General features: G+C 36.8%; 33 protein-coding genes, 1 tRNA gene and 1 other RNA gene (1 of these 35 running past the window's edge). 26 read left to right on the plus strand and 9 right to left on the minus strand.

Annotated features, from left to right (window positions below; all coding sequences use genetic code 11):
• Both LX80_RS00825 and LX80_RS00830 read right to left on the minus strand, forming a co-directional pair.
• Positions 1-572, minus strand: the start of a protein-coding gene (locus LX80_RS00825) for a hypothetical protein (protein ID WP_111293144.1). Its footprint begins 862 nt before the window's first position; only the first 572 of its 1,434 coding nucleotides appear in the window; its start codon is at positions 570-572; its stop codon lies beyond the left edge, outside the window.
• An 11-nt stretch (positions 573-583) separates the two neighbouring features.
• On the minus strand, positions 584-3,445 hold the full coding sequence (locus LX80_RS00830; RefSeq protein ID WP_111293145.1) for a TonB-dependent receptor: 2,862 nt from the start codon (positions 3,443-3,445) through the stop codon (positions 584-586).
• A gap of 259 nt (positions 3,446-3,704) precedes the next feature.
• Here LX80_RS00830 and LX80_RS00835 point away from each other — a divergent pair, with 259 nt between their 5' ends.
• Positions 3,705-5,291: a peptide chain release factor 3 gene (locus LX80_RS00835; RefSeq protein WP_111293146.1), complete on the plus strand. Its 1,587-nt coding sequence runs from the start codon at positions 3,705-3,707 to the stop codon at positions 5,289-5,291.
• 31 nt (positions 5,292-5,322) lie between these two features.
• Entirely contained in the window at positions 5,323-6,312 is a 990-nt protein-coding gene (locus LX80_RS00840) for a YpdA family putative bacillithiol disulfide reductase (RefSeq protein WP_111293147.1), read from the plus strand.
• Between the two features lie 111 nt (positions 6,313-6,423).
• Here LX80_RS00840 and LX80_RS00845 read toward each other — a convergent pair whose 3' ends face one another.
• The gene (locus LX80_RS00845) at positions 6,424-7,620 is read right to left on the minus strand and encodes a pyridoxal phosphate-dependent aminotransferase (RefSeq protein ID WP_111293148.1); all 1,197 of its coding nucleotides are present in this window, start codon (positions 7,618-7,620) and stop codon (positions 6,424-6,426) included.
• A gap of 97 nt (positions 7,621-7,717) precedes the next feature.
• A complete protein-coding gene (locus tag LX80_RS00850; protein WP_245897903.1) occupies positions 7,718-8,917 on the minus strand; it encodes a serine hydrolase in 1,200 nt (399 codons plus the stop codon).
• A 121-nt stretch (positions 8,918-9,038) separates the two neighbouring features.
• Between LX80_RS00850 and LX80_RS00855 the strand changes: the two genes are divergently transcribed.
• Positions 9,039-10,478: an L-serine ammonia-lyase gene (locus LX80_RS00855; RefSeq protein ID WP_245897905.1), complete on the plus strand. Its 1,440-nt coding sequence runs from the start codon at positions 9,039-9,041 to the stop codon at positions 10,476-10,478.
• 42 nt (positions 10,479-10,520) lie between these two features.
• On the opposite strand, the gene mqnE is transcribed toward LX80_RS00855, so the two are convergent.
• Positions 10,521-11,702, minus strand: a complete 1,182-nt coding sequence (mqnE, locus tag LX80_RS00860; protein WP_111293149.1) for an aminofutalosine synthase MqnE — start codon at positions 11,700-11,702, stop codon at positions 10,521-10,523.
• Between the two features lie 46 nt (positions 11,703-11,748).
• Here mqnE and LX80_RS00865 point away from each other — a divergent pair, with 46 nt between their 5' ends.
• Entirely contained in the window at positions 11,749-13,140 is a 1,392-nt protein-coding gene (locus LX80_RS00865) for a nucleoside permease (protein ID WP_317046441.1), read from the plus strand.
• 67 nt (positions 13,141-13,207) lie between these two features.
• Here LX80_RS00865 and trxA read toward each other — a convergent pair whose 3' ends face one another.
• Together trxA and dnaE are read right to left on the minus strand one after the other, a co-directional pair.
• On the minus strand, positions 13,208-13,525 hold the full coding sequence (trxA, locus tag LX80_RS00870) for a thioredoxin (RefSeq protein ID WP_111293150.1): 318 nt from the start codon (positions 13,523-13,525) through the stop codon (positions 13,208-13,210).
• A 182-nt stretch (positions 13,526-13,707) separates the two neighbouring features.
• On the minus strand, positions 13,708-17,385 hold the full coding sequence (gene dnaE / locus LX80_RS00875; protein WP_111293151.1) for a DNA polymerase III subunit alpha: 3,678 nt from the start codon (positions 17,383-17,385) through the stop codon (positions 13,708-13,710).
• Between the two features lie 156 nt (positions 17,386-17,541).
• Between dnaE and LX80_RS00880 the strand changes: the two genes are divergently transcribed.
• On the plus strand, positions 17,542-18,252 hold the full coding sequence (locus LX80_RS00880) for a C40 family peptidase (RefSeq protein WP_170120347.1): 711 nt from the start codon (positions 17,542-17,544) through the stop codon (positions 18,250-18,252).
• A gap of 82 nt (positions 18,253-18,334) precedes the next feature.
• Positions 18,335-20,344 (plus strand): LTA synthase family protein, encoded by a 2,010-nt coding sequence (locus tag LX80_RS00885; RefSeq protein ID WP_111293153.1) that lies wholly within the window; start codon positions 18,335-18,337, stop codon positions 20,342-20,344.
• Positions 20,345-20,420: 76 nt separating this feature from the next.
• Here LX80_RS00885 and LX80_RS00890 read toward each other — a convergent pair.
• Positions 20,421-20,505, minus strand: a tRNA-Ser gene (locus LX80_RS00890).
• Between the two features lie 130 nt (positions 20,506-20,635).
• On the opposite strand from LX80_RS00890, the gene LX80_RS00895 reads away from it, so the two are divergent.
• The 7 genes from LX80_RS00895 (at position 20,636) to rnpB (ending at position 29,497) form a co-directional block, all read left to right on the plus strand.
• Positions 20,636-21,073: a CBS domain-containing protein gene (locus LX80_RS00895; protein WP_111293154.1), complete on the plus strand. Its 438-nt coding sequence runs from the start codon at positions 20,636-20,638 to the stop codon at positions 21,071-21,073.
• A 49-nt stretch (positions 21,074-21,122) separates the two neighbouring features.
• Positions 21,123-22,973, plus strand: coding sequence for an ABC transporter ATP-binding protein (locus LX80_RS00900; protein ID WP_111293155.1), 1,851 nt, complete (start codon positions 21,123-21,125; stop codon positions 22,971-22,973).
• Between the two features lie 93 nt (positions 22,974-23,066).
• Entirely contained in the window at positions 23,067-23,507 is a 441-nt protein-coding gene (locus LX80_RS00905; protein ID WP_111293156.1) for a DUF3276 family protein, read from the plus strand.
• Positions 23,508-23,702: 195 nt separating this feature from the next.
• Entirely contained in the window at positions 23,703-27,227 is a 3,525-nt protein-coding gene (gene smc, locus LX80_RS00910; protein WP_111293157.1) for a chromosome segregation protein SMC, read from the plus strand.
• Between the two features lie 153 nt (positions 27,228-27,380).
• Entirely contained in the window at positions 27,381-28,421 is a 1,041-nt protein-coding gene (locus LX80_RS00915; protein ID WP_111293158.1) for a Smr/MutS family protein, read from the plus strand.
• 10 nt (positions 28,422-28,431) lie between these two features.
• Positions 28,432-29,133: a dienelactone hydrolase family protein gene (locus tag LX80_RS00920; protein ID WP_170120348.1), complete on the plus strand. Its 702-nt coding sequence runs from the start codon at positions 28,432-28,434 to the stop codon at positions 29,131-29,133.
• 15 nt (positions 29,134-29,148) lie between these two features.
• Positions 29,149-29,497: RNase P RNA component class A (gene rnpB, locus LX80_RS00925), an RNA gene on the plus strand.
• A 1-nt stretch (position 29,498) separates the two neighbouring features.
• Here the strand turns inward: rnpB and LX80_RS00930 are convergent.
• Positions 29,499-29,999 carry a hypothetical protein gene (locus tag LX80_RS00930; protein WP_111293160.1) on the minus strand — a complete coding sequence of 167 codons (501 nt, stop codon included), beginning with the start codon at positions 29,997-29,999 and terminating at the stop codon, positions 29,499-29,501.
• 217 nt (positions 30,000-30,216) lie between these two features.
• On the opposite strand from LX80_RS00930, the gene prfB reads away from it, so the two are divergent.
• The 13 genes from prfB to hisF all read left to right on the plus strand — a co-directional run bounded on the left by prfB (position 30,217) and on the right by hisF (position 42,966).
• A protein-coding gene (prfB, locus tag LX80_RS00935; RefSeq protein WP_111293527.1) for a peptide chain release factor 2 occupies positions 30,217-31,306 on the plus strand; the annotation gives its coding sequence in 2 pieces (ribosomal slippage) (positions 30,217-30,264 and positions 30,266-31,306; 1,089 coding nt in all).
• Positions 31,307-31,401: 95 nt separating this feature from the next.
• Complete coding sequence (locus tag LX80_RS00940) at positions 31,402-33,615, plus strand: alpha-N-acetylglucosaminidase (protein WP_170120349.1); 2,214 nt, start codon at positions 31,402-31,404, stop codon at positions 33,613-33,615.
• 209 nt (positions 33,616-33,824) lie between these two features.
• The gene (locus tag LX80_RS00945) at positions 33,825-35,243 is read left to right on the plus strand and encodes an anthranilate synthase component I family protein (protein ID WP_111293528.1); all 1,419 of its coding nucleotides are present in this window, start codon (positions 33,825-33,827) and stop codon (positions 35,241-35,243) included.
• Between the two features lie 50 nt (positions 35,244-35,293).
• The gene (locus LX80_RS00950; RefSeq protein WP_111293162.1) at positions 35,294-35,905 is read left to right on the plus strand and encodes an anthranilate synthase component II; all 612 of its coding nucleotides are present in this window, start codon (positions 35,294-35,296) and stop codon (positions 35,903-35,905) included.
• Between the two features lie 36 nt (positions 35,906-35,941).
• On the plus strand, positions 35,942-36,934 hold the full coding sequence (gene trpD / locus LX80_RS00955; RefSeq protein WP_111293163.1) for an anthranilate phosphoribosyltransferase: 993 nt from the start codon (positions 35,942-35,944) through the stop codon (positions 36,932-36,934).
• A 26-nt stretch (positions 36,935-36,960) separates the two neighbouring features.
• Positions 36,961-37,752 carry an indole-3-glycerol phosphate synthase TrpC gene (gene trpC / locus LX80_RS00960; RefSeq protein WP_111293164.1) on the plus strand — a complete coding sequence of 264 codons (792 nt, stop codon included), beginning with the start codon at positions 36,961-36,963 and terminating at the stop codon, positions 37,750-37,752.
• Positions 37,743-38,381, plus strand: a complete 639-nt coding sequence (locus LX80_RS00965; protein ID WP_111293165.1) for a phosphoribosylanthranilate isomerase — start codon at positions 37,743-37,745, stop codon at positions 38,379-38,381. Before trpC ends, LX80_RS00965 begins: the two co-directional genes overlap by 10 nt.
• A gap of 6 nt (positions 38,382-38,387) precedes the next feature.
• Complete coding sequence (gene trpB / locus LX80_RS00970; protein ID WP_111293166.1) at positions 38,388-39,602, plus strand: tryptophan synthase subunit beta; 1,215 nt, start codon at positions 38,388-38,390, stop codon at positions 39,600-39,602.
• Between the two features lie 3 nt (positions 39,603-39,605).
• Positions 39,606-40,073 carry a GNAT family N-acetyltransferase gene (locus LX80_RS00975; protein ID WP_111293167.1) on the plus strand — a complete coding sequence of 156 codons (468 nt, stop codon included), beginning with the start codon at positions 39,606-39,608 and terminating at the stop codon, positions 40,071-40,073.
• Positions 40,070-40,840, plus strand: a complete 771-nt coding sequence (trpA, locus tag LX80_RS00980) for a tryptophan synthase subunit alpha (protein WP_111293168.1) — start codon at positions 40,070-40,072, stop codon at positions 40,838-40,840. The genes LX80_RS00975 and trpA overlap by 4 nt, the downstream gene beginning before the upstream one ends.
• Before the next feature lie 17 nt (positions 40,841-40,857).
• On the plus strand, positions 40,858-41,445 hold the full coding sequence (gene hisH, locus LX80_RS00985) for an imidazole glycerol phosphate synthase subunit HisH (RefSeq protein WP_111293169.1): 588 nt from the start codon (positions 40,858-40,860) through the stop codon (positions 41,443-41,445).
• 10 nt (positions 41,446-41,455) lie between these two features.
• The gene (gene hisA / locus LX80_RS00990) at positions 41,456-42,172 is read left to right on the plus strand and encodes a 1-(5-phosphoribosyl)-5-[(5-phosphoribosylamino)methylideneamino]imidazole-4-carboxamide isomerase (protein ID WP_111293170.1); all 717 of its coding nucleotides are present in this window, start codon (positions 41,456-41,458) and stop codon (positions 42,170-42,172) included.
• Between the two features lie 5 nt (positions 42,173-42,177).
• Positions 42,178-42,966 (plus strand): imidazole glycerol phosphate synthase subunit HisF, encoded by a 789-nt coding sequence (gene hisF / locus LX80_RS00995; protein ID WP_111293171.1) that lies wholly within the window; start codon positions 42,178-42,180, stop codon positions 42,964-42,966.
• Positions 42,967-43,040 lie beyond the last annotated feature (74 nt).

The following is a 43,040-nucleotide window of genomic DNA, read 5'->3' on the forward strand; positions in this document are numbered from 1 at the left end:
TTTCCATTTGAAAAATATACAGCATAACAATTATCGGTAGTTTTTAAACCTGCAATTGCATAAGCACCCGAACCATTTGCACCTGCCAGTGCGCCACAATATTCCAAGTGTGTCCATTTTAAAATCATATATTGACATGTAACGTCACCAATAATACCTTTCCAAATACCATTGAAGGCAGAATCTTTTTGAACAGAATAATTTACTACCGGATTGTCGGTTTTCGTTTGACCTTCTACAGTTAACCAAATTGGGTTGCTTTGTGTACCTAATGAAAATAAATTTCCTTTAACAATTAATCCTGCGTGATTTCTAAAATAAACTTTCACTCCGGGTTGAATCACTAAACTATCGCCCGCATTTACATAAATATCACAGTTTACATAATAAGTTTTACCAGCCAGCATGGTGCCAGAAATGCTTCCGCAAAGGGGCACAGAATCACTAATGGGTTTAGGTGGCGGTGGAACATATTTGTAAATGTCTTGATGTTCTTCGGTAATTTTTTTACAACCTGAAGCTATAAGAGCCAATGATAATGCCGATAAAATAAATAGATAAATATTTTTCATACAATTAATTTTTAAAGTTTAAAGCGTACACCTAATAAATATGATACACCATAGGTATCTCTTTCAACAAAAATTGAATGTGCAGGATCATCCTGACCCGGAATTTTGTTTAATGTATTACCAATTAAATAAGGTTGTTTTAAAAAGAAGCGGGTTTGTGAGTTAGTTAAATTGTTGATCTTTCCATAAATTGAAACACGCTTTACAATTTTCTTTTCAAATGAAAAGTCTAATTGGCTGAAAGGTGATTGCCAAGTGTCTAAATTATAAAATGAATTTACTGAAGTTAATCTTTCACCGGTATAAACATATGCCAATTGCATATCAATTCCGGTTTTAGGATCTTTAAACAGTAAAGATAAGTTACCAATGTGCTTAGCTTGCCCTTGTAACGGACGGCTTTGCATTTTAGAAATAGTTATATTTTTTTGTTGGGTAGCATCATAATACAAGTAAAATTTTTGGGTGGTAGTATTGGAGTGTGTATAGGTATAGTTTGCATTGATACCGAATTTTCCAATGTATTTTGTAAACACAAGTTCAACACCATAATTGGTTACATTGCCGGCATTTAACGGTGTTAAGATGTTAGTACCGGGGGCAGAATTACCACCAAAAACTGAATAATGGCTAAAGCTGGTTTCAATAGGGTTTTGAATGAATTTGGTAAAAGCACCAATTAAAATTTGATCAGCACCCTGAGGGAATAACTCATATCTTAAATCCAGGTTATCAACTTGTGTATGCTTAATAAAAGGATTACCTTGTTGATCATATGCATCATTTTCAGAAGCAGGTACCAATTGTGGAATCAAATCAACAAATGAAGGACGGGCAATGCTTTTGAAATAGGATAATCTTACATTTTGTAATTGATTAATCTTGTACTTTAAGTGCAAACTGGGTAATAGGTCGGTGTAATAAATATGACCATAAACTGCATTTAAATTTAAAGGTAAATTTGTTTGGTAGTTTTGATCAGTATGTTCCACTCTTACACCACCAACCGCATCTAATTTTTCAGACAGTTGATATTTGAATTGGAAATATCCGGCACTAACATTTTCAGTTATGTTGTAAACGCGGCCAATACCTTGGTCACCGGCACCATTATCGCCACCGTTTATTGCAAATGAATATTGTGCATTAGCAATAGTGGTAAACATTTGGTTACCCCCATTTACCGGTGATAAGGAATAATGGTGGTAATAATTGTTCCGCTCTTTGTTTCTGTACATTCCTCCAACACTTAATGTTAAATTTTTATTTAACAAATGGGTGTTATAATTAAGGTTTAAATAACCGGCTAAATCTCTGTCTGAATTGTGTAACCATATTCTATCCATGCCTTTCAATATGCCGGTTTGAACGGGGTATTTCAATGAGCCGTCTTGATTTTGTTTGTTGTCATATTCAAAACTGGCGTAATCGGGCACTAATTGTTTGGCTTTTGAATACACGGCATCCCAGTTTAGGTTAAAGGCTGAATTTATAATGTGCTCACCGTGTAATGTTGAATTATAAATGGTTTGTTGTTGCCAGCGGCTTCTGTAAACATTGGCAATATTCCCTAGGTTCGTATTTACATCAAGGCTTTGAAATACTCTTGCCTCGAATTCGTTTTGCCGAACATACATGTTAAACAACGAAATTTTATTTTTAGCATTAATGGCGTAATCCCATTTATTGTTAATGCCTAACCTTGAAGTTTGGATTGAATAAGTATTATTAATGGCTTTATCAAATTGAGGATAGTTGTTATAAATATTGCCTTGAATGCCGTTAGCATTTGGTAAAACAATAGCACCGGGATATTGAGTATTTAAAATTTGATTAGATCCGGTATAAAAATTTTGGAAGCCTACACCTACAATAAAACCTAACTTTTTATGGAAATATCTATTGCCAAACGTTAAACCTGTTTGAAAGTTAATAGGATCAAGCTGTTTTGAAAAATTTAAGTTCTGTGTTGGAAAATCAGAAGGTTGTGCCAGGTAATTTGAGCCATGTAATTCACTGGGGTCAAGTTTGGAAATAACACTATGGTCAAATCTTTGAAAATCACGATCTCTAAATAAAGTATTTCCTCCACCGGCAACAAAAGCATGAAACATTTTTTTATCCGGGGCATTTTTCATAATCAGGTTCATCACACCACCTGTTGCATCACCTTCCATGCTGGGGGTTAATGCTTTAATTACTTCTAATCTTTCTAATAAGTCTGATGGAAATAAATTCATCGGAACATACCGATATTTATCGTTAGGGCTTGGAATTTTTATGCCATTAACCAAAGTTGTGTTGTAACGTTGGTCCATCCCTCTAATAATTGCATATTTACCTTCACCATTATTACTGCGTTGAATGGTAACACCACTCATGCGTTGTAATACGTTTGCTACTGTTACATCGGGTGATATTTCTATAGCTTTTTCAGATAATATATTTTGTACATAGTCGGCATTTTTTTCTAATGAACGGGTATATTTATCTGAGTATCTGTTGGCACCTGATGTAACCACGATTTCCTTTAATTCGTCTTTCTTCTGGTTCATGTTAAAAGTGAAATTTTGTATTTCTTTCTCATCCTTTACATGAATCTTAACCTCTTTTATGCTTTCATAGCCAACATATTTAATTTTTAATTCGTATTTGCCGGCCGGCATTTTCCTAAATGCAAATGAGCCATCTAAATTGACTGATGTTGTAAATTTTTGTTCACCTTTTTCTAAAGTAACAGTTGCACCAATTAGCGGCTCTCCTGTAATGGCATCGAATACTTTGCCCTTAATTTCAGCAGCAAAAGAATATCCGATAATCAACAATGAAAATGCAAGTAGTAGCAAAATTTTTTTAACTGAAATGGGTTGCATGTAGTTTTGATTTTGCGCAAAACTATTTACCGGAAAATGTCAGTTTGTTCTTATTCAGTAAATTAATAATTTAATTACTTAAGCATAATATAAAATTAATTTTGACATAATAATTTATTAACATGAATGGCTTATAAGTAAAATAAGGACTTGCTCTAATGTCGGTATTCGTAACATTGAAAGCTTTTAAATTTAAACCCGGCATTTTTGTACCTTTGCCCATTCTTTTTTAAAAATTTTAAATACTCGCTAAAAAAGCATGGGTTATCAACAAGAAATTGAACGTAGAAAAACATTTGCCATTATATCGCACCCCGATGCCGGTAAAACTACCTTAACTGAAAAATTGTTGTTGTTTGGCGGTGCCATTCAAACCGCCGGGGCTGTAAAAAGCAATAAAATAAAAAAGCATGCTACCAGCGATTTCATGGAAATTGAAAAGCAAAGAGGCATATCGGTGGCTACCAGTGTAATGACTTTTGAATACAATGGATTTTTAATTAATTTATTAGATACCCCCGGACACAAAGATTTTGCTGAAGATACTTATCGTACCTTAACTGCAGTTGATAGTGTTGTATTGGTGGTTGATAGTGTGAATGGGGTAGAAGAACAAACCAGGCGATTGATGGAAGTGTGCCGTATGCGTGACACACCGGTTATTGTATTTATTAATAAAATGGACCGTGATGGTAAAAATCGTTTTGATTTGTTAGAGGAAATTGAAAAAGAATTGAACATAGCCCTTCACCCCATGACCTGGCCCATCAATAGTGGAAAAGATTTTAAAGGGGTTTATAATTTGGCTGAAAAAAATCTTTTGTTATTTACTGCCGGTACAAAAGCGGATGATGAGGATGCCATTCACTTAAATGATTTGGGTGATGAATTTATTGACATGAAAATTGGTGAGCGAGATGCCAACCAATTGCGCGAAGATGTTGAATTAATAGAAGCTGTGCACGGTAATTTAAATGTATCGGAATATTTAGCAGGAAAAGTTGCTCCTGTTTTTTTTGGTAGTGCTGTAAACAATTTTGGTGTACAGGAAATGCTGAATACTTTTATTCAAATAGCCCCTACACCGAAACAAAGAGAAACTTCTACAGGCGCAGTTTCACCTAACGATGATAAGTTTAGCGGTTTCGTATTTAAAATTCATGCCAACTTAGATCCCCGCCATAGGGATAGAATTGCTTTTTTGCGGGTTTGCAGTGGTAAGTTTGAACGCAATAAATATTATCATCATGTACGATTAGATAAAGATATTCGTTTTAGTAATCCTTACTCATTTTTGGCACGCAGTAAAGATGTAATTGAAGATGCCTATCCCGGTGATGTAGTTGGTTTGTTTGATACCGGCAATTTTAAAATTGGCGATACACTTACTGAAGGGGATAATTTTTATTTTTTAGGTATTCCTACTTTTTCTCCCGAAATATTTAAAGAATTGGTGAACAAAGACCCCATGAAGGCTAAGCAATTGGAAAAAGGTATTCAACAATTAACCGATGAAGGCGTAGCCCAATTGTTTACACAATTTGGTGGTACTAAAAAAATTATTGGTTGTGTAGGCGACTTGCAATTTGAAGTAATACAATACCGCTTGTTACAGGAATATGGTGCCTCGGTTGAGTTTAGACCTTTACCTTTTTACAAAGCTTGTTGGTTAACCAGTAAGGATAGCAAAAAGTTAGAAGATTTTTTGCGCTTTAAACAACAAAATACTGCAGAAGATAAAGATGGTCAGCCGGTGTACTTGGCACAAAGTGAATGGTTCTTAAACACAGAAATTACGAACAATCCTGATATTACTTTTCACTTTACAAGTGAAGTGCATAAATAACGTGGCATACCGTTCGTACAAAATTTAGTTTATGGAGCACAGTGAAATATTTGATGTTATTATAATTGGTGGTGGCCCTATTGGTTTAGCTTGTGCTATTGAGGCTAAAAAGAAACAGTTGAATTATTTAATTTTAGAAAAGGGATGTTTGGTGAATTCATTATACCATTACCCTATGAATATGACCTTCTTTTCCACTTCCGATAGGCTTGAAATTGGTGACATTCCTTTTGTTAGTATTGCTGCGAAACCTACGCGTAATGAGGCTTTAGAATATTACAGGCGTGTTACTTTAAAAGAACAATTACACATTCATTTGTTTGAAGAAGTTACAGCGGTTATTAAAACAACGCAACTGCCTTTGTGTTTTAAAGTTAGTACAATTAAGCAACAATACTATGCTCATAACATTATAGTTGCAACCGGGTTTTACGATATTCCTTTTTTATTGAATGTGCCGGGTGAAGATTTACCCAAGGTTACACATTACTATAAAGATCCTCATTTTTATGCTTTTCAGGATGTTGTGGTAGTAGGTGCTAATAATTCTGCGGTAGATGCGGCATTGGAAACCTGGCGTAAAGGTGCTAACGTTACCATGGTAGTGCGCGAAAGCCAAATTGGTGAACGTGTAAAATATTGGGTACGGCCCGATATTATAAACCGCATTGAGGAAGGTTCCATAAAAGCTTATTTCAATTCTGTTATTACTGCAATTGAGCCCCATCATGTACACATACAAACCCCTGGCGGGAACATTACCATTCCCAACCAATGGGTAATTGCTGCTACCGGCTACCAGCCCAACTTTTCTTTTTTGCGCCATTTAGGAATTGAATTGTCGGATGATGGTGTTCAAAAACCCACTTATGATGAAGCTACCCATGAAACCAATGTTGCCGGCATTTATTTGGCCGGTGTGGTTTGTGGAGGTTATAACACCCATCGTTTATTTATTGAAAACTCAAGAGAGCATGCCGTAAAAATTTTGCAGCATATTGCTGAAAAAAAGGCATTGTAATTTTAAAAAAATCAGCTGCATAAAGTGCTGAACGTACAAGTGTGCGACGCAACAGGCGATGCCCCATGTTATGCAGCTGACTACATAAATACTATTCCGTTATTAATATAATTAATTGAGTTTGGTTAAAGCATTTTTAATGCGTTCCCAGGCTTTTTCAATGTTTTCCATGCTGTTGGCAAATGAAAAGCGGATGCAATTAGGTTCGCCAAAAGCATCGCCCATTACCGATGACACATGTGCTTCGTTTAAAATAAACATGCTTAAATCGCCTGAATTAGCTATGGTTTCGTTACCGAATTTTTTGCCGTAGTAAGCACTAACATCGGGGAAAACGTAAAATGCACCTTGCGGTTCAAAGCATTTAAATCCGGGAATGCTGTTTACCAATTGCATGGTTTTTTCACGGCGACGTGCAAACTCGGCGGTCATGGCACGGCTTGGTGCTAAATCGCCGGTAAGTGCGGCAATGGCTGCACGTTGTGTGATGGAGCAAGTACCGCTGGTGAATTGTCCTTGTAATTTTTCGCAGGCTTTTACAATATCGGTATTGGCTGCCATATAACCCAAACGCCAGCCCGTCATGGCAAAACCTTTACTTAATCCGTTAATTACAACAACTCTATCTTTAATGGAGGGGAATTGTGCAATGCTTTCGTGGTTGCCAATGAAATTAATATATTCATAAATTTCATCAGATAAAATGGTGATGCGCGGGTGCTTTTCAAATACTTTTACCAATGCAGCTAATTCTTCTTTGGTATATACTGCACCCGATGGATTGCAGGGAGAGGAAAAAAGAAAAACACGGGTATTTGAAGTAATGGCGGCCTCTAATTGGGCAGGAGTAATTTTAAAACTTTGCTCAACAGTGGTATTAATTTCAACCACATGGCCACGGGCAATTTTTACCAGTTCGGAATAAGTTACCCAATAAGGTGTGGGAATAATTACTTCATCGCCTTCATCAACCAAAGCCAAAATAGCATTGGCCAATGTTTGTTTGGCACCGGTTGAAACAATAATATTTTCAGGCTTGTAATCTAAATTGTTATCGCGTTTTAATTTGGTGCAAACAGCTTCTTTTAAATCGGGATAGCCGGATACGGGTGTGTAATGGCTCCAATTGTCGTTAATAGCTTTAATTGCAGCCTCTTTAATATGTTGTGGGGTATCAAAATCGGGCTCGCCTAAACTTAAGTCAATAACGTCAATTCCTTTGGCTCTTAATTCGCGGCCTAATTTGGCCATTTTTAAAGTTTCCGGTTCGCTAAAGCGCATTAATAGGGTAGATAAATTGGTGCTCATGATTCAACAGCTTTTTTTAAACGGCATCAAATGTACTTAATTAATGAACAGGTTTATTAGATAATTTTCAGCGGATGCGGAAAAAAATAAATAATTTTTATTGATTTTGGTATTGCAATATAAAATCTGATAAATTGGGCGGATAGGGGCGTTTGCGTTTTAATTCATATTCATAAACTATTTTTCCAATATTTTTCATAAATGGATAACCAATGGTTTCATAATCATAATCGTTGCTATTGAAAATGCCTTTTGAATTGCACAATATGGTGGCGCTTAACATAAATTCAATGTTGTTTTTGGTGTCGATGATGTAAGCCACATCAGTTAAAAATCCGTATGCATCGCCCACCTTATTAAAAATTCTTATGTTAGAAGGAAGGCTGCCTTTTTCCGACCCAAACAATAGAAATTTACAATAAGCATCCCAATAATGAGCAGTATCGTAGTAAGGATAATTACTTTCATGCGGATAGGCACTCATCCAATGCAATAGAAATTGCCTATCGGCCTCAGTTATATCAAATCTTGCAGCGGGTAGTACGGATTGTGGAAATAAAACAGAGCGTAAAATATGGGTAAGATCTTGCAGGTATAAACGATTTTTTTGCGAGAAGTTGAAAGGTGCATTGATGAGTTGATGGTTTTGATAGTATCCTTTACCTAAATATACTTGCAGGTTCGGCAATGGCCCATCGTTGTATTGTGCCGGTTGATGCCATAATAATTGACCGCTGGTATCATAAAAGCTACAGGCATTGGTGAGCCTATTTTGTTCATCTGTTAAATTTACTTCTAAACGATGCCTGATAATTGCATTGGGATAGCCTTTTTGCTGCAACTGTTGTAGAATGGTTTTTTGCCCTAAAAACTCGTACAATCTGTTAAAGGCATCATTGTCGCTCACTAAAAAAATTTGTTTAATGTAGTTGGCAATTGTAGGCCTACTGTCAATGGCTGTAGGTTGCGTAAATACAAAAGTTTGTTGCGGTGCACTGCTATCGGTAATAAGCGTGGTATTAACATTAACTGCAGGTAAGTTAAGCTGATGCAATTTTTCCAGCGCTAAAAATGCTACAGGCATTTTAACAGTACTGGCCGGATAAAAATAGCGGTTTGTATCAACATTAAAGTAATACTCCTGAAAGTGCGGAACATTATTTTTATCGCGATTAATTTGGGTATAAATAATTTGCACATTCCAATTATTCCTGTTTTGTAAAATGCTTTCGAATTCTTGTGAATGCTGTTGCATTAAAGTTTCTAAAAAATTAACCGGAAGGTGGGTTTGCATCATTTTTTTGGGTGTATGGCAGGCAATTAATGCTATTGTTATAAAGAAAACTAAAATTTTTTGAAGCATTATCAAATATAAACATCTTGCAACATTCGTTCCAAGTGGTTCGTAATTTTGTAGTATGAAAAATGAAATGCATGAAGCTATATCGGTATTCGATATATTTAAAATAGGTGTTGGTCCTTCCAGTTCACATACTTTAGGGCCTTGGCGTGCTGCATTGCAATGCTTAAAAGATGTTGAACAGAAGAATGACATTAAGCAAGTAAAAAAAATGCAGGTTTTATTATACGGCTCTTTGGCCAAAACGGGCCATGGACATGGTACTGATATTGCAGTAATGATGGGGCTTTGCGGTGAAGACCCTGAAACGATTGATGTTAATACCATTGTACCTAAAATTGAAACTATTAAAGCCAATAAAACATTGCTGTTGCATGGTAAAAAAGCCATTCCTTTTGAACCAGCCGCAGATATTGTTTTTTTAAAAAATGAAAGTCTGCCCTATCATCCTAATGGCATGACTTTTTTAATTACAATGGAAGATGGTAAAGAAATGGCATCTACTTATTATTCCATTGGCGGTGGTTTTATTGTTCAGGAAGGGGGTGCAGCTGCTGCAAATAACCAACCGGCTGTTGATTTGCCTTTCCCGATTGACACGGCGCAGGATTTACTAAGTTGGTGCATGAAGGGCTTAAGCATTAGTGATGTTGTACTGGAAAATGAATTGGCTTGGCGTAGTGAAGAAGCTACCCGTAAAGGCGTTTTACACATTTGGGAAACAATGCGCGATTGTATCTATCGCGGATGTCATACACAAGGTGAGTTACCCGGTGGGTTAAAAGTAAAACGCAGAGCTTTTGATTTGAATAAGAAGTTGATGAATGGAATGACTGATGCGAATTATGATGATTGGTTACAAAAAATTAGGGCAGGGGGTAATGCATTTCAATACACGTTAGATTGGGTAAGTTGTTTTGCCTTGGCTGTTAATGAAGAAAACGCGGCTTTTGGACGAGTAGTTACTGCCCCCACCAATGGTGCTGCAGGAGTAATACCTGCCGTATTACAATATTTTGTTTGTTTTTGTAATGGAAATGAACCCGATAAGATCATTCGCTTTTTATTAACCGCAGCCGAAATAGGTTCTATATTTAAAAAAGGGGCCACTATATCTGCAGCTATGGGTGGATGCCAGGCTGAAATTGGTGTAAGCAGTGCTATGGCTGCCGGAGCACTTACCGAAAGTTTAGGCGGAAGTCAAAGGCAAGCCTTAATGGCTGCTGAAATAGCTATGGAACATCATTTAGGTTTAACCTGCGACCCCATTGGCGGATTGGTACAAATACCTTGCATAGAACGCAATACCATGGGTGCAATTAAAGCTATTACAGCTTCTCAATTGGCGCTGCAAAGTGCACCTGATTTTGCAAAAGTTAGTCTTGACAAGGTTATTAAAACCATGTGGGATACTGCTTTAGACATGAACAGCAAGTACAAAGAAACCTCCGACGGTGGTTTAGCAGTACATGTGCCATTAAGTCTTAGTGAATGTTAAGATACATGGTTTTTATCTTACCGGCCAATCCATAAATGCGGCTTAATTCAGCAATGGATTGGCCACTATTTCCTCATGGCTTAATGAAGAATAATCTCTAATTACATGGTACAAAGTATCGCGTTCAACCGGTTTGCGGTGTACTTGTTTTATTAAAGTAACTAAATCGGCGGTGCTCATACTTGGGGTTTGTTCTTCACTACCTGCCATTGAATAAATTTTAGTAGAGTCATCAATGGTACCATCAATATCATTTACACCGAATTGCAAAGTAAGTTGAGCATTCTTACGACCTAACATAGGCCAGTAAGCTTTTATGTGCGGAAAATTATCTAAATACAAACGAGCCACTGCATACATTTTTAAATCTTCAACAATGGTTGATTCCGGCACATGGCTCATTTCGTTGTCTTTATTCCTGAATTTTAATGGAATGAAAGTATTAAAGCCTCCTGTTTCATCTTGTAATTGGCGAAGACGTTCCATGTGGTCAATTCTGTGCCAGTATTCTTCTATATGGCCGTATAACATAGTGGCATTGCTGTGCATACCCAATTGGTGTGCAGCCTTATGAATACGTAACCAGCCTTCAGCATCAACTTTATCGGCACAAATTTGTTGGCGTATATCCGGATGAAAAATTTCAGCGCCACCACCGGGTAAAGAATCTAAACCTGCTTCATGTGCAATGCGCATACCTTCTTCTACTGAAACCTTTGCCTTTCTAAACATGTAATCTAACTCAACCGGGGTAAATGCTTTAATATGAAGGTCGGGGCGATGTGCTTTAATGGCTTTTAATAATGTGGTAAAAAAGTTTAAATCCATTTTGGGATGAACACCACCTACAATATGCACTTCTGTAACAGGTTTACCATCGTAGCTTTTAACAATGTTTAGCATTTGCTCAATACTTAATTCCCAGCCTTCTTCACGGTGAGCATATAAGCGTGAGTAAGCACAGAATTTACAACTAAATACACAAACATTAGTGGGTTCAATATGAAAATTTCTATTAAAATAAGTAATGTCGCCATGCATTTGTTCGCGAACATAATTAGCCAACGCGCCTAAAAATGGCAAGCTGCCTTTTTCAAACAATGCAACCCCTTCGTCAAAACTAATGCGTTGCCGATTGATGATTTTTTCTGCAATAGGTTGTAAATCTTTATCGGCTGTTTGAATAAGAACTTGCAATGATTCCGGTGCTATAGTAGTAAACATGATTGCTTCCTTTTTGAGTTGCAAAACTACCATTATAAACGTTAGTATGAATAGATTGTTAAGTAATTGGCAAAAATTACTATCTTCCCTGCTTTATTTTATCGCTAACCTTGCTTGCCTAAATGGCTGCCTTTTAGAAGAGGGTTTTGCTGTTGAAATGCAAGATGAAAAATCAAATGCAATGAATGTTAAGTTGAGATTAATAGTGCTTAGCTTTTTAGAATTCTTTATTTGGGGTTCTTGGTTAATAACTGTGGGTGCTTACTGGTTTCAAAACAAGAGATGGAGTGCGGAAGATTTCGGAAAAATTTTTTCCACCATGGGCATTTCTGCCATTTTTATGCCAGCCATCATGGGTATTATTGCCGATAGATGGATTAATGCGGAAAGACTTCTTGGTTTATGTCATTTAATTGGTGCCCTCTTTTTGTTTTATATTCCTGCCATTAATAATCCTGATTCGTTTTTTTGGGTATTGTTATTATACATGATTTTTTATATGCCCACACTGGCATTGGCTAATTCGGTTTCATATACCATTTTAATAAAAAATGGGAAGGATACCATTAAAGATTTTCCGCCCATTCGTGTTTGGGGCACCATTGGGTTTATTGTTGCCATGTGGATAGTTAGTTTACTGCATATTGAAAAATCTGCCGACCAATTTTATGTTGCAGCTGTTGCTTCATTAATATTTGGTGTTTATGCATTTACCTTGCCCAAATGTGTACCTATGGCTAAAGCCGGCGAAAGAAAATCGCTGGGCGAAATGTTGGGACTAAAAGCTTTTAAATTATTTGGCCAGTACAAAATGGCTTTGTTTTTCATATTCGCAATGTTGTTGGGCGCAGCACAGCAATTAACCAACGCCTATGGTGATACCTTTTTACACGATTTTGAGAAAATAGCCGAATATAAAAACACCATTGCTGTTAAGTATCCTGCCATTATCATGTCTATTTCTCAAATTTCTGAAACTTTGTTTATTCTGGCTATCCCGTTCTTCTTAAGAAAATTTGGGATAAAAATTGTAATGCTTCTGAGCATGCTGGCCTGGGTATTTCGGTTTGGGTTATTTGCTTATGGAAATCCGGGTAATGGGTTGTGGATGATTATTCTATCGTGCATTGTTTATGGCATGGCATTCGACTTTTTTAATATAACCGGTTCCTTGTTTGTAGATACACAAATAAAACCTGATATACGTGCCAGTGCACAAGGTATTTTTATGATGATGACCAATGGTATAGGTGCTTTATTAGGCAGTAGAATTAGTGGTTATGCCATTTCCAGATTTTTTACACATACGGATAATAGTTTGGATTGGTATGGCATATGGATATCATTTGCCAGTTATGCCGTTATCATTGCAGTTTTGTTTCTTTTGTTATTCAGGCATCGGCATAGGCCAGAAGAAGTTGCACAATTTCATCATTAACATTATGAAAATGAAAGAGGCCATACTTTAAAAAGATGGCCTCTTGTTTTATTGAAAAAAGTTACAACTATTTGTGTGCTTCAATTTTCTTAACGAAATTGGCTTTAGGTTGTGCACCTACTAATTTATCAACTACTTGACCGTTTTTAATAAAAAGAATAGCAGGAATACTGGTAATGCCATAGTTTAAACTTACTTGTGGATTGTGGTCAACATTTAATTTACCCACTTTTACTACGCCTTCATATTCTTTTGCCAGTTCTTCAACAACAGGTCCAATAGCGCGGCAAGGACCACACCATTCAGCCCAAAAATCAATCATAGTTAATTTATCGCTTGCCAATACTTCTGTAGAGAAGTTTGCATCAGTAAATTCTAAAGCCATTTGTATAAGTTTATGAGGTTTAAAAATTAATTTATGAATCTTGGATGCAAAAATAAATCCAAACCATTTACACCTGTCAAAACAGTTATGCACCCCTGTTAATTATGACTTTGGGATGACTTTAAAAGCGTCATTCAGTCCTAATGAATGAAAATTGAGGCAAATAGTCAGTTTTTATCGGATTAATTTTGCAATTGTACATTCACTTTTACTTCGGGGTGATTTTGTAAGAAAAGAATTAACTCGTCATTCAACAAAATGCCCACCTCGCTATTGTATAAGCTGATTTTTAAATTTTCATCATTATCCACAATATTAAACTTCAGCAGGGTTTTGCCGGGAAAAGCTTTTACATTTTCATTTAAAAATTCTATCCATTCTTTTGTAATGCTGGCGGGTTCTAAATTTAGTTCCAGTACTCTTGTGGTTTTTTCTTTCAAGGTTTCCAACAAATACAGTTGATTAATTTTTAGCTCAAAATTTTCATCACTTCTGAAGCGTTGACGGAAATTACCGGATAAGAATATTTTTCGACCCACTTCCAAATAGTTTTGGAATTTTACATAATCTTCGCTCCATAAGGTAAACTCGGTTTTGCCGGTAAAATCTTCTAAAACAAATGATCCAAAATTTTTCCCGGTTTTGGTAACCCTGTGTTGCACATCTACAATTAAACCGGCTAATCGAACGGTAAAATTTGCTGCTTGTTTAATCAATGCCGTATCATTCTTTATTTCATTGAATTCTGCAATTTCCAATAATTGGTAGTGTTGCAGTTCAAAGCGGTGATGGTCGAGCGGGTGACCACTCATAAACATGCCGGTTACTTCTTTTTCGTAATTTAATTTTTCGGTTAGCGGCCATTCCTCACATTCGGCTAATTTGGGCAAGGGTATTTCCATGGCAGTCGTCATTTCACCAAATAGGGTATTCGCCTGCCCATTTTTGGCTTGTGAACTCGCTGCTCCATAATTAATGATTTTTTCTAAGTTGGTATATTTATCCGCATCGCCTTTGGCAAAAAATTGCGCTCGGTTCATTTGCGGAAAGCAATCGAATGCTCCACTGTAAGCCAGGCTTTCAAGTGACTTTTTATTTACGCTTCGCTGATTTACCCGTTGAATGAAATTAAAAATATGTTTAAACTGTCCATTTTTGTTTCGCTCTTCAATAATGTTTTCAATGGCTGCTTCTCCAACGCCTTTTATGCCACCCAAACCAAAGCGTATTTCCCCTTTTTTATTCACGGTAAACCCTTTCAGCGATTCGTTAATATCAGGCCCCAACACTTTAATCCCCATGCGTTTACATTCTTCCATAAAAAATGTAATTTTTTCAATGCTGCCGGCATGGTTCAAAACTGCAGCCATATATTCAGCAGGGTAATGTGCTTTTAAGTAAGCAGTTTGGTAAGCAACAAAGGCATAGCAAGTACTGTGCGATTTGTTGAATGCGTATTGTGCAAAGGCTTCCCAATCAGTCCACATTTTTTCTAAAGCTTCCAATGCATGGCCACGTGCTTTTCCGCCTTCAATAAATTGTGCTTTCATTTTATCAAGCACACTTTTTTGTTTTTTACCCATGGCTTTTCGCAATACATCTGCATCACCTTTACTAAACCCGGCCAAACTTTGGCTAAGCAGCATTACCTGCTCTTGGTAAACGGTAATCCCATAAGTGTCATCTAAATATTGAGCAGCTTGCGGAATATCGTACACAACTTCTTCGCGGCCTTGTTTCCGGGCTATGTAGCTGGGTATATAGGCAATGGGGCCTGGGCGATATAAAGCATTCATGGCTATTAAATCATCAAACTTATCGGGCTTTAATTCTCGCAAATACTTTTGCATGCCCACACTTTCAAATTGGAAAGTGCCATTGGTTTCGCCGCGTTGATATAGTTGAAAAGTTTTTTCATCATCCAAAGGAATCTTGTCCAAATCAATAGTGATTTGATGATTTTTTTCAATTAATTCCAAAGCAGTTTTTAGTATTGATAAGGTTTTTAAACCCAAAAAGTCCATTTTAATTACTCCGGCTTCTTCAATACTGCTGCCTTCAATTTGGGTAACCCAAAGGTTTGAATCTTTGGCAGTGGCAACCGGAATTAATTCCGTCAAATCTTTAGGGGCAATAATAATACCTGCCGCATGAATGCCCGTGTTTCTGATACTTCCTTCCAGTTTATCGGCTTCCTTTAATACTTGAGCTCTAATGTCATTTCCTGCGTAAATTTCTCTTAGCTTCTTTATGTTTTCAATATCCTCAGGGGTATATCCTTCTTTTTCTTCCAGCGATTTTTCTCCTTCTTTGGCGGTAATGGGTGCATGTAATATGCGTTTTAATTCGGTTCCGGGTTTATCGGGTACCAACTTGGCCAGCATATTGGCTTCTGCCAATGGTAAATCCATTACACGGGCCACATCTTTAATGCTGCTTTTGGCAGCCATGGTGCCATAAGTAATAATTTGTGCTACCTGATTTTTACCGTATTTTTCAACCACGTAATCTATCACTTTTTGTCTGCCATCGTCATCAAAATCGGTATCAATATCAGGCATTGATTTTCGGTCGGGATTTAAAAAGCGCTCAAAGAGCAAGTTGTATTTAATGGGGTCAATATTCGTAATACCTATACAATAGGCCACAACTGAACCCGCCGCTGAACCACGACCCGGGCCCACAAACACACCCAAGTTCCTTCCGGCTTTAATAAAATCACTTACAATTAAAAAGTAACCTGCAAAGCCCATTGTTTTAATGGTAAATAACTCAAAATCAATACGTTCTTGGGTAGCAGCCTCAATTTCGCCATAGCGTTCTTTAGCGCCCTCGTAGGTTAAATGTTTAAGGTATTCCCACTGGTTAAGGTTGTCGTCAGCATGTATTTTAAATGCATGAGGAATAGGGAAGGCCGGTAATAAAATATCTTTTTTTAAATTCAATACCTCCACTTTGTCAACAATGGCATTAGTATTGTCAATGGCATGAGGCACATCGGCAAACAGGGTTGCCATTTCATCGGGTGATTTAAAATAAAATTGGTCGTTAGGAAATTTAAAACGGCGGTTCCTGATTTGTGCATCATCGTTAATAAAGTCATCAAAGCCCGGCGTTGATTGCTTTTCTCCGGTATTAACACATAGCAAAATGTCGTGTGCATTATAATCGTCTCTTTCAGTGTAATGGCTATCATTGGTAGCAATTACAGGAACGCCATATTTTTTTGAAAACTGCAATAAGGTTTGGTTAATAATTTCCTGTTCTTTTATGTTGTGCCTTTGCAGTTCAATATAGTAATCATCGCCAAAAATGTCTAACCACCATTTAAATTCCTGTTCCGCTTTTTCCATATCACCTTTTAAAATGGTTTGCGGCACATAAGCACCTATACAGCAAGTTGTAGCAATTAAGCCCTCATGGTATTGCAGAATCAGTTCTTTATCAATTCTGGGATATTTACTGTACATGCCTTCAATAAAACCCAATGAAGTAAGTTTTATTAAATTTTGATAGCCTTGCTTGTTTTTGGCTAACAATACTTGGTGGTAACGATGATCTTTTTGCTCTTTGGTAAAGTTTTTAATATGTCTGTTTTCAACAACATAAAATTCGCAGCCAACAATAGGTTTAATAACAGGTTCAACAATATCTTTTCCATTGGCATCCTTTCCCACCACTTTCGTATTTTTCCATGCCTGGTTTACAAAATCGAAAACACCAAACATATTGCCGTGGTCGGTTAAAGCCACCGCCGGCATTTGGTGAGCCGCTGCTTTTTTATACAATGATTGAATGGAAGCTGCACCATCTAACAAAGAATATTGAGAGTGTACATGTAAATGCGAAAATTGAGGCATGATTATTGAATTTTACAACCGAAAATTCAAAATTACTGAATAAACCAGGCCCTTGTATGCAAAAAAATTATCCACATTCCATTGTTTATAAATGTTATTGATAAAAAATTGTGCAGGTTTTGGATGCATATAAAAGGGTTATTTATTTTGCAAACTATGTACAGGAAAATAACTGTTTTAAAAGTTGTTGCAGGATTAGTGCTGGTAGTAGGAACCAGTTGTAAAACCTTACGGAAAATTACCGCTCACGATAATTCGTTGGCCAATGCTCAAAAAACCAGCAAAGCAGGTAATCCACAGTTTATAGATGGTATAGAAGTAACTCCCGGAAATGTGGTAAATACCCGGCATAAAACCAATGCTTCTAAAATTAAAAATTTAAATACTGCTAATGAGGATACACGCAATTGGGTGAATATTGAAAAGGCCAATTGGTTACAGGTGAAGTATGCCATTATTTTAGATGCTACTGTTGAAAAATTAACCGATATAGCATTGTTGCAAAAAATTGAAGAATGGTGGGGCACCAATTATTGTTTAGGGGGAAGTACCAAGAATTGTATTGATTGTTCTGCTTTAACTTTTATCATAATGCGTGATGTGTATGGCATTAACTTGCCACGTACAGCTCAGGAACAATATAATGTCAGCACCAAAATTCCCGATGATTCTTTAAAAGAAGGGGATTTGGTTTTCTTTCATACCGGCGGCAGAAGAAGTCGCCAAATTTCACATGTGGGTATATATGTGGCCAATAATAAGTTTGTTAATGCTTCATCCAGTGGTGGTGTTACCATAAGCGATTTAAATGATCCATACTGGAAAAATGCTTACAGAGGAGCCGGAAGGGTTCGCCAAAATATGTAAGGCTTAAAGCTAATACATTAAAACCTATTTCTTTTAAAAATAGCCTAATTTTACCCCTTTTATTGAACTGTACTTTTTTATCATGCAAAAAAATCTACTGTCGCGTTTACAACGTTGGATATTGGTATTAGCCATTACCTTTTTCATTATAATGACCGTTGCCCGTATTTTTACTTTTACATTATTTAATACGGTAGCTTTTTCCTGGAGTTCATTTTTCAAAGTATTATGGCTGGGTTTTCGATTTGATGCTCGTGATGTAGGTATCATGGTTATTCTAATGCTACTTCTTGGTTTAATAAAGCCCCTTCATCCGTTTCGTTCTAAGTTGGGAAAAAAAATTGCTTTTATTATTTGGTTTATTGCAATCATTATATTGACCGTTTTTTACACTTTTGACTATGGCCACTTTGCTTACTTAGATGTTCGCTTAAACGCACAAGCTCTCGATTTTTTACACAATGCCCGCATTTCATTAGGAATGATGTGGCAAACCTATCATGTTATTTGGATTTTATTGGGAATGATTGTTTTTGTAGCCATTACTTTTTGGTGGGTGCGATTTACCTATCAACGAATAGCTTTAACCGATGCACGGCATGAACCTTTTAAATTTAGAAGAACCCTTTTTTCAATTATATACTTCTTGGTTTTTGGTTTTGGCATATTTGGGAAATTTGAGCAATACCCTTTACGTTGGAGTGATGCCTTTTCGTTAAACAGCGATTTTAATGCACAAGCATCCTTAAATCCTTTCCAAAGTTTTTTCAGCACCTTGGCATTTCGTCAATCAACCTACAATGAAGCATTGGCCAGAAAATATTATCCATTAATGGTGGAATATTTGGGCATTACGCAACCCGATTCCGTAAACTTAAATTATGTAAGGCATATTCCTGCCGATACCAGCTTACCCGGCACACACCCCAATATCATTCTCGTTATTTCAGAAAGTTTTAGTGCTTATAAAAGTTCTTTATTTGGTAATCCACTCAACAGTACACCTTTTATTGATCAGTTGGCAGCAAAAAGTATATTTTTTGATCACATGTTTACGCCGGGTTTTGGTACTGCCCGGGGTGTATGGACCACCATTACCGGTTTAACGGATGTTGAGCAAAACAAAACAGCCAGCCGTAATCCGCAAATTGTTGATCAGCAAACCATTATTAATTCTTTTAAAAATTACGGGCATTATTATTTTATTGGGGGAAGTACCAGTTGGGCTAATATAAAAGGCTTGTTGGAAAATAATATTGACAGCCTTCATATTTACGAAGAGAAAGATTATAACTACCCACGATTAGATGTTTGGGGAATTAGTGATCATAATTTGTTTACAGCCGCCAATAAAGTGTTAGCAGAACAAACCCGTCCTTTTTTTGCGGTAATTCAAACAGCAGATAACCATCGGCCTTATTCTATTGCGACAGAAGATTTAAAGCAGTTTAAAAAAATTACCTTACCCAATGATTCATTGTTGAAATATGGGTTCACTTCAAACGATGAATACAATGCTTTTCGCTATTTTGATTATAATGTGCAGCATTTTATTGAAACCATTCAAAAAGAACCTTATTTCAATAATACTATTATTGCCTTTGTTGGCGACCACGGTTTAGTGGGCAATGCAGAGGCTTTATTTCCCAAAGCATATACCAGCCAAGGTTTAACGAAGAATCATGTACCCTTTATAATATATGCGCCCAAATTGGTTAAGCCCGCAAAGCATACCATGTTAGCATCACAGGTTGACGTGCTGCCTATTTTAGCAGGCTTAGCTAATATTCCTTACACCAATACCGGTATGGGCCGTGATTTATTGCATGTAAAAGATACCAGTCAAAATATGGCTTTTATTTTTGAAGGTGAACAGCAGGAGCTGGGCTTATTGCAACACCAATATTTTGTTACACAACCAATTGCAAAACCGGAAAAAATTAAAATATTTTCGATGATTGATAATGCACCGGTTCCTCATAACGCGCAAACTGACTCTTTGCAAAAAAGTATGCAAACATGGATGCAGGCCATATACGAAACCACCCGCTATATTACGCATCACAACAAAAAGAAAGTTAGCGGAAAATAAAAGCACATATAATGCAAAAAATATTATAAGCAATAAAAAAACTCCTGAGTATATCAGGAGTTTTTTTGTGTGGGGGCGGAGAGAGAGGGATTCGAACCCCCGGACCTGTTACAGTCAACGGTTTTCAAGACCGCCGCATTAAACCGCTCTGCCATCTCTCCGGGTGCAAAATAAAGGCGTGACGAATTATCTTCCAAAAAAAATTACTTTTTCAGTGTGTTTAATTTTGTTTATGTGCATTTAAAATTGTATTTTTCATTGAACATTAACCACTATAAAACTGCTTAGGCCATGAAAAAAGTAAAAGACATTTTAAACAGAAAAGGCAACAATATTATTGGTGTGCCTGCTCAAACACTTGTTTTTGATGCACTCAAATTAATGGCCGATAAAAATATTGGCTCTGTAGTTGTTTGGAATGAACATCAACATTACATTGGCCTGCTTACCGAACGCGATTATGCTCGTAAAGTAATATTAATGGGTAAACACTCTGAAGCAACTACTGTTGCTGAAATTATGAGTACCGGGCTTCCACACATTACACCTGAAACTTCTATTGAAAGTTGTATGCATATGATGAGTGATAACAATATTCGTTATTTACCCGTTTTTGATGCAACCGATAAACTTTGCGGCATTGTTTCCATTAACGACGTAATCTATGAAACCATTCACGATCAAAAAGAAACAATTGAGCAATTACACAGCTACATTCAATCTGCTTAGTTCAACAAGCTAATCTTAACACCATTGCCTTTTTGTATCTTTGCCGCTCATGAAACATTTAGCGGTAATTAATAAGTATTTCTGGAAATACAAAACCCGGTTTTTGCTGGGTATTTTGTTCATTGTTTTATCCAACTATTTTCGAATTCTGGCACCACAGGTTTCCGGCTATGTGGTTGACCAGGCCGAACAACTTATTCGCCAACAGACTGCCGCTAATACTGCAACCGAAAACAAAAGAATTGCAAACTACGATTACTTGGTACAGCAATTCATACATGTTATACAAACACATAAAAACAGCATTACCACCAATATTTTAATTAGTGCTGTTATTTTGTTTTTATTGGCATTAATAGGCGGCTTTTTCATGTTTTTAATGCGGCAAACCATTATCGTAATGAGTCGCCACATTGAATACGATCAGAAGAATGAAATATTTACACATTACCAACAGTTAGATGCCGCATTTTACAAAACCCACAGTACCGGCGATTTAATGAACCGAATTACTGAAGATGTTAGCAGGGTGCGTATGTATGTAGGCCCTGCAGTAATGTACTTTATTAACTTGGCTGCAACTATTGGCTTTTGTTTGTTTTTTATGTTTAAAACAAACTGGCATTTAACCTTATATGTTTTATCGCCCTTGCCCATTTTAGCGGTTACCATTTATTACGTTAATACAATCATTAACCGTAAAAGCGAAAAAATTCAAGCATTATTATCCGATTTAACTACTGCTGCGCAGGAATCTTATTCCGGTATTCGAGTTATTAAATCATTTGTGCAGGAAAAATCAATGTTGCAATTTTTTAATGACAATAGTGAAGACTATAAAAAAAATGCCATTGGTTTGGCTAGGGTTGAAGCTATTTACTTTCCTTCAATGACGCTGTTAATCGGTATTAGTACCTTACTAACCATTGCCATTGGCGGATGGTATTTAATTCATCAACAATACAATGTAAGTGCAGGCACTATTTTAGAGTTTGTTATTTATATTAATATGTTAACCTTTCCGGTAAGTGCCATAGGATGGACAGCTAGTATGATACAAAGAGCAGCAGCTTCACAAAAACGAATTAATGAATTTTTGCATACAGAACCGGCTATTAAAGATCATCCCAATGTTAAACCGGGGCATGTTTCGGGCGATATTCATTTTCAAAACGTAAGTTTCACCTATCCTAATACCGGCATTAAAGCATTAAGTCATTTTAATTTATCAATTAAAGCCGGCGAAAAAGTGTTGTTATTGGGAAGAACGGGCAGTGGAAAATCAACCATTGCACAATTAATGTTGCACTTTTATAATCCCGATGAAGGTAATATTACCATTGGCGGGGTGAATGTGCAGGATATTCCTTTAAAAACATTGCGTACCGAAATCAGTTATATTCCGCAAGATGTGTTTTTGTTCAGCGATACCATTGCAAACAATATTGCATTTGGGCAACAAGGCAGCATTGATAGGAATTTAGTAGAAGAAGCTGCCAAAAATGCCAGCGTACATAATGAAATTATGCGGTTTGAAAAACAATATGATACCATGGTGGGTGAACGCGGTGTAACCTTAAGCGGTGGACAAAAACAACGTATTTCAATTGCCCGGGCATTAATTAAACAACCTGAAATTATTGTGTTTGATGATTGTTTAAGCGCTGTTGATGCTAAAACCGAAAATGAAATTGTAACCAATTTATATCGGTTCTTAAAAGATAAAACAGGGATTATTATTACTCACCGTATCTTTTCCACTTTTCGATTTGATAAAATTGTGGTATTGGAAGATGGGGTTATTACTGAAGAAGGTACCCATGAAAGCCTGCTGCAGCACAACGGGTATTACGCAGAACTTTACAGAATACAAGTTTTAGAAAAAATGCAACAAGCTTAATCGTAAAAAGCTTTTAACCATAAATTTTGGTAATTCGTAAACAATACTATATTTGCCTGCACAATTCATTCAGTAACCAAAATCTTTACAACTGTGGCGTACGAGAATAACGAAAAAAAAATGGAAAGCGTTTATAGCAAACGTATTAGAGCCGGAAAAAGAAGAACCTATTTTTTTGATGTAAGAGCCACCAAAGGCAACGATTACTATTTAACCATTACGGAAAGTCGCAAACGTTTTGATGACAATGGTTATGACAGACACAAAATCTTTTTGTACAAAGAAGACTTCAATAAATTTATAAAAGCACTTAACGAAGCCGTTGATTTTGTGAAAACTGATTTAATGCCTGATTTTGACTTCGATGCATTTAATCATGAATATCCTGAAGGTGATGGATATGAGGCAACCGAACAAAGTACTTTTGTCGGTGTAAGTTCAAATGAGCAAGGCAACACCATTGAAATTATTACAAGCGAAACCAATGTTACTTCTTTAAACAATGATAGTGCGGAAGAAGTAGATAAGTGGTAAATTATTCTATTACATAAGTAACCTTACTTTTGGGTAATTAGCCTTAAAGTAAGGTTTTTTTTATGTAAAACAGCCAACAAAAGGGCAAAAAATTACTTTTCCTCATTTTCTTGCCAGTTCTCCACAAAATATAAAAACACATACATTTTTAGATGTTTTTAGCTATGTTCGCAGGTACTAAAAAATTATAGTGCTGTGCGATTAAAGTCATTAGAAATTAAAGGTTTCAAAAGTTTTGCCGACAAAACAGTGGTTAATTTTGATGAAGGTATTACCGGCATCATTGGGCCCAATGGCTGTGGAAAAAGTAATATTATTGATAGTATCCGTTGGGTAATTGGCGAACAAAAAATATCATCGCTGCGAAGCGAAAATTTAGAAGCATTGGTATTTAATGGTTCTAAAACAAGAAGTCCCAGTGGACTTGCTGAAGTTAGCCTAACCTTTGAAAATACCCGCAATTTATTACCTACCGAGTTTAGTACAGTAACCATTACACGCCGTTTTTACAAGAATGGGGATAGTGAATACCGTTTAAATGATGTAGCCTGTCGTTTAAAAGACATTCATAACCTGTTTTTAGATACAGGTGTTAGTACCGATAGTTATGCCATTATTGAATTGGGCATGGTTGACGATATTATTAACGACAAGGAAAATAGCCGTCGCAGAATGTTAGAACAGGCTGCCGGTATTACCATTTACAAAACCAGGAAAAAAGAAGCTAAATCAAAATTAGATGCTACCGAGCAAGATTTAGCCCGTATTGAAGATTTGTTATTTGAAATTCATAACCAGTTAAAATCATTAGAAAGCCAGGCCAAAAAAGCAGAAAAGTTCTATGAAATAAAGAAAGAATATAAACTGATTGCCGTTGAATTGGCTAAAGCTTCATTAGAAGGGTTTAATTTAACCTATAAAGAACTAAACGAGCAACAGGAAATTGAAACCGATAAAAAAATTAGGTTAGAAGCAGAAATTGCGGGCATGGAAGCTGAACTGGAACAGGAAAAAGTTGGTTTTGTTGAGAAAGAAAGGGCCTTGCAAAGCATGCAATATCAGTTTAATGAACTGGTACAAAAACTAAGAACAAAAGAAAGCGATAAAAATCTGGCAGCTCAGAAACTGGTGTTTTTAAAAGAAAAAGAAACCGGTTTAAAACAATTTTTACAAAATGCCGAAGGCCAACTGAAGGGCATTGACGAATCATTGGTGTTTAGCCGCAGCCAAATAAAAGATGAAGAAAATAAGCTGGCCGAAATGCAAGCCGGTTTAACCAATTTAAAATTTGAGGTAGAACAGAAAAGACAGATTTTTGATGAAAAGCGTGCCGGTGTTGATCAATTAAGGCAGCAATATCAACAAATACAACGTTCACAGTTTGATGCAGAGAAAAAAGTTGCTGTTGCCGATACTTCTATTCAAAATTTGCAGCGTTCGCAAATACAATTACAAACGGAGCAACAAAACCGCGAATTGCAATTACAGCAATTAACCGTTGAATTGGCTGAGAAAGAAAATAACTTAGCCAATAAGCGTTTGCAATTGCAGGAAATGCAAGAACAACACGAAAAAACCAAACAGCAAATACTGGAAACCCAACAGGAATTAGAAGTTTTGCGCAATCAGTTGGCAGAGGAAAGCCGTAAGTTAGATGCTCGTAAAAATGAATACAACCTGCTGAAAAGTTTGATTGATTCAATGGAAGGCTACCCGGAAAGTATTAAATTTTTGAGCAAAAATGCTGAATGGAATCATTCGGCACCTATATTATCAGACATTATTTATGTGCAGGAAGAATACAGGGCAGCAGTGGAAAACGTTTTAGAGCCTTACTTAAATTATTTCGTTGTAAACAATTTAGAAGAAGGTTTACAAGCCGTAAACTTATTGCACCGGCATAATAAAGGCAAAGCCAACTTTTTTATGTTAGATAAGTTTCGGAATTTTCAAACCAATGTTGCTCAACCGGCTCAAACCATTGCAGCTATGGATATTATTGAGGTGGATGAGCAATACAAAGCCTTGGCAACCTACTTATTGGGTAATGTGTTTATTGCTGAATCTGAAAATGTATTAGAGCAGGCTTTGAATGCAGAGGCTATTATCTTGGAAAAATCTGGTAAAATAGTGAAAGGGAAATACACCTTAACCGGTGGAAGTGTGGGACTATTTGAAGGTAAAAAAATTGGTCGTGCAAAAAACTTAGAAAAGCTGGAAGAAGAAATTCAAGCACAGGAAGCTGTGGTTAATTTGTTGAAAGCTGATATTCAACATAACCATGAAAAAGTGGTTGGATTTAATCAACAACTGAAAGAACAAACGATACGCAGCACTGAAAATGAAATTAATCAGCTCATTAATCAAGTGTTTGCAACAAAAAATAAAATTGAAAATTTAAACAACTCACAGCAACAAACCACTCAACGTTTAGATGACATTGAGCAACGCATGCAAGATGAGCAAGATAGCATTGCTACAACACGCCAAAACTTAGCAGAATTAAATGAGCAACTAAAGGCTTTAGGCAACGAAATGGCAATTATTGAGCAAGACTACCAGTTAGCTGAACAAGACTATAATGTTGCTACCGCGCAGTTTAACGATTTTAATTTGCAAATAACCCGTCAACAAAGCAAAATAAATGCTATTAAGCAGGAATTGCAGTTTAAAGAAAATCAGTTAAACGATTTGCAAAAACAAATTACCAACAATGCACAACAATTAACTGAAGCCACTGCACAAATTGAAGAAGGCAAGTTGGCGGTTACAAGCATTGAAGAAGAGTTGCTTGAGTTAATGAAACAAAAGGAACAAGAAGAGCGTCAATTAAATGAAGCTGATCAGGCTTATTACAATATACGCAACATACTGCAGGAAAAAGAATCAGTGGTTCGCCAAAAGAATAAACAACGTGAAATGGCCGAACACCTGCTGAATGAAATAAAAGATAAGCTAAACGAATTGAAATTGCAGTTGGCGGGAATGAAGGAACGTTTAAATGTGGAGTTTAAAATTAATTTAGAAGAAATTTTAGAACAACCGCGTACAACCGAGCTAACCTTGGAAGAGTTGCAAACTACCAGTGAAAGAATGCGTAAGCGTTTGGAAAACATTGGTGAAGTAAACCCCACTGCTATTGAAGCTTATCAGGAAATGAAGAAGCGCTACGAATTTATTGTAGAGCAGAAGAATGATTTAGTGCAGGCAAAAGAAAGTTTGTTACAAACTATTCAGGAAGTGGAAACCACTGCCAATCAACAATTTTTGGAAACTTTCAATAGAGTACGCGATAATTTTCAAAAGGTATTTAAATCATTATTTTCCGACGAAGATACCTGCGACATGATTTTGGAAAATCCGGAAAACCTGGCAGAAAGTGGTATTGAAATCATGGCAAAGCCACGTGGTAAACGCCCTTCGTCAATTACACAGTTAAGTGGTGGTGAAAAAACGTTAATTGCCACAGCATTATTATTCGCTATTTATTTAATTAAACCGGCACCTTTCTGTATTATGGATGAGGTGGATGCGCCTTTAGATGATGCGAATGTGACTAAGTTTACGCAAATGATTAAACAGTTTAGTGGCAATTCACAATTCATTTTAATTACCCACAACAAACAAACCATGAGTGCTGTTGATGTAATTTATGGTGTAACCATGCAAGAGCCGGGGGTGAGTAAATTAGTGCCCGTAGACTTTAGAAGTTTAAATTAAAGTATTTAATCATCCATATTGATAAAGCCGCTTTTAACAAATTGCGGCTTTTTTTATTGTTAGGTGGCATGGTATAAATTGTAAATTTGTGATTGCTATTTATTAAATGAATTTGGCCTTATATAAGGCAAGCATGTTTAAAATTTAAATGTAATGAAGTATCAGGTAGGTGATGAAATTATTGTGTTGCATAACCACGAAACAGGAAAAGTGGTAGAAATTATTAACGATAAAATGGTGTTAATTGAGGTACGCGGTGTACAATTTCCTGCTTATACCGACCAAATTGATTTTCCATACTTCTACCGGTTTAGTAAACAATTAAACGAAAAAGAGAAAGCGGCACCAAAGCCGGCACCAAAAATGTATGTTGACCAAATTCCAAAAGAAAAACCCAAGCCCAATCAAGCCAAAGTAGCCAACGGTGTATGGCTTTCTTTATTTCCGGTTTTTTCGTTTGATGAGTTTAACGATGAAATAGTTGATAAATTCAAAATATATCTTTCCAATAGAACCAATACCGCTTATGATTTAGAGTACAGCCACAATTTAGGAGGCGAGCGCATATTAGATTTGAAAATTAATTTATTGCCCTTCCACGATTTTTATTTGCACGATTTAGATTTTGCAGCGGTAAATGATGCGCCGGCTTTTCATTTCACTTTTCAATTACAAAATCCTCAAAAAAACAAAGCCCCATTTTTTGAGGTAACGCACAAAATAAAAGCCAAACAATTATTTTTAAAAGTTGAAGCGTTAAAAGCCAATAATCAACCGGCTATTGAATACTTGTTATTTGATCATTATCCGGATGCCTTACCCGAACCTGAGAAAATTGCCTTAACCGGATTGGCTGCTCAGGGTTATAAAGTGTATGAAGCCAAAAAGATAAGGGAAAATTTACCGTCACCACGGTCAGAGGTAGATTTGCACATGGAAAAATTATTAGACGATTGGAAAAGCATGAGTAACTATGATATTCTAATGTATCAATTAAAAGAATTTGAAAAATGGTACGATTTGGCGGTAGCTCACAGGCAACCTTCTTTAATTGTTATTCACGGCGTAGGCAGTGGCAAGTTGCGTGATGAAATTCACGATCTGCTGAAAGGGCGAAAAGAAGTAAAAACATTCATCAATCAATACCATCCCCGTTATGGGTATGGTGCTACTGAAATATATTTTCAATATTAAAAAAATAGTTATGATTACAGACCATATTATTTTGCCGGTAAGTGATGGAACACAAATGCAAGCATTTATTGCACATGAATCAACTCATCAACCACAGCCTGGTATTTTACTTTTTCAGGAAGCATTTGGTGTGAATCATCATATTCAAGATGTAGCCCAGCGTTTGGCTAAGGCAGGATATGTGGTTATTGCACCTGAATTGTATCATCGTACTGCGCCGGCAGGTTTTGCAACCGGTTATGAAGATTTTAGTGTCATAGCGCCACATTTTCAGGCATTAACTGTTGAACAGTTAACCGCAGATATTTTAGCCGCCTATCATTGGTTACAAAACCAACAAAATGTTCAAATTAAAAAAATAGCCTCTATGGGTTTTTGTTTGGGTGGAAGAGTGGCTTTATTGGCGAATATGGTGGCACCGTTGAGTGCAGGCATTTCCTTTTATGGAGGCGGAATGCAAATGCTTGCTTCGCGTATTGCTGAATTACATGGCCCACAATTATTGTTTTATGGAGGAAAAGATAAACACATTACGCAAGAACATATTCATGAGGTTGAGCAAGCTTTTATTGCTGCCAAAAAAGATTATGCTAAAGTAGTTTTTTCTTATGCCGACCATGGCTTTCATTGCAATGAAAGAAGTAGTTATCATCCTAAAGCGGCAAAAGAAGCCTGGGCTTTAAGTTTAGCCTTCCTTCAAAATAATTTGTAATACCTTTACATTTGGCTACAAACCCGCTTTATCGCCTTGTTTGAATAAACAGGGAGGAAAGTCCGGACAGCACAGAGCAACCCACCGGTGAAAAGCCGGCCACCATTTGGTGAGAGAAAGTGCCACAGAAAATAACTGTCATGCTGAATGTATGATGAGGGTGAAAACGTGAGGTAAGAGCTCACGGCTGTTATTGGTAACAATAGCTGCGGGTAAACCTTGGGTGCTGCAATGCCACGTATAGAGCCGTTTTAAGAGCTGCTCGTTCAAGGCTCAGGGTAGGCAGCAACAGGTAAACAGTAATGTTTATCGCAGATAAATGATAAAGTAGAAACAGAATCCGGCTTATGAGGTTTGTAGCTTTTTTATTGTTTGGGTACAGTAAATAATTGATTGCTGAATGGTGGAGTAGTGGGTATTACAACATCATTAAAATTATAATTAACTGCCCTGTGGCAACTGTTACAAGTTTGCGTTAAAAACACAAATGCATTTTTAAATGCAGGAACATTTTGCGCAGCAATGGTTTTATTTAAACTGTCAATGGCCGGTTGCAGCATTACAACTTTTTTCGATTCAGGCCTGTCTGTGCAATACATTTGTATATCATCTAAGGCTTCCATAATTTCATGAATTTCAAAATCAGCCAACTTCCAATTGCTATTAATGCCTGCAAACCATAGCTTGGCATGGTGTACTTGTATGCCTGACATAAATTCACCCAAACCGGGTTTGTAACTATTGTTCACTTGTTTTTGTAAACTATCAACCTTTGCTTCTAAAGCCTTTGTGTTTGATTGGTTTTGCGAACAAGCACCCAATGTAACAACTGCTATAAATAAAATTGCTACTATAATTTTTTGCATATACTAAGTTTTAATCAGTTAGAAAATGCTGCTTCATTTCTCATTACCAAAACGGGGAAGTAAATAGCCAATAATAAAACTAATGAATTGTGCAGATGATAGCCTATTAAAAATACATAAAACCGTAAAATTATTTATTTTGTTTATACATTCATATGGGCTGCATATTCGCTTACGTGTAACATGCAATAGCGCATTTCCCTATTTTTGTAACCATATGACACAGGAACAATTAAAAGCTATGAGGGACCGTGTTTTGGTTCTGAGGAGGTTTCTTTGACGTTGATAACCGTTTACAAAAATTAGAAACCGATAAACAATTATCCTTATCGCCCGGCTTTTGGGATGATAACCAGCGGGCAACCGCCATCATGAAAACCATTAAAATTCATGAATACTGGTTGAATTTATTTCAACAGGTGAATACTGCTGTTGAAGATTTTGCCGTTTTATTTGAGTTTTGGAAAGCCGGTGATGCTACTGAAGAAGAAACTAAAGCAGCCTACGAACAGGCACTTAAAATAATTGAGGATGCCGAATTTAAAAGTACCCTCAATAAGCCGGAAGATGAATTGCCTGCATTAATGCAAATAAATCCCGGTGCCGGTGGTACTGAAAGTCAGGATTGGGCTGAAATGCTCATGCGCATGTACATCATGTATGGTGAAAAACAAGGGTGGAAGGTAACGGAGGTGGATTTGCAACCTGGTGACGCAGCAGGTATAAAAAGTGTAACCTTGCAATTTGATGGCCCATTTGCGTATGGTTTTTTAAAAGCTGAGAGTGGCGTGCATCGATTGGTACGTATTTCGCCTTTTGATAGTAATGCCAGAAGGCATACCTCTTTTGCTTCGGTATTTGTATATCCTTTAATTGATGATTCTATTGAAATTAATGTGAATCCTGCCGATATTGAATGGGAATTTTATCGAAGCGGTGGTAAGGGGGGGCAAAATGTAAATAAAGTGGAAACGGCTGTTCGCTTAAAACATATTCCTTCGGGAATTATTGTGGAGTGTCAACAAGCCCGTACACAAGGCGAAAATCGTGAAATGGCCATGAAAATGCTGAAAAGTAGGTTGTATGAAGAAGAATTACGCAAACGCCAGGAAGCCATTAATGCAACTAATGCAACAAAAAAGAAAATTGAGTGGGGAAGTCAAATAAGAAGTTATGTTTTTCATCCCTATAAAATGATAAAAGACCACCGCACTAATTTTGAAGTGGGTAATGTTGGCCCGGTTATGGATGGGGAATTAGACGGATTTATTAAAGCTTATTTAATGTTAGCCAAAGAAGAAGCTTAACTTTATTACCTGTTTGGTATAATACCCTCGCTTGTGTTTCATAACTACATCATGCTCAATTGCATGCTATTGTTGTAACAAATAAAATGAAACATATGAAAAGGTTATTGCTTTATCTGTTGCTGGTTAGTACCATTTCGGTAGCAAGTGTTGCACAAACCCCTGTTAGTTCTAATATCAGTGCTGCTAATGCATTGGCAAAAAGGGTAGTGCCTAACTATGCCCCGCATATTCACTTTCAGGAAATTCCCAATTGTTCTACCGACAGTTTTTTTATTTATTGGCAAGATAATAGTTTATATATCAAGGGTAATAATGTCAATGCAATGGCCGTTGGCCTGAATTATTATTTAAAAAATAGTTGTTGGGCAAATGTTTCCTGGTATAGAAACGAAGGAGTGAAAGTGCCTGAAAAAATGCCGGTATTACAACAATCCATAGGTTTAAAAGCGCGTTGTAATGAACGATTCTTTTTAAATTACTGCACTTTTGGTTATACTATGCCTTGGTGGGATTGGAACGATTGGCAGTGGTTTATAGATTGGATGGCTTTAAATGGTATTAATATGCCTTTAGCCATTACCGGCCAGGAAGCCATATGGTATAATGTTTGGAAAAAATTTGGGCTGAATGATGAGCAGATTCGAAGCTTTTTTACCGGGCCTGCTTATTTGCCCTGGCATAGAATGGCAAATATTGATCGATGGGAAGGTCCATTACCCATGCACTGGATGAATACTCAACTTGCACTACAGAAAAAAATTGTAGCACGAGAAAAAGAATTGGGCATGAAACCCATTTTGCCTGCATTTGCAGGGCATGTTCCCCAGGCACTTACAAAATTATTTCCTAAAGCTAAAATTCATTCTTTGGGTGAATGGGGCGATTTTAGTGAACAATATCAAAGTTATTTTTTAGACCCTTTTGATTCCTTATTTAAACCCATTCAAAAAGCCTATTTAGCCGAACAAACCCGCTTATTAGGTACTAGCCATATTTATGGTGCCGATCCTTTCAATGAAGTAACACCGCCCAGTTGGGAACCCCAATACTTGGCATCGGTAGCCAATACCATTTACAAATCAATGCTTCAAACCGATTCCAAAGCCGAATGGTTGCAAATGAGTTGGATTTTTTATTACAATAGAAAACAATGGACCGATGAACGCATTAAAGCATTTTTAACGGCTGTACCTCAAGGAAAAATGACGTTGCTAGATTATTATTGCGACAATACTGAGATTTGGAAATTTACCGATGCTTTTTATGGTCAGCCTTATATATGGTGCTACTTGGGTAATTTCGGAGGCAATACCATGATGCAGGGTAATTTGAAAGAAGTGGAAGAACGCATGGAAAACACTTTCCAAAAAGGTGGCGAAAATATGAAAGGAGTTGGTGCAACTTTAGAAGGATTTGGTGTAAATCCCATTATGTATGAATATGTATTAAACAAAGCTTGGAGCAATGGCCCTGTTAATGTACAAAATTGGGTAAATAATTGGGCTAAAACCCGCTACGGCCAACCCAATGCCGATGTTGAAAAGGCATGGAATATTTTGTTGCAAACTGCTTATGCAGAACGTGCCGGTTTGGGACGTGCAACTTTAACCAATGCTCGCCCGGCATTAACCGGACACAATACCTGGACTACAAACCCAGTAATTAATTACAGTAACAAAGATTTGCTGCAGGCATGGAATTTACTATTACAGGCCCCTGTAAATAATCAAACACCTGCCGTTTATTTATATGATGTTGTGAATACCGGAAGACAGGTTTTAGGTAATTATTTTGCAGTACTACGCGATAAATTTACAGCAGCGTATGAACAACACAATGCCGTTGCCGTTCATGAATATGGTCAACAGATGTTGCAGTTGTTAAGCGATTTGGATACATTACTTGCTACCAATCAAAATTTTTTATTAGGTAGTTGGATTGCCGATGCAGAAAAAATGGCCGCTTCACCCAATGAAAAGCAATATTATGCGGAAGATGCCAAACGCATTTTAACTGTTTGGGGGCAGCCGGGTAAACATTTAACAGATTATGCCAATAGGGCATGGGCAGGTTTAATGCAAACGTATTACCGTCAAAGATGGAAGTTATTTGTAGAAAATATTGAAAAAAGCATGCAGCAGAATCAGGCTTTTAATCAAGAGGCATTTAATCAAACCCTTACCCGGTTCGAGGAAAATTGGGTAAAAAGCAACCAAAAGTTCAATGACAAACCCATGGGTAACACTATCGAAATAAGCAAACAGCTATATGCAAAATATGCGCCCATGATTTTATCAGAAAAATAATTTTTGTTGTTTTCAAAATTCTTTATCATCTTCGCAACGCAATGAAAAAAATAATGAATAACATATGGTGGTGGCATACTAATCTCTATCGGGGATGGTAATGCCATGCACATAGCATTATATATTTACGAGCCCCGACAGAAATGTTGGGGCTTTTTATTTTAACATTCGAACAAAAAATATTGAACAGGCAAAACAGTTATTTAGTTATGAAAAAAATAGGAATAACCACCACTGTTAAACAAATGCTCGCCGATGTATATACCCCGGTGGGTATTTATTTGCGTATTCGCGATAAGTTCAGAGATACCATTTTGTTAGAGAGTACAGACCACCATGTAGCTGAAAACAGTTTTAGTTTTATTTGTATTAATGCAATTGCAGGTATTGAAATCTCATCCAATCAGCAAATTGAATTTAAGCTACCCAATGAGCAGCCTGAAAAAATGAATATTACCCAACAAACATCCATACCCGATGTTGTTTGGAATTTTATGCAGCGTTTTGAAGTTACACCTGCCGAAAATAAAGTAATAAAAAGTGCGCAGGGCTTTTATGGATATACTGCCTATGATGCCATTCCTTTTTTCGATACCATTCAATTTCAAAAAAATGCAACTACCCGGCCCGTCATACCATTAATGCGGTATCGCTTGTATCAGTACATCATCATTATTAATCATTTTAATGATGAATTGTATTTGTGTGAAAATAAAATAGCAGGGCTTGAATCAGAACTGGAACGAATAGAAAGTTTATTATTGAGCAAAGATGTACCGGTATTTCCCTTTGCAACTACGGGTAATGAAACCTCTAATATTGCTGATGCACAATATATTCAAATGGTGCAGTCGGGTATACAGCATTGTAAGCGGGGCGATGTGTTTCAAATCGTATTAAGCAGAAGATTCCAACAAAGTTTTATTGGCGATGAATTTAATGTGTACAGAGCCTTGCGTAGTATTAATCCATCGCCTTACCTGTTTTATTTTGATTACGGCGATTATAAACTAATGGGTTCATCGCCCGAGGCGCAACTTAAAATAAAAGATGGTAAAGCCATTGTACACCCCATAGCAGGAACTTTTAAACGTACCGGCAATGATGCTTTAGATGCCAAGGCTGCAGAGCAATTGTTGTTAGATGCAAAAGAAAATGCAGAACATGTTATGTTGGTTGATTTGGCAAGAAACGATTTAAGCAGAATTTGTACGGAAGTAACGGTAAGCCATTTCCGTGAAATTCATTATTATAGTCATGTTATACATTTAGTAAGCGAAGTAATCGGGAATGTACCCGCTAATACCAATCCATTTTCTTTACTAGCCAAAACTTTTCCGGCCGGAACATTAAGTGGTGCGCCTAAATTTAAGGCCATGCAGTTAATTGATGAATTGGAAACAACACCCCGCAGTTATTACGGTGGAACGCTTGGCTTCATTGGTTTTGATGGTAGTTGCAATCATGCTATTATGATACGAACTTTTTTAAGCAGAAGCAATACACTTTATTATCAAGCCGGTGCAGGGGTAGTGGCAGCAAGTGTTCCTGAAAGTGAATTGCAGGAAGTAAATAATAAACTTGGAGCACTGAAAAAAGCGGTGCAGTATGCAACAACCATTCAATAAAATAAAACATCAGCTATTTATTTAGGCAAACAACAAAACGTATTTCTTGTATGGCAAATAAAAATGAACCGGTAAAATTATTAGTGTTCGACAATTATGATTCATTTACGTATAACCTGGTGCACATGGTTTCCTTTTTATTACAGCAGCCCGTTACCGTTTATCGTAATGATGAAATTAGTATAGAAGCAATTAATGCTTTTGATAAAATAATTTTATCACCGGGCCCGGGTATTCCTGAAGAAGCCGGCTTATTGTTGCCACTGATTCGGCAATATGCATCTACAAAATCAATACTCGGTGTTTGTTTGGGGCATCAAGCTATTGGTGAGGCCTTTGGCGCAAAACTTACCAACTTATCTAAAGTGTTTCATGGTGTTGCTACTGAAATTCATATTAACCAAAAAGTAAAAGCAAAAGCCAATAGTTGGTTTAATAATTTGCCAACAACTATTGAAGTAGGGCGTTATCATAGTTGGATAATTAATAAAGACACTTTACCTAAGGAATTAGAAGTAACAGCCGTGGATGAAGCAGGTAATATTATGGCGGTTCAACATACAACCTATGATGTTCAGGGTGTGCAGTTTCATCCGGAAAGCATTTTAACGCCTTTGGGCGAAGAGATGTTGCGGAACTGGTTATTTCCCGGCAAACAATAACATAAATTATTGATCAATTTTTTGAATGATAAACGTATGAAGAAGATTTTACAATATTTGTTTGAGTATAAAACATTAAGCAGAGAACAAGCTAAAGAAGTACTGATTAATATCAGCAAGGGCCAATATAATGAATATGAAATTGCCTCATTTGTTACCGTATATTTAATGCGAACCATTACCATTCAGGAATTGCAAGGTTTTGGTGATGCATTAATGGAATTATGTGTACAGTTGCCTTTTGAAAGCTATCAAACTTTAGATATAGTAGGTACCGGCGGTGATGGGAAAAATACCTTCAACATCTCAACCATTAGTTGCTTTATTGCAGCAGGGGCAGGTCAAAAAGTAGCCAAACACGGTAACTATGGTGCCACTTCAATTAGTGGTGCATCCAATGTAATGGAGCAATTAGGTTATAAGTTCAAAAATAATGCCGATGCCTTACAGAAAGAATTAGACGAAGTAAATATTTGTTTTTTACATGCACCGCTTTTTCATCCCGCTTTAAAAACGGTTGCCCCTTTGCGTAAAAGTATAGGTGTACGTACTTTTTTTAACATGTTAGGGCCAATGGTTAATCCTGCATCGCCGGCCTATCAACTGGTTGGTGTATATAATTTAGAAATGGCACGCATTTACAATTATCTATTACAGCAAACCAATAAGTCATTTACCATTATTCATGCTTTAGATGGTTACGATGAAATTTCATTAACCGGCGATACAAAAGTCATTACCAATTCAGGTGAACAAATATTAACACCACTTCAATTGGGTAAACGCCTGGTTCAACCACAGGATATTTATGGCGGTCATTCTGTTGAAGAAGCAGCAAAAATATTTTTATCCATTTTAAAAGGTGAAGGTACTTGGGCACAAAATGCGGTAGTATTGGCTAATGCTGCCATGGCACTGTATGCAACCAAAAATTTTACTGATTATGAATCGGCATACGCGGCAGCGGTTGAAAGTTTGGAAAGTGGTAAGGCTTACAACACGCTTCAACAATTAATAGCATTGCAATAACGAATATTTTTAAAGTAGGCATTTGTATGAATATATTAGAAACAATAGTAGCAAAAAAGCAAGTAGAAGTACAACAGGCTAAACAACGTATATCCATTGAACAATTACAACAACAGCCTTTTTTTAGTGCTACAACCTATTCATTGAAGCAGAATTTGTCGCAACAAAATTCAACCGGAATTATAGCTGAATTTAAGCGACGTTCACCTTCCAAAGGATTTATTCATCAATATGCCAATGTAATTACTGTTACACAGGCCTATGCACAATATGCTGCAGGCATTTCAGTGTTAACCGATACCGAATTTTTCGGTGGGTCTTTTCAAGATTTTGCTCAGGCACGCATACAACCCGTTCCCATTTTGCGAAAAGATTTTATGATTGATGCATATCAGTTATATGAGGCAAAAGCCATTGGTGCTGATGTGGTTTTATTAATTGCGGCTTGCTTATCGCCCAAACAAGTGCAACAATTGGCCGTTGAAGCCAAACAATTGGGTTTAGAAGTGTTATTAGAAATACACGATGAAACAGAACTACAACACATTTGCGATGAGGTAGATATGGTTGGTGTTAATAATCGTAATTTAAAAACCTTTGAAGTAAATATTGAAACATCATTACGTTTAATTGAACAGATTCCCCCCACAAAAGTTCCGGTAACGGAAAGTGGTATTTCGGCAGTGGAAACTATTCTTCAATTAAAGAAAGCCGGGTTTAAAGGGTTTTTAATGGGCGAAAATTTTATGAAACATGAACAACCCAATTTGGCATTTCAGCAATTTGTTCAACAACTAAAACAGGCATCATGCGATTAAAAGTTTGTGGCCTTACCGACATGAATCAGGTTCGCCAGTTGAATGACTGGGGAGTGCATTTCTGCGGTTTTATTTTTTATCCTAAAAGCCCAAGGTATGTGTTAAACAATAATACAACTGAGGCTATTAAAAGGGTAAAAGGCACCATCAATAAAGTGGGTGTTTTTGTAAATGAAAAAGAAGACAACATTCTGAAAATGGTAGATGAATGTGGCTTATACCTTATTCAATTGCATGGCGATGAAACACCGCGTACTTGCGAAAACTTATCGAATTATGTAACTACCATTAAGGCTTTTCGTATTAGCGAAAACGACAACATACTTTGGAAAATTAAAGACTATCAAGATGTAGTAGATATTTTTTTATTTGATACAGAGGGCGTTGGATACGGAGGAACCGGAAAAAAATTTAATTGGAATATGTTGAAAGGGCTTTCTATTCGCAAGCCATTTTTATTGAGCGGCGGCATTCAACCGGATGATGTGCCTGAATTACAAAACTTTATGCAGGATAGCGTAGCAAAAGATTTATTTGCTTTTGATATTAACAGCAAATTTGAAATAGCACCGGGTATAAAAAACTTAGCTTTGGTGCACGAATTCTTTAATCAAGTGAATCCATTATAAATCATTATGAGCCAAACAAAAACAAATTCCGTTTCTTACATGCACCCCAATGAGCATGGCTATTTTGGTCAATTTGGTGGTGCCTATATTCCCGAAATGTTGCACAGAAATGTGGAAGAGTTGCGCAGCCGTTATTTAGAAATTATGCATGAGCCTTCGTTTGTGGCTGCATTTCATCAGTTATTGCGCGATTATGTAGGTAGGCCATCACCGCTATTTTTGGCTGAACGCTTAAGTGCTTTGCATAATACCCGTATTTACTTAAAACGAGAAGATTTAAACCATACCGGTGCCCATAAAATTAATAATGCCATTGGTCAGGTGTTATTAGCACAACGTTTAGGCAAAAAAAGAATTATTGCAGAAACCGGTGCCGGTCAACATGGTGTTGCCACAGCCACTGTTTGTGCTTTAATGGGGTTGGAATGTATTGTGTATATGGGTGAGAAAGATATTGAACGTCAGGCCCCTAACGTTGCCCGTATGCAAATGTTGGGTGCTAAAGTTGTGGCAGCAACCAGCGGCAGTAAAACTTTGAAAGATGCTACCAATGAAGCAATTCGCGATTGGATTAATCATCCTAACGATACACATTATGTAATAGGTAGTGTAGTGGGGCCCCATCCTTACCCGGATATGGTAGCTCGCTTTCAAAGCGTAATTAGTGAAGAAACTCGTTGGCAATTAAAAGAAAAAACAGGCAGTGAATTACCTACGCACGTAATAGCTTGTGTAGGCGGGGGCAGTAATGCAGCCGGAGCTTTTTATCATTTTTTAGATGAACCCGCTGTACAATTAATTGCTGTTGAAGCTGCAGGGTTAGGTGTTTATAGTGGAATGAGTGCGGCCACTTCTCAACTTGGTAAGCCCGGCATTTTGCATGGCAGTAAAAGTTTGGTTATGCAAACAGAAGATGGTCAGGTAGTAGAACCGCATAGTATTTCTGCAGGCCTTGATTATCCCGGTATTGGTCCTTTGCATGCACATTTATTCGAATCGGGCAGGGCTACTTTTTTAAGCGCAACCGATGAGGAAGCTTTGCAAGCCGCTTTTGAGGTAACAAAATTAGAAGGTATTATACCTGCTTTAGAAACTGCGCATGCATTTGCAGCATTAAAGCAAATGTCGTTTAAAGCGAATGATGTGGTAGTGCTATGCTTAAGCGGACGTGGTGATAAAGATTTGGCAACTTATATGCATGCCATGCAAAAAAATGATTAGAAAATGCAGAATAATATTGCACTTCCGGAATTAAGTTTAAGACCTTGTACTCCTGCTGACAGCCAATTTTTTTACGAATTGAAAAAATTAGTGCTATTTCATTATGTGCAGGCTATTTGGGGTTGGGATGAACAAGTGCAACAACAATTTCATGCAGACAATTTTCATCCCAATCAAACCCAAATTATTTTGTGGCAAGCACAACCGGTTGGTACTATTGAGTTGCTTGAAGACAATGAAAAAATTTTTATCAGCAGTTTATATATTCATCCGGATTATCAAAACAAAAAAATTGGAAGCTTTTTGGTGCAACAACAAATTCATAAAGCAAAAGCGAGTGGCAAAAAAGTAGCGCTTGAAGTATTGCGCTTGAATACCCGAGCACAAAAACTATATTCGGCTTTAGGTTTTGTTACCATTCCCAACAACGATACCATTAAATTATACATGCAAAATAATTGTACATCATGACAAGAATTGCACAAACATTTTTAAATAAACCCAAACAAGTACTCAATGTTTACTGCACAGCAGGTTATCCCCAGTTGAATAGTACATTAACAGTAATGCAGGCATTGCAGCAATATGGTGCCGATTTAATTGAATTAGGAATGCCTTACAGCGATCCATTGGCTGATGGGCCGGTAATTCAACAAAGCAGTAGTGTTGCTTTACAAAATGGTATGTCCATTAAAGTATTATTTGAACAATTGAAGGATTGCAGGAAAACCATACATATTCCCATTATTTTAATGGGATACATGAATCCCATTCTGCAATATGGATTTGAAGCATTTTGTAAAAAAGCAGCTGAAGTAGGAGTAGATGGTTTAATATTACCCGATTTGCCCGAGTACGAATTTGAAAATATGTATGGTGCTGTTATAAAAAAATACCAACTTGATTTTATATTTTTAATCACACCTGAAACTTCTGAAGAACGTATTCGAAAAATGGATGCATTAAGTTCAGGATTTTTGTATGCGGTAAGTTCATCGGCCACTACCGGAAAAGATAAAAATTTTAATGAGGTGAATACTTATTTACAACGCTTACAGGCCATGCAACTCAAAAACCCCATTATGGTGGGTTTTGGTGTAAAGGATAAAAGTACGTTTACAACAGCGTGCACTTACAGCAATGGTGCCATTATAGGTAGCGCTTACATTCAGGCATTGGGCAGTTCAACCGATATTGCTGCAACTACACAACAATTTTTAGAGAATATTTTAAAGTAAAGCAATAATTTTTTTTCATGAAAGTAGTAATTATAGAATACAACGCCGGCAACATACAAAGTGTACAATATGCCTTACAACGAATTGGCGTTAATGCAATACTTTCAAACGATCATGCTACAATAAAAAGTGCTGATAAAGTTATATTTCCCGGAGTAGGTGAGGCCAGCAGTGCCATGCGAAGTTTGCAACAAAATAACCTGCATTTGTTAATTCCAACTTTGCAACAACCACTGTTAGGCATTTGTGTAGGCATGCAGTTGTTATGTTCTTTTTCCGAAGAAAATAATACCGACTGTTTAGGTGTTTTCAATTTAACTGTGAAAAAATTCAATACACAATCCAACTTAAAAGTGCCCCAAGTAGGCTGGAATAGTATTTATAATTTATCATCGCCCCTTATGCATCAGGTGCCTGAAAACAGTTATTGCTATTTTGTGCATAGTTATTATGTACCTCAAAACAACTTTGCTATTGCTACTACTAATTATGTTGAACCTTATGCATCTGCCATACATCACAACAACTTTTATGGTGTACAATTTCACGCAGAAAAAAGTGCTGCAGTAGGTGAACAAATTTTGAAAAATTTTATGGCTTTATAAAACAACCCTTATGGAAATAATACCCGCTATAGATATTATTGACGGAAAATGTGTTCGGTTAACGGAAGGTGATTATCAACAAAAAAAAATTTACAACGAAAATCCTTTAGAAGTTGCTTTGCAGTTTGAATCTGCCGGTATTAAAAGGTTGCATTTGGTTGACTTAGATGGAGCCAAAGCCGGAAAAGTTACCAATTGGAAAGTGCTAGAAACAATAGCTAATCATACACAATTAGTCATTGATTTTGGAGGAGGCATTAAAACCGCTAATGATGTGAGCACTGTGCTGAATGCAGGGGCAAGGTATGCAACGGTTGGCAGTGTGGCTGCAAAGCAAAAAGACTTATTTATCGAATGGTTACACCGGTTTGGGGTAGATAAATTTTTATTGGGTGCCGATGTGAAAAACGGTTATATCACCATCAATGGTTGGTTAAACACTACTGAGTTCCCCGTACAACAATTCATGGAAAATTATATGCAGTTGGGCGTGCAACAAATTTTTTGTACTGATGTAAGTAAGGATGGTCGTTTAGAAGGCCCTTCCCTTGAATTGTATCAAAGTTTATTAAATGCATTACCGCACTTACATTTAATTGCCAGTGGTGGCATTAGTAGTGTTGACGATTTGTTACAACTGCAACAAATTGGTTGTAGTGGTGCTATTGTTGGAAAAGCCATTTATGAAAATAAAATATCTTTAAATCAGTTGGTTCAGTTTAACTAATAACAATGGAAACAAAACAAATACAACCGGTATCGGGCTTAACCAAACGCATTATTCCCTGTTTAGATATAAAAGATGGAAGAACGGTAAAGGGCATTCATTTTGAACAAATACGTGATGCAGGCGATCCTGTTGAGTTAGGTGCATTTTATGCCGAACAAGGAGCTGATGAGTTGGTGTTTTTAGATATTACCGCTACTGTTGAAAAACGAAAAACACTGAAAGAATTAGCCAACAGAATTGCAGCGCATATTAATATCCCTTTTACTGTTGGTGGCGGAGTTAGCAGTGTTGAAGATGCATCAGTACTATTACACAATGGAGCTGATAAAGTTTCTATTAATACTGCCGCTTTTAAAAATCCCAATTTAATTACGCAATTAGCCAATGAATTTGGCAGTCAGTTTGTGGTGTTAGCCATCGATATAAAACAAGAAAGTGATGGTAACTGGTATGTTTATTTAAACGGAGGAAGAACAGCTACTAATACCCTTTGTACTACCTGGGCCAAACAGGCCTATGAATTAGGTGCCGGCGAAATTTTATTAACCTCAATGAATCACGATGGTGCCAAGCAAGGATTTGCCTTAGACATTACCCGAACATTAAGTACACAATTACCTATACCGGTAATAGCCAGTGGGGGTGGAGGAACCATGCAACATTTTGAAGCTGTATTTAAGGATGCGCAAGCCGATGCTGCATTAGCAGCCAGTATTTTTCACTTTAAAGAAATAGCTATACCCGATTTAAAACAATATTTACATAAGCATAATATTTCGGTAAGATTGTAAATCAAATGCATGCATACACTGAAAATTCTAAGGTTTATTTTTCAAATTCTTTTTGTTCGATCTTTGAATACAAC

The organism is Hydrotalea sandarakina (assembly GCF_003254115.1).
GTDB lineage: Bacteria > Bacteroidota > Bacteroidia > Chitinophagales > Chitinophagaceae > Hydrotalea > Hydrotalea sandarakina.

Bases quoted from the DNA above. Each gene is read 5' to 3' on its own strand.
- mqnE (WP_111293149.1), bottom strand. From the start codon at position 11,702: ATGTTTACTACTATAGCACCGGAATCATTGCAAGTTCTTATTCAAACA.
- LX80_RS00865 (WP_317046441.1), top strand. From the start codon at position 11,749: ATGAATAGATTGTTAAGTAATTGGCAAAAATTACTATCTTCCCTGCTT.
- LX80_RS00920 (WP_170120348.1), top strand. From the start codon at position 28,432: ATGATTACAGACCATATTATTTTGCCGGTAAGTGATGGAACACAAATG.
- trxA (WP_111293150.1), bottom strand. From the start codon at position 13,525: ATGGCTTTAGAATTTACTGATGCAAACTTCTCTACAGAAGTATTGGCA.
- LX80_RS00880 (WP_170120347.1), top strand. From the start codon at position 17,542: ATGTACAGGAAAATAACTGTTTTAAAAGTTGTTGCAGGATTAGTGCTG.
- LX80_RS00830 (WP_111293145.1), bottom strand. From the start codon at position 3,445: ATGCAACCCATTTCAGTTAAAAAAATTTTGCTACTACTTGCATTTTCA.
- LX80_RS00950 (WP_111293162.1), top strand. From the start codon at position 35,294: ATGGCAAATAAAAATGAACCGGTAAAATTATTAGTGTTCGACAATTAT.
- hisH (WP_111293169.1), top strand. From the start codon at position 40,858: ATGAAAGTAGTAATTATAGAATACAACGCCGGCAACATACAAAGTGTA.
- LX80_RS00835 (WP_111293146.1), top strand. From the start codon at position 3,705: ATGGGTTATCAACAAGAAATTGAACGTAGAAAAACATTTGCCATTATA.
- LX80_RS00900 (WP_111293155.1), top strand. From the start codon at position 21,123: ATGAAACATTTAGCGGTAATTAATAAGTATTTCTGGAAATACAAAACC.
- LX80_RS00850 (WP_245897903.1), bottom strand. From the start codon at position 8,917: ATGATGCAAACCCACCTTCCGGTTAATTTTTTAGAAACTTTAATGCAA.
- trpA (WP_111293168.1), top strand. From the start codon at position 40,070: ATGACAAGAATTGCACAAACATTTTTAAATAAACCCAAACAAGTACTC.
- LX80_RS00975 (WP_111293167.1), top strand. From the start codon at position 39,606: ATGCAGAATAATATTGCACTTCCGGAATTAAGTTTAAGACCTTGTACT.
- LX80_RS00940 (WP_170120349.1), top strand. From the start codon at position 31,402: ATGAAAAGGTTATTGCTTTATCTGTTGCTGGTTAGTACCATTTCGGTA.
- LX80_RS00915 (WP_111293158.1), top strand. From the start codon at position 27,381: ATGAAGTATCAGGTAGGTGATGAAATTATTGTGTTGCATAACCACGAA.
- hisF (WP_111293171.1), top strand. From the start codon at position 42,178: ATGGAAACAAAACAAATACAACCGGTATCGGGCTTAACCAAACGCATT.
- LX80_RS00845 (WP_111293148.1), bottom strand. From the start codon at position 7,620: ATGAGCACCAATTTATCTACCCTATTAATGCGCTTTAGCGAACCGGAA.
- trpC (WP_111293164.1), top strand. From the start codon at position 36,961: ATGAATATATTAGAAACAATAGTAGCAAAAAAGCAAGTAGAAGTACAA.
- dnaE (WP_111293151.1), bottom strand. From the start codon at position 17,385: ATGCCTCAATTTTCGCATTTACATGTACACTCTCAATATTCTTTGTTA.
- trpD (WP_111293163.1), top strand. From the start codon at position 35,942: ATGAAGAAGATTTTACAATATTTGTTTGAGTATAAAACATTAAGCAGA.
- LX80_RS00855 (WP_245897905.1), top strand. From the start codon at position 9,039: ATGAAAAATGAAATGCATGAAGCTATATCGGTATTCGATATATTTAAA.
- LX80_RS00840 (WP_111293147.1), top strand. From the start codon at position 5,323: ATGGAGCACAGTGAAATATTTGATGTTATTATAATTGGTGGTGGCCCT.
- LX80_RS00945 (WP_111293528.1), top strand. From the start codon at position 33,825: ATGAAAAAAATAGGAATAACCACCACTGTTAAACAAATGCTCGCCGAT.
- LX80_RS00895 (WP_111293154.1), top strand. From the start codon at position 20,636: ATGAAAAAAGTAAAAGACATTTTAAACAGAAAAGGCAACAATATTATT.
- trpB (WP_111293166.1), top strand. From the start codon at position 38,388: ATGAGCCAAACAAAAACAAATTCCGTTTCTTACATGCACCCCAATGAG.
- LX80_RS00965 (WP_111293165.1), top strand. From the start codon at position 37,743: ATGCGATTAAAAGTTTGTGGCCTTACCGACATGAATCAGGTTCGCCAG.
- hisA (WP_111293170.1), top strand. From the start codon at position 41,456: ATGGAAATAATACCCGCTATAGATATTATTGACGGAAAATGTGTTCGG.
- LX80_RS00885 (WP_111293153.1), top strand. From the start codon at position 18,335: ATGCAAAAAAATCTACTGTCGCGTTTACAACGTTGGATATTGGTATTA.
- LX80_RS00930 (WP_111293160.1), bottom strand. From the start codon at position 29,999: ATGCAAAAAATTATAGTAGCAATTTTATTTATAGCAGTTGTTACATTG.